51 protein-coding genes and 1 other annotated feature (1 of these 52 running past the window's edge) are annotated in these 57,671 nt (G+C 43.0%); of the genes, 29 read left to right on the forward strand and 22 right to left on the reverse strand.

All coding sequences use genetic code 11. The features are described from left to right. Nucleotides 1-292 (reverse strand): hypothetical protein (locus CTER_RS24835; RefSeq protein WP_004630565.1); only part of this gene is annotated, 292 nt, incomplete at its 3' end. Nucleotides 293-567: 275 nt separating this feature from the next. Between CTER_RS24835 and CTER_RS24840 the strand changes: the two genes are divergently transcribed. The 3 genes from CTER_RS24840 (at nt 568) to CTER_RS24850 (ending at nt 3,550) form a co-directional block, all read left to right on the forward strand. Continuing rightward, nucleotides 568-1,497 (forward strand): polysaccharide deacetylase family protein, encoded by a 930-nt coding sequence (locus tag CTER_RS24840; RefSeq protein ID WP_004630580.1) that lies wholly within the window; start codon nt 568-570, stop codon nt 1,495-1,497. A gap of 243 nt (nt 1,498-1,740) precedes the next feature. Then, nucleotides 1,741-2,493, forward strand: a complete 753-nt coding sequence (locus CTER_RS24845; protein ID WP_004630619.1) for a hypothetical protein — start codon at nt 1,741-1,743, stop codon at nt 2,491-2,493. Nucleotides 2,494-2,614: 121 nt separating this feature from the next. Then, a complete protein-coding gene (locus tag CTER_RS24850; RefSeq protein WP_004630618.1) occupies nt 2,615-3,550 on the forward strand; it encodes a hypothetical protein in 936 nt (311 codons plus the stop codon). Between the two features lie 763 nt (nt 3,551-4,313). Here CTER_RS24850 and CTER_RS24855 read toward each other — a convergent pair. Next, nucleotides 4,314-5,768, reverse strand: coding sequence for a dockerin type I repeat-containing protein (locus tag CTER_RS24855; protein ID WP_004630590.1), 1,455 nt, complete (start codon nt 5,766-5,768; stop codon nt 4,314-4,316). 628 nt (nt 5,769-6,396) lie between these two features. On the opposite strand from CTER_RS24855, the gene CTER_RS24860 reads away from it, so the two are divergent. Then, nucleotides 6,397-7,023 (forward strand): helix-turn-helix domain-containing protein, encoded by a 627-nt coding sequence (locus tag CTER_RS24860; RefSeq protein WP_004630570.1) that lies wholly within the window; start codon nt 6,397-6,399, stop codon nt 7,021-7,023. 533 nt (nt 7,024-7,556) lie between these two features. Here CTER_RS24860 and CTER_RS24865 read toward each other — a convergent pair. Further along, a complete protein-coding gene (locus tag CTER_RS24865; RefSeq protein WP_004630596.1) occupies nt 7,557-8,564 on the reverse strand; it encodes an Ig-like domain-containing protein in 1,008 nt (335 codons plus the stop codon). 254 nt (nt 8,565-8,818) lie between these two features. Beyond that, nucleotides 8,819-11,008, reverse strand: coding sequence for an alpha-galactosidase (locus tag CTER_RS24870; RefSeq protein WP_004630642.1), 2,190 nt, complete (start codon nt 11,006-11,008; stop codon nt 8,819-8,821). Between the two features lie 139 nt (nt 11,009-11,147). On the opposite strand from CTER_RS24870, the gene CTER_RS24875 reads away from it, so the two are divergent. Further along, a complete protein-coding gene (locus CTER_RS24875; RefSeq protein ID WP_004630669.1) occupies nt 11,148-11,978 on the forward strand; it encodes an AraC family transcriptional regulator in 831 nt (276 codons plus the stop codon). 28 nt (nt 11,979-12,006) lie between these two features. Further along, on the forward strand, nt 12,007-12,477 hold the full coding sequence (locus CTER_RS24880) for a hypothetical protein (RefSeq protein WP_004630553.1): 471 nt from the start codon (nt 12,007-12,009) through the stop codon (nt 12,475-12,477). A gap of 89 nt (nt 12,478-12,566) precedes the next feature. Here the strand turns inward: CTER_RS24880 and CTER_RS24885 are convergent, their stop codons facing one another. Next, nucleotides 12,567-13,154 (reverse strand): dipicolinate synthase subunit B, encoded by a 588-nt coding sequence (locus tag CTER_RS24885; protein ID WP_004630605.1) that lies wholly within the window; start codon nt 13,152-13,154, stop codon nt 12,567-12,569. A 204-nt stretch (nt 13,155-13,358) separates the two neighbouring features. Here CTER_RS24885 and CTER_RS24890 point away from each other — a divergent pair, with 204 nt between their 5' ends. Beyond that, nucleotides 13,359-15,044 (forward strand): MASE3 domain-containing protein, encoded by a 1,686-nt coding sequence (locus tag CTER_RS24890; protein ID WP_004630636.1) that lies wholly within the window; start codon nt 13,359-13,361, stop codon nt 15,042-15,044. Between the two features lie 3 nt (nt 15,045-15,047). On the opposite strand, the gene metF is transcribed toward CTER_RS24890, so the two are convergent. Further along, nucleotides 15,048-15,902, reverse strand: a complete 855-nt coding sequence (metF, locus tag CTER_RS24895; RefSeq protein WP_004630540.1) for a methylenetetrahydrofolate reductase [NAD(P)H] — start codon at nt 15,900-15,902, stop codon at nt 15,048-15,050. Between the two features lie 165 nt (nt 15,903-16,067). Between metF and CTER_RS24900 the strand changes: the two genes are divergently transcribed. Both CTER_RS24900 and CTER_RS24905 read left to right on the forward strand, forming a co-directional pair. Further along, nucleotides 16,068-17,234 (forward strand): serine hydrolase domain-containing protein, encoded by a 1,167-nt coding sequence (locus CTER_RS24900; RefSeq protein WP_004630563.1) that lies wholly within the window; start codon nt 16,068-16,070, stop codon nt 17,232-17,234. Between the two features lie 18 nt (nt 17,235-17,252). Continuing rightward, a complete protein-coding gene (locus tag CTER_RS24905) occupies nt 17,253-17,630 on the forward strand; it encodes a YbaN family protein (protein WP_004630591.1) in 378 nt (125 codons plus the stop codon). A gap of 394 nt (nt 17,631-18,024) precedes the next feature. Here the strand turns inward: CTER_RS24905 and CTER_RS24910 are convergent, their stop codons facing one another. From CTER_RS24910 to CTER_RS24925, 4 genes are all read right to left on the reverse strand, one after another. Next, nucleotides 18,025-18,990 (reverse strand): ABC transporter permease, encoded by a 966-nt coding sequence (locus CTER_RS24910; protein WP_004630583.1) that lies wholly within the window; start codon nt 18,988-18,990, stop codon nt 18,025-18,027. Between the two features lie 3 nt (nt 18,991-18,993). Further along, nucleotides 18,994-20,184 (reverse strand): ABC transporter permease, encoded by a 1,191-nt coding sequence (locus tag CTER_RS24915; RefSeq protein WP_004630566.1) that lies wholly within the window; start codon nt 20,182-20,184, stop codon nt 18,994-18,996. Next, nucleotides 20,177-21,721 carry an ABC transporter ATP-binding protein gene (locus CTER_RS24920; protein ID WP_004630558.1) on the reverse strand — a complete coding sequence of 515 codons (1,545 nt, stop codon included), beginning with the start codon at nt 21,719-21,721 and terminating at the stop codon, nt 20,177-20,179. Before CTER_RS24920 ends, CTER_RS24915 begins: the two co-directional genes overlap by 8 nt. Before the next feature lie 206 nt (nt 21,722-21,927). Then, nucleotides 21,928-23,088, reverse strand: a complete 1,161-nt coding sequence (locus CTER_RS24925) for a BMP family lipoprotein (RefSeq protein ID WP_004630560.1) — start codon at nt 23,086-23,088, stop codon at nt 21,928-21,930. Nucleotides 23,089-23,473: 385 nt separating this feature from the next. Between CTER_RS24925 and CTER_RS24930 the strand changes: the two genes are divergently transcribed. The 8 genes from CTER_RS24930 (at nt 23,474) to CTER_RS24965 (ending at nt 32,338) form a co-directional block, all read left to right on the forward strand. Then, the gene (locus tag CTER_RS24930) at nt 23,474-23,683 is read left to right on the forward strand and encodes a hypothetical protein (protein WP_040762104.1); all 210 of its coding nucleotides are present in this window, start codon (nt 23,474-23,476) and stop codon (nt 23,681-23,683) included. A gap of 24 nt (nt 23,684-23,707) precedes the next feature. Beyond that, nucleotides 23,708-24,205 (forward strand): hypothetical protein, encoded by a 498-nt coding sequence (locus CTER_RS24935; protein WP_004630548.1) that lies wholly within the window; start codon nt 23,708-23,710, stop codon nt 24,203-24,205. A gap of 645 nt (nt 24,206-24,850) precedes the next feature. Beyond that, entirely contained in the window at nt 24,851-26,488 is a 1,638-nt protein-coding gene (locus CTER_RS24940) for a class I adenylate-forming enzyme family protein (RefSeq protein ID WP_004630666.1), read from the forward strand. Nucleotides 26,489-26,549: 61 nt separating this feature from the next. Next, nucleotides 26,550-26,818, forward strand: a binding site (T-box leader). Nucleotides 26,819-26,894: 76 nt separating this feature from the next. After that, entirely contained in the window at nt 26,895-29,270 is a 2,376-nt protein-coding gene (locus CTER_RS24945; RefSeq protein ID WP_004630673.1) for a valine--tRNA ligase, read from the forward strand. Between the two features lie 307 nt (nt 29,271-29,577). Beyond that, a complete protein-coding gene (locus CTER_RS24950; protein WP_004630655.1) occupies nt 29,578-30,213 on the forward strand; it encodes a TetR/AcrR family transcriptional regulator in 636 nt (211 codons plus the stop codon). 5 nt (nt 30,214-30,218) lie between these two features. Further along, the gene (locus CTER_RS24955; protein WP_004630621.1) at nt 30,219-31,091 is read left to right on the forward strand and encodes an EFR1 family ferrodoxin; all 873 of its coding nucleotides are present in this window, start codon (nt 30,219-30,221) and stop codon (nt 31,089-31,091) included. A 28-nt stretch (nt 31,092-31,119) separates the two neighbouring features. Next, nucleotides 31,120-31,665 (forward strand): hypothetical protein, encoded by a 546-nt coding sequence (locus tag CTER_RS24960; RefSeq protein WP_004630652.1) that lies wholly within the window; start codon nt 31,120-31,122, stop codon nt 31,663-31,665. Between the two features lie 61 nt (nt 31,666-31,726). Then, the gene (locus tag CTER_RS24965) at nt 31,727-32,338 is read left to right on the forward strand and encodes a GNAT family N-acetyltransferase (RefSeq protein ID WP_004630631.1); all 612 of its coding nucleotides are present in this window, start codon (nt 31,727-31,729) and stop codon (nt 32,336-32,338) included. Nucleotides 32,339-32,396: 58 nt separating this feature from the next. Here CTER_RS24965 and CTER_RS24970 read toward each other — a convergent pair whose 3' ends face one another. Next, complete coding sequence (locus CTER_RS24970) at nt 32,397-34,085, reverse strand: DEAD/DEAH box helicase (protein ID WP_004630554.1); 1,689 nt, start codon at nt 34,083-34,085, stop codon at nt 32,397-32,399. A gap of 561 nt (nt 34,086-34,646) precedes the next feature. On the opposite strand from CTER_RS24970, the gene CTER_RS24975 reads away from it, so the two are divergent. The 9 genes from CTER_RS24975 to CTER_RS25015 all read left to right on the forward strand — a co-directional run bounded on the left by CTER_RS24975 (nt 34,647) and on the right by CTER_RS25015 (nt 46,274). Then, entirely contained in the window at nt 34,647-35,816 is a 1,170-nt protein-coding gene (locus CTER_RS24975; protein ID WP_004630647.1) for an MFS transporter, read from the forward strand. A gap of 104 nt (nt 35,817-35,920) precedes the next feature. Then, entirely contained in the window at nt 35,921-36,928 is a 1,008-nt protein-coding gene (locus CTER_RS24980) for a hypothetical protein (protein WP_004630639.1), read from the forward strand. A 251-nt stretch (nt 36,929-37,179) separates the two neighbouring features. Then, nucleotides 37,180-37,863 (forward strand): response regulator transcription factor, encoded by a 684-nt coding sequence (locus CTER_RS24985; RefSeq protein ID WP_004630593.1) that lies wholly within the window; start codon nt 37,180-37,182, stop codon nt 37,861-37,863. After that, nucleotides 37,860-39,758: a sensor histidine kinase gene (locus CTER_RS27245; RefSeq protein ID WP_004630547.1), complete on the forward strand. Its 1,899-nt coding sequence runs from the start codon at nt 37,860-37,862 to the stop codon at nt 39,756-39,758. The genes CTER_RS24985 and CTER_RS27245 overlap by 4 nt, the downstream gene beginning before the upstream one ends. A gap of 203 nt (nt 39,759-39,961) precedes the next feature. Beyond that, entirely contained in the window at nt 39,962-40,858 is an 897-nt protein-coding gene (locus CTER_RS24995; protein ID WP_004630587.1) for an efflux RND transporter periplasmic adaptor subunit, read from the forward strand. Continuing rightward, complete coding sequence (locus CTER_RS25000; RefSeq protein ID WP_004630577.1) at nt 40,851-41,540, forward strand: ABC transporter ATP-binding protein; 690 nt, start codon at nt 40,851-40,853, stop codon at nt 41,538-41,540. Before CTER_RS24995 ends, CTER_RS25000 begins: the two co-directional genes overlap by 8 nt. Before the next feature lie 173 nt (nt 41,541-41,713). Beyond that, nucleotides 41,714-42,886, forward strand: a complete 1,173-nt coding sequence (locus CTER_RS25005) for an ABC transporter permease (protein WP_004630575.1) — start codon at nt 41,714-41,716, stop codon at nt 42,884-42,886. Between the two features lie 102 nt (nt 42,887-42,988). Continuing rightward, nucleotides 42,989-43,672: a ribose-5-phosphate isomerase RpiA gene (gene rpiA / locus CTER_RS25010; RefSeq protein ID WP_004630650.1), complete on the forward strand. Its 684-nt coding sequence runs from the start codon at nt 42,989-42,991 to the stop codon at nt 43,670-43,672. A 52-nt stretch (nt 43,673-43,724) separates the two neighbouring features. Next, the gene (locus CTER_RS25015) at nt 43,725-46,274 is read left to right on the forward strand and encodes a PEP/pyruvate-binding domain-containing protein (protein ID WP_004630660.1); all 2,550 of its coding nucleotides are present in this window, start codon (nt 43,725-43,727) and stop codon (nt 46,272-46,274) included. A 254-nt stretch (nt 46,275-46,528) separates the two neighbouring features. Here CTER_RS25015 and CTER_RS25020 read toward each other — a convergent pair whose 3' ends face one another. The 11 genes from CTER_RS25020 to CTER_RS25070 form a co-directional block, all read right to left on the reverse strand. Next, a complete protein-coding gene (locus CTER_RS25020; RefSeq protein WP_004630586.1) occupies nt 46,529-46,735 on the reverse strand; it encodes a DUF1657 domain-containing protein in 207 nt (68 codons plus the stop codon). An 82-nt stretch (nt 46,736-46,817) separates the two neighbouring features. Then, entirely contained in the window at nt 46,818-47,171 is a 354-nt protein-coding gene (gene spoVAE / locus CTER_RS25025; protein WP_004630613.1) for a stage V sporulation protein AE, read from the reverse strand. Nucleotides 47,172-47,203: 32 nt separating this feature from the next. Next, nucleotides 47,204-48,208 carry a stage V sporulation protein AD gene (gene spoVAD / locus CTER_RS25030; RefSeq protein ID WP_004630537.1) on the reverse strand — a complete coding sequence of 335 codons (1,005 nt, stop codon included), beginning with the start codon at nt 48,206-48,208 and terminating at the stop codon, nt 47,204-47,206. Continuing rightward, the gene (gene spoVAC / locus CTER_RS25035; protein ID WP_004630568.1) at nt 48,209-48,688 is read right to left on the reverse strand and encodes a stage V sporulation protein AC; all 480 of its coding nucleotides are present in this window, start codon (nt 48,686-48,688) and stop codon (nt 48,209-48,211) included. A 105-nt stretch (nt 48,689-48,793) separates the two neighbouring features. Continuing rightward, nucleotides 48,794-49,654, reverse strand: coding sequence for a DUF421 domain-containing protein (locus CTER_RS25040; RefSeq protein WP_004630645.1), 861 nt, complete (start codon nt 49,652-49,654; stop codon nt 48,794-48,796). 33 nt (nt 49,655-49,687) lie between these two features. Further along, entirely contained in the window at nt 49,688-49,891 is a 204-nt protein-coding gene (locus CTER_RS25045; RefSeq protein ID WP_004630640.1) for a DUF1657 domain-containing protein, read from the reverse strand. Between the two features lie 247 nt (nt 49,892-50,138). Beyond that, nucleotides 50,139-51,017, reverse strand: coding sequence for a glycine betaine ABC transporter substrate-binding protein (locus CTER_RS25050; RefSeq protein WP_004630573.1), 879 nt, complete (start codon nt 51,015-51,017; stop codon nt 50,139-50,141). After that, complete coding sequence (locus tag CTER_RS25055; RefSeq protein WP_004630584.1) at nt 51,018-51,614, reverse strand: ABC transporter permease; 597 nt, start codon at nt 51,612-51,614, stop codon at nt 51,018-51,020. A gap of 2 nt (nt 51,615-51,616) precedes the next feature. Beyond that, complete coding sequence (locus CTER_RS25060; RefSeq protein WP_004630622.1) at nt 51,617-52,264, reverse strand: ABC transporter permease; 648 nt, start codon at nt 52,262-52,264, stop codon at nt 51,617-51,619. Next, nucleotides 52,261-53,382 carry an ABC transporter ATP-binding protein gene (locus CTER_RS25065; protein WP_004630656.1) on the reverse strand — a complete coding sequence of 374 codons (1,122 nt, stop codon included), beginning with the start codon at nt 53,380-53,382 and terminating at the stop codon, nt 52,261-52,263. Before CTER_RS25065 ends, CTER_RS25060 begins: the two co-directional genes overlap by 4 nt. A gap of 432 nt (nt 53,383-53,814) precedes the next feature. Beyond that, nucleotides 53,815-54,444 carry a GntR family transcriptional regulator gene (locus CTER_RS25070; RefSeq protein WP_004630658.1) on the reverse strand — a complete coding sequence of 210 codons (630 nt, stop codon included), beginning with the start codon at nt 54,442-54,444 and terminating at the stop codon, nt 53,815-53,817. Between the two features lie 225 nt (nt 54,445-54,669). Between CTER_RS25070 and CTER_RS25075 the strand changes: the two genes are divergently transcribed. From CTER_RS25075 to CTER_RS25085, 3 genes are all read left to right on the forward strand, one after another. After that, nucleotides 54,670-55,758, forward strand: coding sequence for a GIY-YIG nuclease family protein (locus CTER_RS25075; RefSeq protein ID WP_004630626.1), 1,089 nt, complete (start codon nt 54,670-54,672; stop codon nt 55,756-55,758). A 105-nt stretch (nt 55,759-55,863) separates the two neighbouring features. Next, nucleotides 55,864-57,342: an amino acid permease gene (locus CTER_RS25080; RefSeq protein WP_004630579.1), complete on the forward strand. Its 1,479-nt coding sequence runs from the start codon at nt 55,864-55,866 to the stop codon at nt 57,340-57,342. A gap of 136 nt (nt 57,343-57,478) precedes the next feature. Further along, a protein-coding gene (locus CTER_RS25085; RefSeq protein WP_004630629.1) for a hypothetical protein crosses the window boundary here: on the forward strand, nt 57,479-57,671 show its beginning. It continues 335 nt past the right edge of the window; the window shows 193 of its 528 coding nt (coding positions 1-193); its start codon is at nt 57,479-57,481; the stop codon falls past the right edge of the window.

Below are 57,671 nucleotides of genomic sequence, written 5' to 3' on the forward strand. Positions count from 1 at the left end.
CCTTGCTATTGTATCGGGTTGCCAGAAGTGTCTGGAGATTTTTGTCGTTAAAGATTTCATCTGAGATATTGTAAACGGAGGTTGTTACGTCAAACATAATGGATTTAATACGGGTGTTGTCTGCTTCAACCTGGTTCTGGTAATGATCCAGCAATAATCTTCTGGTATACAGTATTAAGAAAAAACCGATGATCAGGATGGGTATCAGGATGGCGCTGTAGTATATGAAATATAATTGTTTTTTAACCTTTGTCCTGCTGAATAACTTGCCAAAAACAGTCAATAAATTCACACGGTTATTCCACCTTTCCATAACAACTATAACAACTGTGTACTTACATATTATAGTAAAAAAAGGAATATACGTCAAACCTGGACTGCCGGTGAAGTTATTTATGCGGCACTGCAAATAAGAACCAATAAGAATAAAATTTACAATAATATGTTGAATTTACATATTATTACATGATAATATATTCATAAACCAACCTTTCCGGAATTACCAAATCAAATTTTCCGATGCGTATGCCATCAAAACTTATTTATAAATAAAAAGGAGGTATGATTATGTATAGTTTAAAGAATATTCTCGGGATATTCTTGGTTATCATGCTTGTTGTTGCCTGTACATTTGTGCAGACTCCCATGACCAACGCGGAAAGTAATGCGGCTGCTGCAATCCTGTACGGGGATGCCAACGGGGATGGTAATGTTGACTCTCTTGATCTTGCAGCGCTGAAGTCTTACCTTTTGGGCAGAGGTACCCTGGCAAGCATGGAAGCTGCCGACACCAACGTGGACGCAGCAGTTGATTCCATAGACCTGGCAAATTTAAAGAAGTTTTTATTGGGACAGATATCCCTTCCCGTGAGAACATATGATAAAATTGCCGCTCTGACATTCGACGATGGGCCTGATACCCAGCTTACCCCTTTGGTGCTGGACAAGCTGGATAAATATAAAGTTCCTGCAACCTTCATGATGATCGGGCAGAAAGTAAATGATTCCACAAAACCTGTAATAGACAGGATAATCAGATCAGGCTGTGAAATCGGAAATCACTCCTGGGGCTATTCAAGTATGACCGGCATGTCGGCCGCCGATATCAGAAAGTCGGTCAGTGACACAAATGCAGCAATTCAAAGGTATTCGGGAACTACACCTAAATTTTTCCGCGCACCCAATCTTGCAATAAACAACACAATGCTCAGTGCCATAGACTTGACCTTTGTAAACGGCGTTACCTGCAATGACTGGATTCAGTCAACCACCGCCCAGGAACGTGCAAACTTAATAATAAACGGGGCAAGGGACGGTGCCATCTTTTTGATGCACGATGTCCAGCCGCTGCCACATCCCACACCTGAGGCCCTGGATATAATAATTCCCACTCTTCAAAAGCAAGGTTATGAATTCGTAACCTTAAGCCAGCTGTTTGAGAGAAAAGGTGTCAAATTAAGTCCCACTGACGATAAGGCATATACTTATGTACCTTAAATGACCATGGCTCATTAAAGGCATGCGGGATCAGGGTGGTTATCACAATACCGGACAGGTAAATTGAATAGTTGCAATACTAAAAAGAGGTGTTAGGCTGTAAGGCTTATGCCTCTTTTTAGTATTGCTGCCGGAAATTAAGTTACGATATTGTAACTTATTAAGCTAAGGGGCTACTAGCAAATAGCAGTATTCTTGTTTAATATAGTAATATATGGGTTTACATGAATAAGGGTGATTTGAATGAAAAAATTCTTTTATATGATAATTCTTTATTTTTTAATATTTTTGATTCCTGGCTGTATGTTTAATAGCGAAAGCAAACAGGTGGCAGCTGCGCGAAGTTCGGAGACTGATCCACAAAATAATCAAATTCCGGTATTATACGAAGATTACAAGGAAGCAACGGCTGAACAGATTAAATTGATAGATAGGGAGCTAATAAGTAAAACGGTTACCGAAAAGGATGTAAATGATATAAATATATCTATTGTTGAAATGGCTGATGATAAGGAATACTATCATTCTGTGGCAGAAACGGATAATAAGATGTATGATCTTGGGCAGGTTTCTTTAAAGAATTTATCAGACTTAAATACAGATCTGGTCACTATAAATATTTCAAAATTCTGCAATTTGGAGCTGATTCGTATTGATGGTATTTTGGGAGCGGACTACCCCCAATCAAGTTACTATATGATAAGCAAAAATACTCCAGCTTTATTTCTAAAACTGGGAGGCCATATTGAGGAGACAGACATTGATGGAGACAATTCAAATGAAATCATAGTTTCAATCGGTACCCCTACTATTACACAGATATTAAAATGTGAAGGGGCCCAGATAAAAATCGCTGATGTTAACAATATTTTAAATAATGCTCTTTCAGTTATTTATGAAAAAAACTATTTTGTCGCATATTATAAGGATCAGCCTAATAAACCTCAATACTTTAAATACAATAAAAATGGTTTCAAACTGGAACTTGAAAAATAAGCAGCCAGCTGAAGATATAGCAGCACCAGTATGAATAATTAAAAAGCAACTGACCCATGTGGAAAATTAAAAATTACATTGCCAATAATTACTACGAGCAAGTATTAAAGGGGAGAAAAAAATGAAAATTGGGAAACCAGGAGTATTTATATTTTCAGCTGTAGCTGTAGCCGCTATAATTCTGGCAGGGGCTTTGTATACTTCAAATGGTGCAGCAGGGCCGGCTGACAATGAGGATAAGATAGCCATAAAAGCCCCTGCTGAAACATCAGAAGGCAAACTTCTGCAAAAATTAAGGTCCGAATTGCCGGCTGACAGTGTAATTACAGTTTCATATGCGGATGATTTCAATAAAGACAGCAAACCCGGGCTGTTTGCAATTGTCAACAAGGGGAAGGATAGTGGAGAGGATATCCTTGATGGCCAGGTGTGGTATGTAAGTGACACCGCCATTGAGAAAATGCTGGAGACCAGTATTTACCGGAATTCAACCGCTGTTTGGGATGTGGACAGCCAAAAATTGTTCCGACTGGAAGAGGGTTACGGGGGAAGCGGTTCCAATTCACATGTTTGGTCGGTGAGAGACGGCAAGCCGTATGAATTGAAATATGCCGGTGAAGCTCTGGAGTATGCGGGGAATAAGCAGTTTTATACCTATCCCGGCGCATTTGACATGCTGCGGGACGGCACAGGCGGTCACACCTGGAAGCCTTACTATCTCTACTTTGATGAAACAACCGGTATGTTCAGGGAATATGGCGGGATTTCAATAAGCAGAGAAGATTTATTAAAGTTGAAAAATGCATCCGGCATTCTGGATAAAATAACTGAAAAGGGTATGAAAATAACCGGAATTTTTTATCGCAGTAATGGAATTATCAATATAAACTATATGGATGAAATCTACAATTTGAACCTGACATTGACTGTAAAAGACGATACTGTGACTGTGGCCGATCCAAATTTTATAGATAATCCAAATCTTGACCAGGGCGGTATTTATAAAGCTGCAATCTTTGAGGAAATTGCAGCCTACCCTGACAAATTCATAAAATAAGGAAATATATGTACTGCTGCCGGCTGCGGATTATATAGTTATAAGCGCTGAATTTCCAAAGTGTTTGGACTTTAACACAAAAGAAAGATATAATATTATTGATTTAGCAGGAGAAAATATATGTAAATATTTATTAAGGCGGGCTGACATGTCATTTAAAAATCCGGATAGACTTAAGAAAGACAAGAATAAAGTAAAAAAAGTTACTTATGCGCCTAAGATTGGGAATAAAAACATAAAGACAAAAAAGCCAAAAGTATAAAAAAACCTGAAAAGTCCATATACTTTGCTTTATCTGTGTAAATTTTTTATATCAACTGGTACTTCCATACTAACTTCAAGCAATGATGGCACACAAAGCGCTTACTTGAAATAGTACGGTTCAAAACAGGTATTTTATTGCCGTCGCAGCAACTCGACCCATCCGGGTCTCGCATGCTGCTCAAAGTGACCTCCTGTCACTTCGCCGTCCAAAATACTTGTTTTTCACCTACAAATTTCAGCAAGCACTTTTAACCGTGCGCACCATTGCTTGAAGTTGTACTCGCGTACCAGTATAATCAGTGTAGCCTATTCAACTGCAAAACTGATATTAACTGGCACAACACGTTAAGTTGGTATAAAAGTAATATAAAGGCTTGAATACTAAATGAACGGCACCTCCCAATACAGTTTAAACAACATATGGGAGCCAATTCAAAAATATTCAAGCCTCATTCTCATTATTCAGACAACTTTAGTGTCTGCGTAATGTAAAGTATTATTAAAATGTCGGAACAGTCCAATCAACCCATTTTGCCTTATCGAAAGTATAGTTCCTGTCCGACCGGAAGACCTTGGTGTTGCTATTTTGTCCCAGCAGGAATTTCTGTATATAGGCTGTCAGTTCCGGCTGCTGTGATGCGGGGAACTGGCAATGGCCGTGGCCTCCCACAGAAGAATAGCCCATGTTGTCGGGTACGCCAAGACCTTCATATGCCATATGTGCGGCAGTTGAAGTATTAAAGCAGCTGAGGTTGCCCAACCATGTAAAATCAGGATTCTCTATTACAAGCAATCCACGGGGTGCACACAGAGCCATTAATTCATGGTGGTCATACGGCAGTTTGTTTGTCTGGCCGCTGAACTGGTTGAGAGATTTGGCGAACCAGCAATTTTCAGTAATTATCTGGGAAAGTGTCTGAACATCTTCGCCGGCCGCTTTCTGTGCATCGGCGGTTCTCCAGCCGGATGCTCCGCCGTTCCCGGATTCCTGAGGTACGGTAAGAGCAATTCTTTCGTCAAAGGCGCCAATGGCAAGTGCTCCCTTTCCATTGCGGGAACCGCCTGTCACACCCAGCTTCTTCGGGTCGATTCGCGCTGCCGGAGTCATTTCCAACGCGTCTATCAGACAGTCCACACCCCAGGCCCATGTGATCAATGCACCGGCGTCATAACTACTTCCGTACAGGTCAAAGAATTTACCCTGTCCCCTGGAACCGGCGTTATCTTCCTTTCCGATCTGGTCGGCAGGAAAAGTTATCAAGGCAACCCCCAATTTGAGTATTTCGGAGGTGTTAAGTGTGTTCATATTTACTCCTATCATAGCGGGATAAGGAGCTGTACCGGTAGTTGGATACTGGATTGCACAGCTAAAGGAAATTGATTTTCCGTTTTGGCTGCAGGTTACCGTTATTGAGTTGTTATTGAAGGAGCCTGTGACAGTCTGCGGCTTCGGCGGTTTTACACCAAATTCGAAGGCCTGGGCTAAGGCTGAAATTTCGGAACGGCGGGCTGTCCACTGGCTCTTGCTTGTAATACGAGTACCTTTCTTGCTGCCGGTCTTAAACATAAAGGGGTCGGGAAGTTTGGCATTTGGCTGCAATGAACCAAAGGATGGGATTTGTATAGGTTCCAGAGGTTCTCCTACAGGTAATCCGTCAATGGTTCCCAGCAGGAATTGTTTTAAATATGACATATCGATTGCATCTATGCTGCCGCTTAAATCTACATCAGCAGCTTCTTTCCCCTGTCCGCCCGGAAAAGTGCTGATCTTTCCGAGCAAGTATTCTTTCATCAATGAAAGGTCAATAGCATTAACTTCCCTATCGCCGTTCAGGTCTCCATAAACCAGGTCTGATGCCATACGGACATCAGGCATTGCCAATAGACATATCGAAAGTGATATACAAACTAAAAACGCTATGAACCTTTTGATATTTTTTAAATGCACGTACATAAATTTTACCTCCTGTATTTTTTAATGTCAATTTTCTAAATAAACCTGAACAGGTTGTACATTTTGCCGGTTTATCTTAATCATTGGTTTTTTATGTATCAGTAGAAAATGGAGGAATATACTACAAAAAAATTCATTACGTGAACAGCTTGTCCGGATTAATACAAATGATAATTCATTTCAGAATTTTCAAATCTCATTTATAAAGCTGAAGCAGTAAAAGATATACAGTAAAATAGATGTAAAAACACCTGCGCTGTCATTCTCCTTATTTTTTACCTTTACCTTTTAACACCGTATTTAGATTTCATACGTATTTAATAGAGTATGTACATTCAAGTCTTGTCCTGCATGTTAATCACCCCCTTTTCATGAACCACGGCAAAACGGCTGCATATGGCTGAGGATAGCCTTTTATGAAAATAACAGGATTTTACCGGGGCGTTTTACAGAATTTGGTAATAAGAGTATATCATATTAGATACGGCATGTAAATTAAAATATACCTGTAGTCCGGATTCCTTATGTGTGCGCATAAATGTATAATATTTTAAAAGGGCATTGGCAGTCAAGATAAAATACCGGTCTCATGTTATGCTTTATTTAAGCCAAATAAGGAGGTAATCTTATGCACGCATGGGAACAGATACAAAAAACCGTAGACTATATTGAGGAACACATTTCTGAAGAAATCAAAATTGAAACTTTAGCACAGCTTGCATCGCTGTCTCAGTTCTATTACCAGAGATTGTTCTGCAGACTGGTAAAGAAACCTGTAAATGAGTACATCAAGCTGAGAAGGCTGGCCAGAGCATCGGAAGCACTGTTTAACAGAGAAGGAAAGATTCTGGATATCGCGTTGGATTTTGGCTTTTCTTCACACGAAATATTTACCCGTAATTTTAAAAGCGCTTTCGGAATGACACCTGAAGAATTCCGGTCGAAGCCTGTGAGACTAAATAATTATGTAAAACCGCAATTACTTTTGAATTACACACTTGTTGATGAAAATGTACCACTCATTACCGATGGAATTATTCTTGAAATCACCCGAAAAAGGATAGCTGCTCCACAATACTTCGCGGGACTTACGGCAGAAGAGCCCATTGAACAGATGCCTGGCGGCGGTGGGACAGGAATAGATACATTGGGGGCACTATGGGACAGCTTTCATGCTGCAAAGGCCGGAATACCCGGAATACAACCTGATGGTGCCGAACTTGGTGTAACTTTTCCGGGAACCAGAGAAGGCTGATATTGCTACTTCGCTGGTGCTGAGGCCGTTCCCGGCAGTGATTCCGGAGATTTCACAGACTGGGTCCTGCGGGAGGGCGAATACATTGTATGTCACTTCGAAGCCGAAGATTTTGAGCATCTTGTTATGGATGCGGTGTATAAGGCTCACCGCTATCTTTTTGAGACCTGGCTGCCGAATCACAGTATGAATGTCAGTCCTTTTGCGGCAGAACGGTACCCAAGTCATAGCCCTGATACAACAAGCATGGAAATATGGGTTAAACCGGTATGAAATATCCGGCGGATTTAAAATGCAGGCAAAGAACGGAGATTATTGTATGGAATGGAGTAAAATATATGGTCCGGACAATCAGCCCGGATTAGATGACATAAGTAAATGATAAATGTTACGGATCATATGATTCTATATGATGTAACAAAACTGATAGGGATTAGGGCAGGGTCAAAGTAAATAAGAGAATAACAAGTTTGCTGCATTTATTCCTCACAGAAATTTTATTTTATGAAAATCAGTTAAGCCTCATGCAGAGTCTATTCGATCACATGAACTATACATCTGGCCTTTGTACCGTCTTCAGCGGCGTAAATATAGGCAGTGCCTTTCTTTACGGCTGTAATTTTACCTGAGCTGTCTACTGTGGCTACATTGGAGTTGCTTGAAGACCAGGTTGGCGGATTGCCTGAAGAAACCTGTGCTGAAATGGCCGAAGCCGTGCCTTTTTTGAGATTGATCTCTGCGGCACTTAAAGTGATGACAGGTTTTTCTACCGACACCCTACAGACCTTGGATACCCCGTCAACTGTCGCGGTGATGTCGGCAGTTCCATTTTTAACTGCGGTCACGTTACCGTACTCATCGACCACCGCAACACTCTTCTTGTTGGTTTTCCAGCTGGGCGAAATGCCTGAAGAAACCGTGGCCGACAGCTTAACTTTCTGACCCCGGTATAATTTGATATTTGTTTTGTTCAATTGAACAGTCGGAGCTTTCACCTTGAGTTTGCAGGTGGCAGTGCTGCCGTCGGCAGATGCGGTTATTGTTGTCTCACCGGGTTTCAAACCGGTAATATTTCCATTGTCATCAATTACAGCAATGCTTGATTTGCTGCTTTTCCAGGTGATTTCAGCCTTGTTGGAGGCTGCAGCGGAGAGTTTGAGCTTTTCGCCCCGTTCGATGGAAGCGCTTGATTTACTGATAGTGATATTCGTTTTATTTACTTTGACTTTACAGGAGGCTTCCGCATTTTTGATTTTGGCAGTCAGGGTAACGGAACCTGCCTTTTTTGCCGTAACTTTGCCATAGGTATTGACAGAAGCAATACTTGAGCTGCTGCTCTTCCAGGTTGGCTGTTTGCCGTTGGAAGTAATGGCTAAAATGTAAAATTCATTGCCGATATCAACAGAAGCATTGTATTTTGAGAGAAGAACAAATGAAACGGAATTTGAGGAGCTTGCATATGTGGTTTGAACCTGAAAAGAGAAAGTAATCAGAACAATACATAAAAAAACTGATAATAGGGATTTCCTTTTGTGAGACATAAATATCCTCCATTCATAGAATGTGAGGAATAAATGCCCGAAGGGAACAGCAAACTTTATATCAGTTTAACATATATGTAATAAAATGTAAACGGGTATATGTGAAATATTGGCTATAGCTGAACCGGTCTTAATAAATGGAATTGCCCACAAAGTAAGTGCATGAAATTTGTGAGCAATCCATTTATTGCAATAACACTTTGAGGTGCCACTTTTGAACTGATATACAGTTCTCAAACAGTACCGTTTTTAACCTATATAGCTTTCAATCTAAGGGAAAAGCTTGCGTAATCCCCCTGGAGTTCGGGAACATTCAGGCCGAAATTCATAAGAATATCCCCGCTCATTACCAGATCTGTTCCCTCAAGCTTGTAATTTCTGGCCTCATCCAGGCCTTCCAGACGTATTCTGGACAGAGGTGCATGGGGCTGGGCCAGAACTCTGAAGAAGGTTAAAAAGGCTTCCGACTTATCTTCGGTTACAAATATCCATGCCGTCTCATTGCCCTCGAAAGGACTCAGAAGCCTGTACATATCGCCGAACTGTATTATATGCCTGATTTCCTTGTAGGTTCTGACCTGCTCCCTGACAGCTGATTTATCGGCTTTGCTGAGTTTGGTGAGATCCAGCTCATAGCCGAAATTGCCGCACATGGCTGCGTTGCCTCTGGTTTCAATAGGGGTGATCCTGCCGACCTGATGGTTTGGAACTGCTGAAACATGTGCCCCCATGGTGCCTGCCGGATACACGATACTTGTGCCGTGCTGTATCTTCAAGCGCTCAACAGCATCGGTATCGTCACTTGTCCAGGTTTGAGGCATATAATACAAAATTCCGGGATCAAAACGCCCGCCGCCTCCCGAACAGCTTTCAAACAGTATGTCGGGGAACCTGGAGGTTATCTCCTCCATTACGCGGTACAGCCCCAGAATATACCTGTGGGCAGTTTCACGCTGCCTGTCGGCAGGTAAAACCGCAGAGCCGATCTCAGTCATATTCCTGTTCATATCCCATTTAACGTAGGCTACAGGGGCTGTGGAAAGGATGTCGGAGACCATTTTAATAATGGCATCACAGACATCTTTTCTGGAGTAATCCAGCACAAGCTGATTTCTGGCCTCGGTGCGCTTGCGTCCGGGAACATGGAGGCACCAGTCGGGGTGGGCCCTGTACAGATCGCTGTCGGGCGATATCATTTCAGGCTCAAACCACAAGCCGAATTTCAATCCCAGCTGGTTTACCTTTGAAGCCAAATCCTTCAGGCCGTCAGGCAATTTCCTCTTATCTACAAACCAGTCGCCCAGTGAACAGTTATCGCTGTCTCTTTTACCGAACCAGCCATCATCCAGTACGAAAAGCTCCATTCCCAGATTGGCGCCTTCACGGGCAATATCCAGGATCTTCTCTGCGTTGAAGTCAAAATATGTCGCTTCCCAGTTATTGATCAATACCGGTCTTGAGCTGTCCCGATGCTTGCCGCGGCACAGCCGGGACCTGTAAAGTCTGTGGTATTCCCTGGACATATGGCCCAATCCCCTTTCGGAATAGACCATAACCGCTTCCGGTGTTTGAAAGCTGCTGCCGGGTTCCAGTTTCCAGGTGAAATCAAAGGGATTTATACCCATTGAAACTCTGGCGGTATCAAACTGGTCAACTTCTACCTGGGCTATAAAACTTCCGCTGTAAACAAGACTGAAGCCGTATACTTCCCCGTAATTTTCCCCCGCATTTTTTGAAAGCAGGGCCATGAACGGGTTAAGCTGGTGTCCGCTGGCACTCCGGCGGCTTTCTATGGATTGGTTCCCATGGGCTAAAGGACGGCGCTCCATATATCTTTCCCTGGCCCAGGCACCCTGCAGCTGCAGTAAATCATAATCACAGCGGGGAAGATCCACGCTCATACTCAAGGCTCTCAGTAATTTAAACTGCTGAGTACCCTCATTTGCGAGGCGGGCCGACCTTGCCACAACATTGCGGTTTTTAAAAACCGTATAGGACAGTATCACCCTGAGTGATATTAATGAGTCAAACAAGTCTATTTCGAGAGTTTCTGCTTCGTCCTCCTGTTCGGCATAGGTGGCGGGCAGTCCTTCGAGCTTGGGTTTACCGCTGTAAATACGATGGCTCTGGTATCTGAGATCGGTAATCGTGGAACCGTTCTCCAGCTGAAGCTGAAAGGCAGGAGTGCGGAAGTCTCCATTTCCGTATGCAGGGTATTCCTGGGGCAGTGTATCAAGTGACAGCGCTTTATCAGAGCCGGATACGTTTGGTGAGAAGGAGGCCCTTTCCTGCATTTTCAGTAAATTTTCAAAATTTGAATTCCTTATTCCCTTGCCCCAATACAGGTGTGCCAGGTGCCCGCTTTCCAGAACCCTGATTATATAACTTGCAGTATCTGTTTGTAAGTGAAAGATATTTTCCGGAGGGTTGTATAAAATAGCCATACTATCACATCCTTGATTATATTTTTGCCATGAATATATTTTACCTTGACGGTTTAAAATGTAAATGGAGGAATACTGCACTTATATGGTATAATGCTAGATATATGGCGGCGGTTATAATTTTGATCGGGAGAGTACTATGGCGGATTTTCAGTATGGCAGCAACAGGGAAAATTATGATCTGGGTTTATACCACTGCGGAATGGAAGTCTGCAGGCCCGGACATTACTACGGACCCGCAGTGAGGGATCATTACCTGATACACTACATCATGGATGGAAAAGGCATTTTTAAATATGGCGAAAAGATATACCGGCTGGAGAAGGGACAGGGATTTTTGATATGTCCCGGAAAGGTAACCTATTATCAGGCCGACACCACTGACCCATGGAGTTATTGCTGGGTGGGGTTTACCGGGTATAAGGCGCCATACTATCTGGAACAGGCCCGGCTCAATCAGGAGGAACCGGTTTTCGGCTATGACAGGGACAGTGCTCTGGCAGACTGCATACTACAAATGGTGGAGACCTATGAAACAAATATCTGGAATGAAACTAAAATATTGAGCCTGTTGTATCTGTTTCTCACTTATCTTATAGATGAAGCAGGCATACAGCCCATTAACAGGCAGATTGAAAACAGGCAGGAGTTCTATGTCAAAAAGGTAATCGAATATGTTGAAATGAATTACTCCAGGAAGATAAAAATTTCCGATATTGCAGCTTATATTGGTCTTGACAGGAGTTATCTCGGGTCGGTTTTCAGGGAATACACCCAAAAGTCCCTGCAGCAGTTTCTGCTTGAATACAGGATGAATAAGGCCTGTCTGCTGATGAGGGACAGAGAACTGGCCATCAGTGATATCTCAAGGTCTGTGGGTTATGATGATCCCCTGCTGTTTTCAAAGATGTTTAAAAGGGTAAAGGGTAAATCACCAAAACAATTCAGAGCTTACCAGCCACATACTTAAACATATAAAAATAAACGCCGAAAAACAGGTGTTTAAGAATATTGGTACAGGTACAGGGCGGATAATTGCTGAGATTCTCCGGATTGCTATAATAAAACGGTTAAAAGAAAAGGGGTATACTGACCCGGTAACTCTGGAGGATAGATTTCTTTATATAAAGGAATTTTTTGCAGAACAAATTGAGGAAGACAGAAGGAACCTTTTCGGGGTAAAGGAAAACGAAAGCTTGCTATATGCAGCGGTTGAGTTTGATGAAAATATATCCGAGTTTGATCTGCTGACCGCAGGTAGATTGGAAGGCGGAATAAATTATACCATGGCACCCATGATGTTGATTGAACAGCTGAAGGATGTACCGAGAGCCGGGTATAGAGGACTGAGGATACCTGTGGGGTATATATCACCCGGACAGGAGAAAATAGAACTTGTACTGTTTTCCATAGCAAAAAGGCAGGAAAACCAGGAGGATTTCCTGCTGTACGACAGGAATGTGACTTGATTCGTTGTGCCGGTTAATTTGACTTTCGGCATTGCAGATATATGGTTATGCTGACTATACCGGTCAATTAACCGGCACAACAGGTTAGTTCAATATTTTTCAAGCACCGGCTGTAACTGCTCATTTTTTAGAGCTTCAATCACAGTTGGAACTGTCAGCTCAAATTTGGATATGAGAGAAAAGGGCTTATCCTTTGGATTATCCTGCCCGAAAGGAATAAAGAAAACATTCTTTGTGCCCAGCAGTATTCCTATATTCCTTGCACTGATTCCAAGACCGTCATTTGTAGCTATCCCAAGGATAACGGGTTTGTTATTTCTGAACATCTCTTTAGCCATCATCAGGACAGGCGTGTCTGTGGCTCCGTCTGCAAGCTTTGACAGGCTGCAGCCGGTACAGGGCGATATGATGAATGCATCCAAAGGTATTTCCTGCTTGTTGTAAATTTCGGCGTCTGCCATTGTTTTAACAGCTTCTCTGCCGCAGATATTTTTCATTCTTTTCAAAAAGTCCGCCGCATTACCGTAGCGTGAGTCAGTGACGGCGACCTGATAGGATACCACCGGGATAACTTCGGCTCCTTCGTTGACCAGTGCCTCCAATTGAGGAAAAACTTCATGAAATACGCAATATGCTCCTGTAAATCCATAGCCTATCTTTAATCCTTTTAACAGCATAATAACCCTCCTTATTACTTGAGTATTATTATATTTATGGGCTTGATGCCGAATATATGATTAAAGCATGGAATAACCTTGAGCTTTGAGATAATACAATTTATAATAGTTATATATTTGATAGAAAAAGATATCAAATAGCCTGAAAGTGCAAGAACGATTTAGCTTTTTTGGTAATAACCAAATTTTGTGGGTGGTGTTGTCTTGCAGTTACATAATAAGCATAAAATTATATTTGAATATAAAAAACTTTATTGGCTGGGTATTTTTATTTTATTTTCAATCATACTTTTCAGATTTGTATATATTTTTGGACCGTTTTTTAACAGTGTCATGAGTCCTGCGGCGTATCTTTCCTGGCATACACTTTTCGAATTCATAAGTATATTGATATCCCTGTGCGTGTTTACTCTGCCCTATTATTCATACAAGCAAAATCACAGGCTGAGAGGATTGGTAACGGCTCATGTTTTCTTTATCATGGGCAGCATCGATATGTTTCATACTCTGAGTTATAAGGGCATGACGACTTTCCTGGTGGAAAACGGAACTGCAAACCGGGCAACAACCTTCTGGATAATTGCAAGGCTTGTCGGCGCCATAGGTATCACGGCAGTGAGCTTTATCAGGCTGAATAAAAGATGCCGGATTGACAGAAGGATACCCTTGGGTATATCCATCATATTTATAATTGCAGTATTGCTTATCGTTACATATTATCCCGGGATTTTTCCTGTAATGTATATTGAAGGCACTGGTGTGACCGCAGCCAAAAAAGGGCTCGAGTACATTGTAATTTTATTTTTTGCTTTTGCGGGCTTAAGGTTTTTAAAGCAGTACTTAAAATATAAAGACAATTCAAACCTTGTTTTTACAATAGCCATTACAGCCAGTATATTCAGCGAATTTTCATTTATCAAATACTTTTCGGTATATGACATCTACAACTATCTGGGCCATGTGTATAAGTTCCTATCATTTTATCTGGTTTTCAGAGTTGCTTTTGTCAACAACATTCAAAAGCCTTACATGGCGCTATATGAAGCTAAAAACAGGCTGAAGGCCAATGCCAGGAACCTGAACAGACTGGTTGCCGAACGGACTAAGGATCTGGCGTACAAAAATCAGAAGCTCCTTGAGGATCTGGAATATGCCAGGGATATTCAGAAGGCCATACTGCCCGTAAAATTACCCAACAGCGAGCAGGTAAGCTTTTTTGCACAATACTATCCAGCCGAAAGGGTAAGCGGGGATTTCTACAACATATTCAGGCTGGATGAAAAAAACATAGGAATGTATATAGGAGATGTGTCGGGACATGGGGTTCCGGCAGCCATGTTAACGGTATTTCTTAATCAAAGCATTAAAACAACAAAGGAACTGGAAGGGAACAGGTCTGAGATAATCAACCCGGCAAAAGTTCTGGAGAATCTTTACGAGCTGTACAACAAGGTTCATTTTAAGGATGATACATACATATTGGTCCTATATGCTATTTTTAATACTGAAACAAAAGAGCTGGTATATTCGTCGGCAGGGATGAATGCACAGCCTCTTATTGTAAAGAATAGAGAACAGGTGCTGGAATTGGATATCAGGGGACTGCCCATTTGTAACCTGGCAGAGATATGTCCGGCAGATTACATAGATAAAAAGATTCAGCTGGAAGATGGGGACAGGGTGTTTTTCTATACTGACGGCCTTGTGGAGCTAAATAGCAAACAGACCGGCAAAATCTTTGATACCGGGCATTTAAAACAGCTCTTGTTAAAGTATGGAGGCAGGGGCAACCTGGAGCTTTATGCCGAGATCGATAAAAATATAAAATATTTTTCAGACAACGGCGGATTGCGGGATGATGTAACTTTCTTCATGCTGCAGGTAAGCTGAATATCATAGATTTTTGAATATTTCAGTGCTGGTGTCGACTTTGTTGAGGGTATAGAGATGAATTCCCTGGACGCCATGATGCAATAACTCGTGAATCTGTTCTATGGCATATTCCAAACCTGCCTTCTTGAAATCCTCCGGATCATTCCGGTATTTTTCAAATAATTCTTTCAGCCTGGAAGGTATGTATGCACCGGATAAATCAACTATTGTTTTTATCTGGTTTATTGAGGTTATGGGCATAACGCCTGCTGAAACAGGAACAGATATTCCCGCATGTCTCAATTTTTCATAAAAACTGAAAAATTTTGAGTTGTCAAAAAATAGTTGTGTTAATAAAAAGTCAGTACCGGCTTCAATTTTTGCCTTCAAAAAATACAGATCCGATTCCTGATCACGGGATTCGGGATGAACTTCGGGGTAGCAGGCTCCGCCCACACAGAAACCGTAGTTCTGCCTGATTATCGATACCAGCTCCGAAGCGTATTTGTATGGACGGCTGTGAAAATCACCGTCGGTCATGTCCCTGGGACGGTCCCCTCTGAGCGCCAAAACATTTGTGATCTGATTGGCTTTCAATTCCTCCATGAATTTTCCCAGGAGAATTTCATCCAGGGAAACGCAGGTCAAATGTGCAAGAGCATTAATATGGCATTGCTTCTGAACGTAGGCTGCAATATCCATTGTTCTTTTGCTTGTACTGCCTCCCGCACCATAGGTGATACTTATAAAGTCGGGATTTAAGGCTTTTAGCCCGTCTAACGCACTATATACGGATAAAATATCAGTATCATTTTTTGGAGGGAATACCTCCAACGAAAATACGGTTCTTTTTTGAGTATAAATGTCCTTTATCAATTTTGATTCCCCTTTATATAGGTTTTGACCCGCCGGTTAAATAAATTATAGCATCAAAAAAGAAAAATACACAATATGATATTGAAACCATTTCCACTTTATTTTATAGTAGGAGTAGAGTCAGTGTACCAATGCCCATAAAACATTTATGAAGGAGGCGGTCAAATGTTTGGTAAAGCGGAAAAGGAACAATTGGAAAAAGTGTTGAGGGATGCAATCGGCAATAAGGAATGTGTCGGTGCAAATATGATGATTATAAAAAAGGGAAAGGAAATCTTCTATCACGAAGACGGCTGTGCAGACCTGGAAGAGGGACTGCCTGTAAAAAGGGATACAATTTTCAAAATGTATTCCATGACCAAGCCGGTTACGGCAGCAGCAGCCATGATTTTACTGGAACGCGGTGCGATAGATTTGTATGAGCCTGTGAGCAAATTCCTTCCGGGTTTCAAAAATCAGGCGGTGGCAGTGGGAGATCAGCTGTTTTCTGTGGAAAGGGAAGTAAATGTAAAAGATTTGCTTTCAATGACCTCGGGGCTTGTATATGGGGGCGATGACAAGGCTGGAAGGGAAACGGAGGCACTGTTTGAGGAGATTGACAGCAGGCTTTTGGGCGACAACCCTTTCAATACATATGAAGCCATGAACAGGCTGGGAAAATGTGCCTTGGCTTTTCAGCCCGGAAGTGCATGGCAGTACGGGGCCTCGGCCGATGTATTGGGAGCTGTCGTGGAAGTGGCCGGAGGTATGAGGTTTGGAGAATTTCTTGAAAAGGAGATATTTAAACCTTTAGGCATGAAGGACACTGCTTTCTGGGTGCCAGACGAAAAGCGAAGCCGCCTTGCTAAAACCTATGAATATGACAAAAATGGGGAGCTGATACCTTACCAAGGCAACCATCTGGGTATAATAAGCGGCATGGACAGGATTCCTGCCTTTGAATCCGGAGGTGCAGGCCTTGCATCTACAATTGATGATTATGCACGGTTTGCAGGTATGCTTATGAATGACGGAAGTTTGGACGGTGTTCGGATTTTAAAGCCCAAGACAGTTGAATATATGACGTCCTGCACTTTAAATCCCGAACATCAAAAGTATATTTGGCCCGCCCTTGGAGGATACAGCTATGGAAATCTCATGCGGGTGATGGCCGACTGCAGCAAGGCAGGCATACTGGCCAGCCCCGGAGAGTATGGTTGGGATGGCTGGCTGGGAGCATATTTTTGCAACTGCCCCAGGGAGAAGCTGACCTTCCTGGTTATGATGCAGAAGACCGACAGCGGGACAACAGCGCTCACCAGAAAGCTGAGAAATATTATACTTGGTGCATAAAGCAGGAGGCAAGCGTACATGTTTACAGATACCATAAAAAAATATATACTGGCCGGCTTGGGCTCCATATCTTTAGCTTTGGGCATTATAGGCATTTTCGTTCCCGTTCTGCCAACGACACCTTTTTTGCTGTTGGCGTCATTTTGCTATGTCCGGAGTTCAAAAAGACTTCATGGCTGGTTAATGAACCATAAAGTATTCGGCAGGTATTTGGAAAACTACATAAACCACAGAGCGGTGAAAAGAAGTGTAAAAATATATGCATTGGTTTGTTTGTGGATTTCCATGTCTGTTTCCATATTTATGGTAAAAAGTATTCATTTAACTGTACTTCTTTTGCTGATAGGTCTGGGTGTCAGCATTCACCTGCTTAAACTGAAGACAATAAAAGAGTAAACATAAAACCGGATTAATAAAGCCGCAGAAAACCATAAGATTATGAGGTTCTGCGGCTTTGCTTTACATATGTAATTTTTACATCAACTGGTAACTTCCGTACTAACTTCATAAAATAAGGACGCACCCAAAACAATTGAGGTAGATTGTATCGCCTCATTTAAAGCGGTTTTGCCGTCGCTCAAACTCGACATCCTGTCTCGATTTGAAGCTCAAAGCAGCGTCCTGCTGCTTTGCCGGCAAAACCGCTTTACCTTCGTCGACAATCTACCGCAATTGTTTTTAACTGTGCATCTTATTTTATGAAGTTGTACTCGTGTACCAGTTGATTTTGATTAAAATCTATCTGTAAAGCAATACAAAATTTCAAATAGCACAACAGGTTAACTTAACTTTACCTCTGGCTCTTATCGTAAGGTATACCCTCGGCTTTTGGCGCTCTTGACTTTTTGGATGTAAATGCCAGCACCACCATTGTGGCCAGATAAGGAAGCATTTTGTAGAAGGTCTGATTTATATCCAGAGCATCCAGGAAGGGGATAAGTGCAATGGAATAGGCCAGAGTACGCAGGAAGGCGAAAAAGAGGGCTGCGAACAAAATCTTTATGGGCTTCCACTGTCCGAAAATCATTACGGCAAGTGCAAGAAAACCGAAGCCTGCAACCCCCGTATGACCGTTGATATTTCCATCCATAACGCCTACTGCGTAGAAAAATCCGCCGATACCTCCCAGAATACCTGAAATACTCACACCTGCGTAACGCATAAAATAAACATTTATACCAACGGAATCGGCTGCATGGGGATGCTCACCGCAAGCCCTCAGGCGCAGACCGAATTTTGTCTTGTAAAAGATTACAGTAGCTATCAGCAGGAAAAACAGGCCTATATACACGGTGATATAAGTGTTCTGAAAAAACATTCTGCCCAGTATGGGGATATCTTTCAAACCAGGTATACCTTTAATGTAAAAGTCAACGTCGGTAGTTATTCCGTCGCTGTTGAAATACATTTTGGCAAAAAGCAGCATTGCAGCAGGAACCAGCATATTTAATGCCGTACCTGTAATTGTTTGATCGGCTTTCATGTTCACGGCTGCAAAGGACAGCAGCAGGGAATATATAAAGCCGGCTACTGCGGCCACTGCCATGCCCAGAAGCAGTATCAGCTGCGGGTCCATGGAATTGCCCTGAATCAGGTAAACAAACAGACAGCCGAACAGGGCACCGAACATCATGATACCTTCAAGCGCGATATTTACTACACCGCTGCGTTCGCTAAACATACCGCCCAGCGCTACCAGAAGCAGTGGAATGGCTACCGGAAGCGTATTTTGAATCAAATAATATATAGTGTCCATAATTTACGCCTCCCCCTTTTTATCAACTTGCTGCGATTTATTCAAGTCGGCCGCATTTTCAAAGGTTCCCGGGTCACCCTGACCTTTGTTGCTTCTGCGCCTTTTTAACATTTTTACAACCGTTGAATTCATTAACATTGCAAAGGCGGAGAAATAAATGATTACGGCTATTACCACATCAATGATTTCAGGCTTGAAGCCGTACAGGCTTGCAAGAGTTCCACCCCGCTGAATATGAGAAACAAAAATGGCCGAGAAAATAATACCCACGGGACTGTTGTTTCCCAATAGTGCTACCGCGATACCGTTAAAACCGTTTGCCGCTATAACATTTATAGGTTCATAGGTCATGCTGCTGCCGGCTATGGTGGATGGGGCCAATATTGCAAATGCTCCGCCAAGTCCCGCCATGGCTCCTGCAATAACCATTGTAAGTATTATATTCCGCTTGCCGTTCATGCCTGCATAGCTTGCAGCGTATTTATTGTAGCCGGTGGCTTTAAGTTCGTAACCAAAGGTAGTTTTATTTAATACAATGTATAAAATCAACGCTACGGCAACTCCGATTATAAAGGAAATGTTCAGGCTGGAATTCTTTATACCCAGTGAAGGCAGCTGTGCCGAAGCCGGCAGGTATGCCGTTCTGGTCTTGGAGGAAATATACATTGCCGCATTTCCCTGAATAAGCATGTCCACCAGATACATACCTATATAGTTGAACATAATGGAGGTTATAACCTCGTTTACATTGAGCAGAGCCTTGAATATACCGGGTATAAAGCCCCACAGCATTCCGCCGGCCATACCTGCCAGAACGCATACGAGCCAGTGGAGACCGGGGGGCAATTCCCACATAAAGCCCACATACAGAGCAAAGAACATGCCCATGGTATACTGGCCCGAGGCTCCGATATTGAACAGTCCCATTTTAAAGGCGAAGCCCACAGCCAGACCGGTCATCAATATGGGGGTGGCAAAGTAGAATACGTCGCCTAAACGTTTCAGGCCGCCCACCAGTACCATTTGAAAGCCTGCCGATGCATTAGCAGGGCTTGCAACAAGCATTACAATAAAGCCGAATATGAGGCCCAAAAATATTGCCAGCAGTGCAGCTGTAAAGGCCGAAAATCCCTTAAGGCCCGTCAGTCTTTTAAAATCAACTTTTCTGGATGAAGAAACTGTATTGTTACGCATTTTCGATCTCCTTTACAGTGTTACGTTTTGCACCTGACATGTAAAGTCCAAGTTCCTGAACTGTTGTTGTTTTTGGATCCAGCTCCCCGACTATTTCACCCTCATACATTACGAGAATGCGGTCACTTACATTCATGACCTCATCAAGCTCCAGGGATACCAGTAAAACAGCTTTTCCCGCATCACGGGTCGCAACCAGCTGTCTGTGAATGTACTCGATGGCTCCCACGTCAAGACCGCGGGTAGGTTGGACAGCCACAAGCAGCTGATGCTGCTTGTCGATTTCCCGTGCTACGATGGTCTTCTGCTGATTGCCGCCCGACATGCTCCGGACAACGGTTTCGGGGCCTTGTCCACTGCGCACGTCATATTGTTCAATAAGTTTCTCAGAATAGGAGCGCACAGCCGAGCTCTTTATAAAACCGGACTGCTGGAACTCAGGTTCCCAGTAACGCTGTAAAACCATATTCTCCTCAAGGGAATAATCCAGTACAAGACCGTGCTTGTGCCTGTCCTCGGGAATGTGGCTCATACCTGTTTTGGAACGGGTACGGATGGACGCTTTAGTTATATTTGTATCACAGAGTTTAATGCTTCCTTCACTTAACTTTTCCAGGCCGGTAAGTCCCGACACAAACTCCGTCTGGCCATTTCCGTCAATACCTGCCAGACAGACGATCTCACCCGCTCTGACATCAAAGGAAACATTTTTAACTGCATTGTTCTTATGGGTTTTGGAAGGGACGGTTACATTTTGAACTGAAAGAACAACCTTTCCCGGGTTGGCGTCTTTCTTGTCAACTTTAAAGGTAACATCTCTTCCAACCATCATTCTTGACAGCTCTTCCTTATTGGTATCCTTTATGGCAACGGTACCTTTGTATTTTCCCTTCCACAAAACGGTACAGCGGTCGGCCACTGCCATGATCTCGTTCAATTTGTGGGTTATAAACAATATTGATTTTCCCTCTCTGGCAAAACCCCGCATTATTTCCATAAGCTCGTCGATTTCCTGCGGAGTGAGAACTGCAGTGGGCTCGTCGAAAATTAAAATATCATTTTCACGGTATAGCATTTTTAGAATTTCCACACGCTGCTGCATGCCCACTGAAATTTTTTCAATCAGCGCATCGGGATTGACCTTTAAACCATACTTTTCGCTCAGCTGCAATACTTTTTCTCTTGCTTCCTTCCTCTGAATAAAGCCGGATTTGCTGGGCTCAACACCTAAAATAATATTCTCTAAAACTGTGAAGATTTCAACAAGCTTGAAATGCTGATGCACCATACCTATTCCAAGGACATTGGCATCGTTAGGGTTATTGATTTTGACAGGCTTTCCGTTCATTTTGATTTCGCCTTTTTCGGCCTGGTACAGACCAAAAAGAATACTCATAAGAGTTGATTTACCGGCACCGTTTTCTCCCAGCAGGGCATGAATTTCGCCCTTTTTTAACCGCAGGGTTATATTGTCGTTTGCTATAATTCCCGGAAACTCTTTTGTAATATTGAGCATTTCAATAATAAATTCTTCCATAAGATTAAGCTCCCCGTCTGCGTGCTCTGCACGTAGTAAAAAATTGTAGCGTATTGTGAGATGTTACATATTATATAATAAATTATTTTTAAATAAAAAGAAAGGTGGCAAAGCCACTTTGCATTTTTTTACATACAATTAAAGGGGAAGGTGTTTCCTTCCCCTTTAAGACACTTAATAATAATGCAGGCCAGTAATTATTTTTATTATCTTACTGTAACCTTAACCTTCTTGAGATTCAATTGTGAAGTGAGTTCATCTGCTGTGGCATATCCGGTTTTAGCAGCAACATTGATCGTATTGATAGGCTTTACCGAACCGTCTTTGAGTGTTGCCAGTACGGCTTCATAATCAGCCTTCTTGAAGGATTTGAATCTGTCAAAGGCATCTGCCTTTTCATCTCCGATTACTGTAGTCGGGAGTCCTATACCATCATTTTTGGAATCAAATATTGTAGTTTTACCTGCATAAGTATCCCATTTGTTATCCTTGTAAATGGATGCAAGTACATGGTAAACAGAACCGCCAAGTTCCTTCATTGCGGATGTTATAACCGTATCGCTGTCATATCTCTGGTCAATATCAACACCGATAACTTTTTTTCCTGCTTCTTTTGCAGCTGACATAACACTCTTACCTACTGAACCGCCGCAGGCAAATATAACTTCTGAACCTTCCTGGTACATAGTCTTGGCTGTAGCCTTGTTGGTATCTGTTTCAGCAAAATCACCTGTATAGTGGTAAATAACCGAAACCGAACCATCACCCAAACCTAATTTGGCAGCAGCAGCTTCGGCACCCTGAAGGAAACCGTAGCCGTAAGCCTGAACGGCAGGAACTGCCATACCGCCCATGAAACCAAGCTTTGTCATACCGTCGGTAATAGCTGCATAACCTGCCAGGTAACCTGGTTCCTGTTCAGCGTATTTAACACTGGCCACATTGGATTTTATATCTGGTGGGGCGCCATCCTCCGCTTTGTGAGGTACTCCGTCTAAAAGTATGAATTTTACATCCGGGTATTTGGTCTGAGCTTCGTATACAGGTACTTCAAACAAAAACCCTGGTGTTACGATAGTCTTTGCTCCGCCTGTTACAGCGAGGTCAATAGCTGCAAGATAACCTGCATCCGAGGCTTCTTCAGGCTTGTAATACTTGTGAGTAATTTTGTTTTCATCTGCAAACTTAACTACTCCTTCCCAGGATCCCTGGTTAAAATTTTTGTCGTCGATATTACCTTTGTCGGTGATCAGTGCAATCTCAAACTTACCGTTGTTGTCTGAGCCTGTGCCAGCATTAGCACCGCAGCCGGTGAACATTACAGCTGACATTACAAGAGCCATCCCTATTGCTAAAATCCTCTTCATTAAAACGTGCCTCCCTATTTTTTTGTTTTGTATTTCATTTATATTGTAGCATCCCTTGTTAATTTAATACAATATAATCCAACCTTAAATTTTGAAAATTATCCTAATTTAGCATGTATTTATTTCATAAATAATATGTAATGGCATAAAGGTTTTTTTCAATATTTCCCTGTTGCCGGGGATGGGCCATTTAATTTTACATAAAGTCAATTACGGTTGAAACCTCTATCTTTCAGGCGATAGTAATTGATTTTCAGATGGATTATAATGGGTGTAACATACTGTTGGGATGCAATTGGTGATAGCATGTGCTGATTTTGCATTGAACCGCTTGAGATTCTGAAGGTATGAATGGAGGTCCATATGAATGACAGAAAAATGACATGTGGAGCCCTTGCCCATTCCGCCGGTTATTGAAAATATGCAGCTGCCCGACTCATCCCTTCCTTTCCCGGGAAGTCTTTTGATCAACCGGCTGAATAGCAGCTGGAGAAAAAGCAGGAGCAGAAAGGTATTCACTGAGACAGATTATCTGAGAATGTTCCATAATTACTGGAACAATGAAGCTCCGGAATTGAGTAAATATCAGAGATAAGATGAGTAGTTCTCCGGGTGGGGAATGGGCAATTTTGCTTCCGGCATTTCGGTTGGATTTAAGTATAGAAAAGCCGTTGGTTTTTGGGAAAATGCCCATTCTCTTCATAAAAGGGTCAAAGCAGCAGTACAAAAAGACAGCAACAGTAATATTGCGTTAAAATTATATGCAAGTCTGGAGCCTGCACTTGAAGACTCGGTGTTTTACAGCCTATATGACAATTTTTCAAATAAAATATCAGCTTTCACTGCATATATTCTTAAGCTCAAGGGGAAAAAGAGAGGCCTTGGGATAACGAATCTGGGACGCATGGATATCCCGGTTGAATATGGTCTCTATAAACTGGAAACGGTTTTCTTCATACCTCCGTACTGGCCGAATAATGAAAAAGTGCTTGGCATTGTGACCTCCGGAGGCAGAATGAATGTAAGTATCCAGTATCAGCCCTCCGCCATTGAACCTTCAATAGTCAGTACGGTTTGGAGTGCCGCACGGAAGTGTCTCGAGGAGGCGGTAGGATAATTTAACTTGTTGTGCCAATTTTGTTTTGCTTTGCAGACAGATTTATCTTGAGTCAACTGGCACACGAGGACAACATAATTCAGCGGGAATAATGTGCGATCCATCGAGTTAAGTTAGCCTTTTGTGCAAATTACAATTTAGTTTTGCTTTACAGAGACATTTATCTTGAATCAACTGGTACGCGAGGACAACTTCATAAAATAAAATGCACGGTTAAAAAGAATTACGTTAAATTGTCGACGAAGGTAAAGAGGTTTTGCCGGCAAAGCAGCAGGACGCTGCTTTGAGCTTCAAATCGAGACAGGATGTCGAGTTTGAGCGACGGCAAAACCTCTTTAAATGAGGCGGTACAATTTTCGTAATTGTTTTGGGTGCATTTTATTTTATGAAGTTAGTACGGAAGTTACCAGTTGATATAAAACCAGATAGATAAAGCAAAATTAGCACAGCACGCTAATTTAAAGTACTGGCCTCAGGTAGTATTATTATGTTGATTAGCAGCTTATAAGTATTTATAATATTATATAGTGTTGTATTACTTAAAAGTAAATTGTGTATAATTGTGCCGAGTATTATCAAGTATTATGTAGTACGGTCGAATAAAAATATTTTTGTCTTTTATGGTAGAACGGGAGGAAAACAGAAATGCCTATTACTGAAATATTATCTAAAAATGCCGGATTATACGGATCAGAGACATGCCTTACCGAAATAAATCTTGATCTCCAGGACAGTCATAACATTATATGGAAGGAATATGAACTGATAGAGAACAATCCTGCCGGAGAATACCGGCGCGATATGTCCTGGCGCGTCTTTGACGAAAAAGCCAACAGGATGGCCAATCTGCTGCTGAAGAGGGGAATTCAAAAAGGTGACAAGGTTGCTATTCTCATGATGAACTGCCTTGAGTGGCTGCCAATATACTTTGGAATCCTCAAAGCCGGTGCCATCGCAGTACCCATGAACTTCCGGTACACTGCAGAAGAAATCAAATACTGCCTTGAGCTGTCGGAAACCACCTCGTTGGTTTTCGGACCTGAGTTCATAGGCAGGATTGAATCCATATATGATCAGATACCACAGGTAAAAACCCTGTTTTTTGCCGGAGAAAACCGTCCGACTTTTGCGGAAAATTATGACCGTCTTACCGCAAACTGTTCCTCCGAGGCTCCTGATATAAAGCTGACTGATGAGGACGATGCGGCTATATATTTTTCTTCGGGGACAACGGGTTTTCCAAAAGCAATTTTACATACACACAGGAGCCTGATGTCAGCCTGTTATACAGAATACCACCACCACGGACAGACGCGCGACGACAATTTTCTTTGCATTCCTCCGCTCTATCATACCGGAGCCAAGATGCACTGGTTCGGAAGCTTTCTGGCAGGCAGCAAAGCAGTGATTCTGCGCGGAATAAAGCCTGAATGGATTCTCAAAACGGTGTCGGAGGAGAGGATAACCATTGTCTGGTTGCTGGTGCCCTGGGCGCAGGATATTCTTGACGCTCTGGACAGGGGAGAGGTCAGACTGGAGGATTATGAGCTGTCGCAGTGGAGGCTGATGCACATAGGTGCCCAGCCCGTTCCGCCAAGCCTTATCCGCCGCTGGAAGCAATACTTCCCGCACCACCAGTACGATACCAACTATGGACTGAGCGAATCCATCGGCCCCGGCTGTGTGCATTTGGGAGTTAAAAATATACACAAGGTTGGTGCTATCGGTATTCCGGGACATGAATGGGAAGTCAGGATTACCGATGAAAATGGCATTTCGGTCTCACAGGGCCAAGTGGGTGAGCTGGCTGTAAAAGGACCCGGAGTTATGAAATGCTACTTTAACGATCCAGAAGCAACTGCTGCCGTCCTTAAGGAAGGGTGGCTGTTTACCGGAGATATGGCCAGAATGGATGAAGACGGCTTCATATATCTGGTTGACAGGAAGAAGGATGTCATCATAAGCGGGGGAGAGAACATATATCCGGTTCAGATAGAAGATTTCCTCAGGGCTCACAAGGCAATAAAGGATGTGGCGGTTATTGGCCTGCCCGACAAGCGGCAGGGAGAAATCGCGGCAGCCATTATTGAGCTCAAGTCCGACTGTGCCTGTACGACAGAGGAAATCGAAGCCTTCTGTGCTCCGATGCCCCGTTACAAACGCCCTAAAAAGGTTATATTTGATACAGTACCCCGCAACCCAACCGGAAAGATAGAAAAGCCCAGGCTGAGGGAGAAATTCGGAGCATCCAGCCTGGTAGCGGCTCAAAATGAAATAAAGTAATAAATATTTATTGACATTTTGCATATTATAAATTAATATTACTAAAAAACGGACACATGACAAAATAGCGTTGACAAGGAGGAGTACATACTCACCGGAAGCAAAGAGAGAAGATGGTTGGTGGAAATCTTCGTGAAGGAGGTATGGAAGTAGCCTTTGAGCTGTGAACCGAAAGGAGCGATCCCAGTAGGCTTCAACGGAGATTTCCACCGTTACAGGGAAAGCGATATCGGATAAGTTAACAGGTTTGAGATTATCCCGTATTGACAGAGTGCAGATAGTTTATCTGAATTTAGGTGGTACCGCGGACGCATGTAATCCGCCCTAAGCTTTAAGCAATTAAAGCCCAGGGCGGATTTTTTGTTGTGTTTCGTGAAAAAATCTGAAGCGATGGAGGAGGACTGTTATGCAAAAAAATTATGATTTCATACAGACTGAAGGTGAAATGCAGAAATTCTGGAAGGAGAACAATATTTATGCTTTTGACAGGGAAAGCCGGAGGGAGGTTTATTCTATCGACACACCACCGCCTACTGTCAGCGGAAATCTGCACATAGGGCACATTTTTTCCTATGCGCAGGCCGAAATGATTGCAAGATTCAAAAGAATGCAGGGATATAACGTATATTATCCTTTTGGCTTTGACGACAACGGATTGCCCACTGAACGGCTTGTAGAAAGGGAGGAAGGCATTATGGCCCGGGACCTTCCGGAAGGTGAATTTATAAAGAAATGTGCAGCCACTGCCGGAAAATATGAAAAAGAATTCAGGGATCTGTGGGAAGGCCTGGGTTTCTCGGTAGACTGGTCTCTCCAGTATGAAACCATTAATCCAATGGTGCGGAGAATATCCCAGAAATCCTTTATCAGATTGTTTAAGGAAGGAAAGGCATATATGAAGGAAGCTCCCGTTCTGTGGTGTGCCGGATGCCGGACCTCAATAGCCCAGGCAGAACTGGATACCCTTGAGAAGGATACCGCCTTCAATTTTATACTGTTTACGGTAGGAGAAGAAAGGCTGACTGTGGCCACAACCAGACCTGAATTGCTTTATGGCTGTGTTTGTCTTTTTGTAAATCCCCGGGACGAAAGATATAAGAAATACCTCGGAAAAAATGCACAGGTTCCATTATATGGTCATTCCATTCCCGTACTGGCAGATGAAAAGGTCGATCAGGATAAAGGCACAGGTGTGGTTATGTGTGCTACTTTTGGTGACAGTACTGATGTTGAGTGGTATGAGAAGCACAAGCTGCCTTTCAGAAGGGTTATAGAGCCCGAGGGCACTATAAGCGAAACTGTTCCCGTTATCGGAGGATTGCAGATAATGGAGGCCAGAAAATTGATTATCCGGCAGCTTGCCGACCGGAGTCTTTTAACCGGGTCACAGAATATATCCCATACTGTTGCGGTTCACGAGCGGTGCGGCAGGGAAATTGAGATCATACCTTCGAGACAGTGGTATATAGATATTCTTTCAAACAGGGATGAGCTTCTAAAAGCAGCTGACAGAATCAACTGGTACCCCGCCCATATGAAGAACAGGTATATTCTGTGGGTTGAAAATTTAAAATGGGACTGGTGTATTTCCCGGCAGCGCTATTTCGGGGTTCCAATACCGGTATGGTATTGTAAAAACTGCGGTGAGCCTGTAACTGCAGGTGAAGAACAGCTGCCGGTGAATCCTGCCGAAACAGCCCCTGAAAGGGCCTGCTCCTGCGGATGTAAGGATTTTATTACCGAGAGCTCGGTATTTGATACCTGGGCCACCTCGTCATTGTCCCCGCAGATCAATGCAAAATGGGGTGAGAAGGATGACATGTCCGGCAGGCTTTTGCCAATGAGTATGAGGACACAGGCTCATGAGATAATCCGTACCTGGGCATTCTACACAATTGTTAAAAGCCTGTACCATACAGGGGAAATACCCTGGAAGGATATTATGATCTGCGGTTATGTGCTTGCAAAGAAGGGAGAAAAAATCAGCAAATCCAAAAATAACTCCGGGCTTTCTCCGGCTCAGCTGATTGAAACCCATTCTGCTGATGTCATAAGATATTGGGCTGCAAACGCCAGATTGGGTACTGATACCTTCTTTGCAAGCGATGAATTGGCTATTGCTAAAAGGTTTATTACAAAACTCTGGAATGCAACAAAATTTGCAGCCTCACATCTGCAGGATTTTGAACCCGGTACTGAAATCACACTGCTGCCTGTGGACAGATGGATAATTGAAAGCTGCAGGCAAATGGTTTCAGAGGCGGTAAAGCAGCTTGACCGCTATGAGATAGGTCTGGCCAGGCATGAAATTGATGAATTCTTCTGGAAGGACTTTTGCGATTACTATCTGGAAATTGTCAAGGAGCGTTTGTATCAGCCTGACAAGCACGGGTATCAGGAGAGACGTTCGGCACAGACCGCACTTTATTTCAGCATGTTGAATATCCTGAAATCGTATGCATTATATGTTCCGCATATTACCGAATATCTCTATCAGGAGTTTTTCAGACAAAGAGAGGGCTGTATATCCGTTCACAGGCTGTGCTGGGAAAAGGTGGGATCTATTGATAAAGAGACCATAGGTTTTGGAGAAAAATTAAAGGCCATAATATCCGACACCAGAAGGTATAAATCGGAAAACTCATTGTCCATGAAGGCCGGAATGGAAAAGGTCGTTATTGAATGTGACGGGTTTTACAAAGCTATGTTCGAAAAAACCACCGAAGACATAAAAGCCTGCTGTAATGCAAGAGAGGTTCAGGTTTTAAACCGGTACACCTGATGAGGGTGCAATATACGGCAAAGAAATAATCTCCAGGCGATGGATTATATATCATACTGCCCGGAGATTATTTTTTTGCATATTTATATTGGCTGTATTGACATGTAAGTATACCGTTAGTATACTATATATTGTAGCGCACTATACTAACGGTATACTTTGTATACTATGAGTAAACCATATGTACGTGCGTATATACTGCATAAAGTTTGGTACGACAGATAAGCAAACGTAAATATGTAATTGGTGTTACTTTAACAAAAGTACATTTATTATTCGAATAAAAATCTCATGGAGGGGATTACCAATGGAGAATATGACCAGGAGAGATAGAGAGAAATTGTTAAGAGAAGAAGAGATAGTATCGGCAGCCGAAAAGGTGTTTCTGGAAAAGGGCTTTGAGGCTGCTTCTATGGATGAAATAGCCAGGGCTGCCCAGTTTACAAAAAGAACCTTGTATCAGTATTTTGAAAACAAAGAGGATTTATACTTTGCAGTTGTACTTAAAGGCTTTAAAAAACTATTTGCATATCTGGCTGAAGCCGTTGACGACAAACAATGCGGGTTTACACGGATAGAGCAGACCTGCAGGGGTTACTACCGGTTTTTTAAGGAAAATCCCGATACCTTCCGTACCTTCAGCTATTGGGGCCATGTTAAAAAGAAAGCTGATGCCGGAAGCAAGAAGAAATATGAGCTTGCTGAGTTTAACAACTTAATGTTTAAGTCTGTAGCCGGAGTAATTGATGAAGGCAAGGCTGACGGAAGTATCAAACCCGGATTGGACTCTGACAAAGCCGCCTTCAGCCTGGTTTTTATGCTGACAGGCTTTATGAATCAACTGTCTGCAACCGGTGAGAACTTTACAAAACATTTTTCACTGGATATCGAGGATTTCAGTGCCTATTCAATTGATTTGATGCTGGAAACGCTAAAGAGGTGATAATTATGAAGCCAGTCGGGATATTTTATTTTTCAGGTACCGGGAATACAAAGCTTGTTGCCGAAATGATACGGGAGGAATTCATAAAAAACGGTTATGAGGTTGATTTGATAAGAATTGAAGATGTATTGAAAGGCAGCTGTAAGTTTGATCCCGGCAGATACGGCCTTATCGGGATCGGTTGTCAGGTAATAGGTTACAGTGTTCCGAATATCATGTATAAGTTTTTACGCAAAGTCCCTGAAGCTGAGAATTCCAGAGTGTTTATTTTCCGTACTGCAGGTGGAGTGGGGCCGGTTAATTACAATGCGTCAAATCCTGTTAGAAGAAAGCTGACCCGTAAAGGCTATGAGGTTTTTCATGAAAGAATGTTTTCCATAGGCAGCAACTGGATTAATAAATTTGACACTTCAGTTGTGAGGCAGCTTTACCTGGCAACACAAAAAAAGGTTGCTGCAATGTGCGGAGAGGTAATAAACGGACAGAAGAGAGTTCTTAAAACCGGACTCGGACTTAAACTTGGTATAGGACTTGCCGCACCTGTATTCTCAGTGCTTTTCAGATTTATGGGAAAGGATTTGAAAGTAAGTGAAGCATGCACACATTGCGGGTTGTGTGTAGATAACTGTCCAGCCGGCAATATATATGAAAAAAACCATGATATCAGATTCAAGCTGTCCTGTAATTGTTGCCTGAGATGTGTATATTCATGTCCTCAGAAGGCGCTGAGTTTTAAAAGGCTGACTTTTATCCCTGTAACAGGAGGATACGATATCAATAAAATCCTCAATCAAGCTTGTGAAGAAATCTCCGGCGAATCAGCTACAAACAGGGTTCCGCTATTTTTTAACGAATATGTCAGCAACGGGAAAATGTAAGGCAATGGTTAGATGATGGGGTATTTATATGAATTTTAAAAATAAAAAATTATTAATATATAGGATCGCTGTATTTACCGTTTGTGTATTTACACTGTTTGGTATGGATTTTTTTAATATAGGTGAAGCTGGTTTCAAAACGTACAGCGGGGGAGCTGGATTGCCGGAAATGCAGTTCGGCTGTGATCCTGACAGGCTTTATTATATCATTGGACGGCTGGGCAATGAAGGGAGATTATTTTATCTCAGATCCTTATTGTATGACTTTATTTTCATTGCCGGTTTTGCACTGACTCAGGCTGAGCTTATGAAAATATTCATAGGCAAGGGGTTAAACGGTAAATGGCGATATACGGTAAGCCTGTCCTATTTGCGAGGATTTTTTGATATAATGGAGAATATACTAATAATTACCATATTGACCCATTACCCAACGAGGTTATACCTGCTTGCGGAGCTCGCATGCCTGTCAACAACCCTTAAATTCATTACACTGGCGTTGTGGGTAATGGCGGCATTGATTGCAGTTGTAATGAATATGCTTATGAAAAAAGATAAAGACAGTATTTATTGACATTACAAATCCCTGTCAACCTTGACATATTTGAAAAATAGAGCTTTAATATTGAGATAACATGAAATTGGAAGAAGAGGTAATTGTAAAAATGGAAGCTGCTATCAGAAACATGCATTTGACAGAGCTAAAAAGCTTTTATAAACGTATGACGCTGGATTTTGCCGAGGGGGAATACCCGCCTTATGATAAGCTGTATGTGCAGCTGGAAAATAATATTCAGAAGGGCCTGGTCTTTGTCAAAGACGGCAGGGATTGTGCCTATGCCATATGTGCCGGGGGAACTGAAAATAACTTTGTGCTTATCAGCTTCTTCGCAGTGTATGAGGAATTCAGGGGAACCGGAATCGGTACGGCTTTCCTTGAAAAGATAAAGGAGCTCTATTCAAATGCCGACGGTATTATAGTGGAGGTTGAAACAGTAGAAGAGGCTCTCAATGAGAAGGATATATCCGTGCGTGAAAAGAGGATGAAATTTTATAGAAGAGCGGGTTTCAACATGGTTCCGGACATAAAATATTCTATTTGGAACGTTCCCATGCATTTGATGGTGCTTCCCTGCAAGCTTCCCCAAAAGTTTATTAACGAAAATATCGGTACTATTATATACGATATATATTTCGCACTTCTGGGAAAGGAAAATATTCATAAAATGGAGTTTGAAAAATTATAGGCAAGCGGGAAAAAATTAAACGCCCTGTACCGTTTTATCACGGAACAAGGGCGTTTGTTTACTTTCCGAGTATGCTTGCAAGTAAACGTTTGAGAAGAGGTTTCTTTTTGACTGCAGTTACTGCCGCTGCATTTTTGCCGGCAGCTTGTCCGCTTTCGGTACCTGCACTCCGGACGTAATCCCTGCGGTCAAAACGGTCTCTTCCGGTATTTGGCTTCCGTTCGACACCGGATTTCTGATTTGCCGGTTTAGCTTTCACCTCTCCCAAACCTTCTTTGCCGGTTTCCTTTTTAACGGTGCGGGCATCAGGAACGGTGCGCACCTTCTGCCTGTTGGGAGCAGCAGCTGATGCAGGACTGTTATGTCTGACCGGTGACTTTTCTTCTCCGCTATCTTTGGATTTGGTGCGGGAGATGTTATTTTCACGCACTTTTTGGTTGTTGCGGGGTTTACCTTCAGCCGGATTCTTCTGCCTTTCACCTGCTTTTGGGGACCTGCTCTGGCCTGAGCTCCTAAGGGAACCCTTATCTGCTGTTCCGGCAGACAAACGGGGCGTTTTAGCCGGCTTTTCCTTTAGAGCATTGGCCGCCAGCCAGTCTGCCGCCTCGGCTTTACGCCGGTTGAGCAGCTCCTCTGAAGGCAGGTCGGTTTCAGGTATCATGGCGCCGATATGTTCTTCTATTTCATAAAGTGTCATTATATCGTCACTCGTGACCATTGAAACAGCTTTTCCACCGTTGCCGGCTCTCCCTGTACGGCCGATCCTGTGTACATAGCTGTCTTTTTCAACAGGAACATCATAATTGATTACCAGTGAAAGATTGTCAATATGGATACCTCTTGCAGCAACATCAGTTGCAACCAGTATGTGAAATTCACCTTGCTTGAACTGCTGGATGGTTTTTGTTCTTTTTCCCTGGGGAATATCTCCGTGCAGTGCTTCCGAAGCATAGCCCTGCTTTGTTAAAAAGCCTTGGACATGGTCGACAGCTATTCTTGTATTACAAAAAATCATACAGCTTTCAGGCTGTTCAACCAAAAGCAGTCTGTTGAGCTGCGTACGTTTTTCATTTGGCAGTACCCTGTAATATTCCTGCTGGATTGAATCCACGGTTTTGGTCTGAGATTCAATCTCTATGGTGACGGGATTCTTCATATATTCGCTGCAAATCCTGTGTATTTCGGGAGGCATTGTAGCTGAAAACAGGAGGGTTACCCTATCCTTCGGGAGGGATCTTATTATTCTTTTTACCTGGTCAAGAAATCCCATATCCAGCATTCTGTCGGCTTCATCCAGTACGAGGAAACGGATGTTCTTTGTAATCAGGTTTCCCTGCTGAATGTGGTCGAAAACTCTGCCCGGTGTTCCTGTCACTATTGTAACGCCTTTTTTCAGAGCCTGCACTTCGGTGGTCATATTATGCTGGCCGTATACCGCAGTAGTTTTATGAGAAAGATGCTTTGCCATCTTTTTTATATCGCTGTCCACCTGGACAGCAAGCTCGCGTACCGGTGCGAGAATTAAGCCTTGCGGCGCCGCCACCGCCGGATCGGTCAGCTGAAGCATTGAAACACCGAATACAGCTGTCTTTCCGCTGCCGGTCTTTGACATCACTATGAGGTCTTCTTTGTTTAAAATATGGGGTATGCCCCTGCTCTGCACCTCGGTAGGTGTTTGAAAGCCCATTTCGTCCAGAGCCTTTAATATTGGTGGTATAATTCCTAAATTATTAAAACTGTTTTCCATGATATCTTCTTTCGTTATATAGAATGTTTAAATTATATCATTAAATTGTTATTTTTTCTAGGTAAAGTGAGAGAGGGGCATTTTGCTCCAATTTACCTAGTCAGGTACTTCAGTAATTATTGGAGAGTGGATGTGTTGCCATTAAAAGTGTTATTATATTAAAAGCGTTAGTAAATTGACTTGTTGTGCTGATTGAAATTTTTTATTTTGATTTATCGATAATTATATCCTAATCAACTGGTATGCGAGGACAACTTCATGAAATAAGATGCACGGTTAAAAACAATTACAATAAATTGTCGACGAGGGCAAAGTGGTTTTGCCGTCAAAGCAGCAGGACGCTGCTTTGAGCTTCAAATCGAGACAGGATGCCGAGTTTGAGCGACGGCAAAACCGCTTTAAATGAGTCGGGACAATGTTTGTAATTGTTTTGGGGGCGTCCTTATTTTATGAAGTTAGTGCCAAGCACCAGTTGGTATAAAGCATTATACAGGTAAAGCAAAATTTAAATTAATCAGCACAACAGATTAAATTAAATGATTTTAATCGGATGGAGTTTATATGATCACATTGCTGCTTTTAATAATTTATCTGTCATTTATCAGTCTGGGACTGCCCGACTCGCTGCTGGGTTCGGCGTGGCCTGCGATGAGGGCCGATATGGCTCTGCCTGTGTCCTATGCTGGCATACTTTCATTTATCATAACCGCCGGAACAATTGTCTCAAGCTTATTAAGTGAAAAGGTCATAAAGAGATTCGGGACCGGTGCTGTGACAGTGGTCAGTGTTACAATGACTGCAGTTGCCCTACTTGGTTTCTCATTGTCACCAGGCTTTGTATGGCTGTGCTTTTTAGCAGTGCCTCTGGGCCTGGGGGCTGGCTCTGTGGATGCCGCACTCAATAATTTCGTGGCATTGCATTACAAGGCCAGTCACATGAGCTGGCTTCACTGCTTCTGGGGAGTGGGAGCTACGGCCGGTCCGGTTATAATGTCTTTTTTCCTCACCGGGGCGGGGGGCTGGAAAATGGGTTACAGGACAATTGGCGTAATACAGGCCTGTTTGGTTATAATACTTTTTATTTCACTGCCCTTGTGGAAAAAAGTCGGCAGTGAGATAAAAAGCGATGGGACGGCCGGGGAATCACGAAGGTTTGGGGATATGCTGCGGATCCCGGGAGCAAAGCCCGCCTTCATTACATTTTTTAGCTACTGCGCATTGGAGGCTGCTGCGGGACTTTGGGGGAGCAGCTACCTGGTGGGCAATAGGGGAATATCACCCGATACCGCAGCAAAGCTCATTTCACTGTACTATTTTGGAATAACTGTCGGAAGGTTTTTATCTGGTTTTGTAACAATGAAACTGAGTAATAAAACTTTAATCAGATTAGGAGAGGGTATTATCGTTGCCGGACTGGCATGCACACTGCTTCCATGGGGGAATACACTGCTGATCGCTGGCTTCCTTCTTATTGGAGTGGGCTGTGCTCCTATTTTTCCCTGTATGCTGCACGAAACTCCCAACCGCTTTGGAAAAGAATTGTCACAGGCCTTTATGGGAATGCAGATGGCCTTTGCCTATATAGGTTCTACTTTAATGCCGCCCTTGTTCGGATTACTGGCACAGGGTTTTTCCTTTGCGCTGTACCCGTTTTATCTTATGGCTCTCCTGGCAATAATGGTTTTAGCCAGTGAAAAGACCAACCTTTCAGTTTTAAAGGCCGGCAATTAAAAGATTGTTCACTTAATGTTTATTTTGAGTACACACCGAGTACACATCATACCAATATAATCTGCCTATAAACTTAAATTTAATTTTTACGGAGGTAGTAAGGTATGAAAAAAACAATAGTTTTATCACTTGTGGCTGCATTGTCATTAACATCTTCAACAGCCATAGCACAGGCAATGCCTGCAGACCGGGAAATTACGGCCGGAGATACTGGAGTTCAGGCGTTTAAAGCCGTGACCGCATCCGGACCGGAGGAGTTTGCACCGGTTGAAATTTCAGGGGTGGTTGAGGAAATTACCCAGACTGATATGAAGGTAAAGGTTCAGGACGGAGAAACTTATATGGTACCGCTGGGACTTTTGTCGAAACAGGAGGGCTTTGATGCTCTCGGCCTTGCAAAGGGTGTGGAGGTTTCTCTGAAAAGTATGCAGGCGGGACTGGGCAAAACAATTATGCTTACCGCAGCTGCAGGGCCGGCCTTAACCATAAAGGGAGACAAGGCGGATGAAAATGCTGAGGTGAAGGATAAAGACGGCAATGCTGTCAAGACTTTGCCGTCCCTGGCAGTAAGTCAGGAGCTTGAGGCAGGAAATGTAATTGTTTTCTCTGAGGGCAGTGTCGAAGGTTCTCAAGCGGAAATAAAGAAATTAGAACCTGTGGACGGTGTAAAAGTATTTATGCCGTCGGAGGTATCCGCCAACGGAAAGACAGTAAAGCTGGATATAAAAACTGCCGCAGCTGCTTATAGCATAATAAGCATTATGCCTGCGGAAATCTCAGGTACTGTGGAAAGTATAAATGAATCCGAAATGTCTGTTAAAACAGGGGACGGAAAAGTTTACACTGTTCCGCTGGCGGCATTCGGCAGCATGGATGAGTTCAAAGGGCTTGAAATTGAGAACGGAACAGAGGTATCGGTAAAAAGGCAGCCAGTTGAAAAAACTGCAAATATTACAGGAAGTGCTTCAATAGCAGCTGTTAAGATAATTAATTCCGAAACAGATTTGAAAGCGGGTACAAAAGCGGAACTGGGTGAGCTTAAGGAGGCAAAGCTTGTTTTCATAGCCCATGAGATCACCGCAAACGGAAAGACTGTTAAATTAGCCGAATAAAGTGCGCTTTTAAACTGGCACCACGTGTTAATTTAGTACTCCAATAAGAACTTCAACAAATGGAGCTTGACATTTGTTGAGGTTTTTATCCGTGCATCCGGAATCAATGTTAGAAGCAATGTGAATTCATATATTGCATTTGTCTGTTTGGGCAGCCGCCGGCATTGTCCCTTGGCTTCATTGTCTATTGATGAACAGTCAAAAGCATTAGCAGAGATAAGTATTAAAGTAAGATGTGAGGAATTTTTTATATGGACAAAAAAATACTCCTGGTCGAAGACGACGAAAGAATAAGAGAAATCGTTGCCGATTATTTTATAAAGGAAGGCTTCACCCTGCTTCAGACCGAGGATGGAAAAAAGGCTCTGGAAGTTTATGAAGTAAATAAGATCGACCTGATAATTCTGGATATCATGATACCTGAAATAGACGGGTGGTCGGTATGCAAAAGACTTAGAAAAGTGTCGGATGTGCCTATTATCATGCTCACTGCCCGGGCTGATGAAGAAGATAAACTGATGGGTTATGAACTGGGTGCGGATGATTATGTAACTAAGCCCTTCAGTCCCAGGGTGCTTGTTGCAAAATCAAAAACACTGCTGAAAAGAGCCGAGGGAACGCTGGGAAAAGATGACGGAGTATTATGCCTGAACGGTATAGAGGTAAATAAATTATCCCGTACTGTCAGAATCGACGATGAAGTGATAGAGCTTACATACAAGGAATATGAGCTTTTGCTGTGCTTTATGGAAAACAGAGATATTGTACTCAGCCGGGAGGTAATACTTTCAAGGGTGTGGGGTTTTGACTACTTTGGAGATCTGCGGACTGTCGACACACATGTCAAAAAATTAAGAAGCAAGCTGACTCATAAGGCTTGCTGTATTTCAACGGTTATTGGTATGGGCTACAAATTTGAGGTGAACAGACTATGAAAAGAAGCATCGTGTTAAAACTATTTCTTATTACAGTACTTTTTATGACAGTTTGCTTTGGAGTATTTATAGCCGGGCAGTCGTTATTTTTTGGGAAAATTTATTTGCATATGAAGAGTTCAAGTCTGGAAAAAGCTCTGGACAGCTTTGGCAATACATATGTGAATGAAAATTGGGACAGTAAGGCAATAACTCAGAAAATCAATGAATTCACCGGAAGAAATAATGCCCGGCTGGCCATTCTGGACAAGGACGGAAGGGCAAAGTATATGCCGTCCTTTTCTATTTCACTGGAGACTTCCGATAACAAAAATTTGAGCATTCCCCTGGATAACATCGCATTTCTGGAGGATTTTCAGAAACTGGAGCTGTCTGTTGGCTCGGAGATAGAGGTGGACGGGTATTTTAACAACAATAGGTTATTGTCGGTTTCAGGCATCAAAAAGGATGGCAAATCCTGGGAAAACTCCAATATCAGGCTTGTAGCGGCCAGTGCGGTGACCCTGAGCAGTGATTCCATAGCTGTGGAGAATAGAGTACTAAGGACTGAAAAATTTACTGAAGCAGGTACTTTGACAACACCGGCCGAAGCATCGGCAGGTGTTGCAGTTGCCGTTAAAAACATAGAGGTGGAGGCAATCAGCCCTGACAAAGTCAAGGGGAAAATCACCGCATTGAATCTGCCGGATCAAATCCAGCAAATGGCCAGTTACAACAATGGACTGCTATGGTCCTCAATAGACTATTGGAACCAATTGCTGATGGTTAAGAAAATCAGTATGGAACCGGGTAAAACAACCAATTTTCATTACACTGACACCAATAACGGCATGGATAATATTGCATATGTAAAACCCGTCATAAAAAATAATCAGGTTTTGGAATATGTGTTTGCCATTTCCTCATTGCAGCCTGTGGATGAAGCGGTCGAAGCCATGAAGTCCTATTACGGATATGTATTTGCAGTAATTATATTACTTATGCTGGTTATGGCCTTTGTTTTTTCACGGAGCATTTCAAAGCCGCTGCTTAAAATGAATACTGTTGCAAGCAAGATGGCAGATCTGGATTTTTCGGAGGAATGCCGTGTGAAGTCAAAGGATGAACTTGGGAATCTGGCCTTGAGTCTGAACCGGCTTTCGAGAAATCTCAGCCTGAGTCTGGAAGATTTAAAATCTGCCAATGAGCAGCTTAAGCTTGATATTGAAAAAGAGAGAAGCCTGGAAAACATGAGAAAGGAGTTTGTTTCAAGTGTTTCACACGAATTCAAAACTCCGCTGGGCATTATAAAAGGTTTCGCAGAGGGCTTCAAGGATAATATTGCGGAAGAGAAAAAGGAGCATTATATAGATGTAATACTGGATGAAGTCGAAAAAATGGATGAACTGGTCATGGATCTGTTGGACCTTGCAAGGCTTGAATCCAAAGCCTATGATCTGAATATTGAGAATTTTGTCATGGACGAACTTATTGATGAGATTGGGAGCAGGCTGGATAAAAATATGGCAGAAAAGAATATATCCTTGATTTTCCGGCATGAAGACAGGGACAGCCGGGTCCAGGCAGACAGAAGAAGGATGGAACAGGTTGTAACAAATATCTTGAGCAATGCTGTCAGACACACCGGAACCAATGGGAAAATAAGAGTTTTAACTGAAAAAGGAGTTGACAGGCTCCGGGTAATTATTGAAAACAGCGGAGAACAAATAGCAGAAGAGGATATTCAAAAAATCTGGGAAAGGTTTTACAAAGCTGAGAAATCCCGGGGAAGAAGAGCAGGAGGAACCGGTCTGGGGCTGTCCATTGTCAAAAATATTCTTGAGCTGCACGGAAGCGATTATGGAGTGGAAAACATACTTGGCGGGGTCAGATTTTATTTTACTGTGAATTGCTGATTGAGCAGCAGTAAGTGCATAAAACATAAAAATCTTTTATACAACTCTTGTATATTTTATCGGTATTTTAGAAATTATAAATAACTAAGAGCATCTTACCACAATGGTTGCTGATGCTCTTTATTATTTGTAAAAATGCTGAATACCAATGCAGATAATTGGTTTTCAGATGAAATAAATTGTTTACAGGAGGAACCCTTGCAATGCTGCCCAAAAAGAAGTCCAGGCCCGGAAAATGGATTGCCCTTATTATTATTGTTCTTTTGATGGCAGGTGCCGTAACCTTTTTCTTATTAAAAAGGGATTCAGAGGTATATGAGAGAGTAAAGGCGGAATTAAGTGATATAACAACCTACCACTCATTTACAGGCAATATTGAGGTCAGGCACCGGCAGACCATTATAGCCGACATGGTTATGCAGATCACCGATTTACGTGTTAAAGAAGGTGATAAGGTGAAAAAAGGTGATATTCTGGCCGAAACTTCCATAGGCAGCAAGCTCACGGCTGATATTGACGGCGAAGTTTCCGGCATAGGTGTTGAGGAGAATGCAATGGTTATGGCCGGTGCCAGGCTGATGGAAGTGGTAGACTACAGGGATCTGAAAATAAGTGTTAAGGTTGACGAATATGATATAGGGTCTCTTAAGGAGGGCAAGGAAGCCACAGTAAAAATAGGTGCCTTGAATAAAGAGATCAAAGGCAAAATCGGAGGAATATCAAGAGAGGGTACTGTAGCAAACGGGGTGACCTATTTTACCGCTGTCATAGATCTGGGCGCGGATACGGCGTTGAAGGCAGGCATGTCCGCCGAGGTCAGACTTGTGGACAATACTGCCAAGGGAGTGGTGACAATTCCCATGTCGGTTGTCCGGTTTGATGACAGCAATACTCCTTATGTGTTGAAGGAGGACCCGGACGGAAGGCCGGTAAGAACCGATATAGAGACAGGAATTAATAATGGAACCATAGTTGAAGTCAAAAAAGGAATTGCCAATGGAGAGACAGTTCTTTATACCAATCCGGATAAAACCCAGGGTATGAGGCTGGGAGGCCAAAGAACAAACGGCACGGCCGGCGGAGGCTCCGATAATGGCTGAAATACTCAGTATGAAAAATATTTGTAAAAGTTACATTATGGGAGCAGAGGAGCTTGAAGTACTCCATAACGTAAGTTTATCGGTGGAGCCGGGAGAATTCCTGTCCATACTGGGACCCTCAGGCTCGGGAAAATCCACCATGATGAATATTATAGGGTGTTTGGATGTGCCTACCTCAGGAACCTACCATCTCTCGGGAAACGACATAAATCAGCTGAATGAAATTGAACTGGCAAAGGTCAGAAACAAGGAGATCGGTTTTGTATTTCAAAGCTTTCACCTGCTGCCCAGAATGACTGCACTTCAAAACGTTGAGCTGCCGCTGATTTATTCCGGACTGCCCCACTCACGGAGGCAAAAGCTGTCAGAAGACATACTTGTCCGGGTGGGTCTGGGTGATAAAATGGGAAATCTGCCAAACCAGCTTTCGGGGGGACAGCAGCAGCGTGTTGCCATTGCCAGGGCTCTTGTTACCGAACCCACCATACTTCTGGCCGATGAGCCCACCGGGGCTCTTGATCAAAAAACCGGTGCCCAGGTTATGGAGTTGTTTGAAGAAATAAACAGGGACGGTAAGACAATAATAATGATCACTCACGATACCGGCATAGCACAGCGTGCCAGAAGAGTCGTCAATATTCTGGACGGGTATCTTACCGAGGCAGACAGCAGCAACTGGTGAGCAGGGAATACAAATTTCATAACTGTTTTATGGCCGTGCGAAATATTCAAAGTATTTACCAATACTTTGAAAGCGCACATGGCCAATTAACCTCCTTTATTCGCTACATTGCGATAAAGGATAATTACTTGCATAACATTTTGTGGCCACGAATGTGGCTCATGGAGGTTAATATGCTCTGGGAAAGTATTAGAATGTCCTGGGAAAATATAATTAAAAACAAACTCAGATCAATGCTGACAATGCTTGGTATTGTTATCGGCGTGGCATCCATTATTGCACTTATTACAATTGTGCAGGGGGCAACCGCAAGTATCAGCAGTGAGGTGAATTCGCTGGGAGTAAATAAAATAATGGTCAACATAACCGGGACTCCCCTGAAGTCAGGCCTCACCGGTGACGATATGGAAACAATTTCAGGACTGGGCAATATCAGCGGTGTATCTCCCACAATAGCTCTAAGAACCTCAATAGTATATAATGGAGACATAAAAGAAAAAGTTGCCGTCCAGGGAAAGAATGAGGTGTTTTTTAAAACCGATGCAAGCTTGTTAAAGTCAGGAAGAGCCATCAATCCCCTGGATATTGGAAATGAAAACCAGGTGGCCGTGGTAGGAAGTGATATAGTCAGGGATTTATTCTACGGAGTGAATCCCCTTGGAAAAGAGCTGATTATTAACGGTACGGCTTATAAGGTCATAGGAACTCTCGCTTCCTCAAGCGGCTTCAGTATGAATTCTAATAATGAGACTGTTATTATCCCGTATACTACTGCTCTGAGAAGCCTGGGAATAAAAAGCATATCCAGTCTGGATGTTTATCTGAAGGATACAAATATGGCCGATAAGACGGTAATAGACATAAAAGGAGTACTGAGCCAGGCTTTCAATTACAGGGAGGATGCCTACACAGTATTTAACATGGGAGATATGATAGAATCCTTTCAGGAGATGATGTCCATCATGTCCATGCTGCTGGCGGGGATTGCAGCCATATCCCTTGTTGTGGGAGGTATTGGAATCATGAACATGATGCTGGTATCCATAACGGAAAGAACCACCGAAATAGGTCTCAGGAAAGCCCTGGGGGCAACACCCAACAGGATTCAGCTGCAATTTTTAATTGAATCCATTTTTCTTTCGCTTATGGGGGGCCTGATCGGTTTGATAGCAGGTGGTTTACTGGCTTACATCACAGCTGTGGTCATAGGAATAATATTTTCAGTATCGGCATATACCGTACTGCTTGCAGTTGGCTTCTCAGGTGCGGTAGGTATAGTTTTCGGATATATGCCGGCCAGAAAGGCAAGCAGGCTCAATCCCATAGATGCATTAAGAAGTTTGTAGCATACAGCCATTCTCAAGCATTGATACCCTCTCAAAAACGTATCGTACATTGTCAATAGAGGGTATATATTTGAAGTGATTTCTGTGTTGGGAGGTTTTTTCATGACAGAAAAGAAAAACGCGGCAATCAAGGCTGCCGATTACATTGAAGACAATATGACAGTCGGCCTGGGCACTGGTTCAACGGCATACTATGTAATTGAAAGAGTGGGGGAACTTGTCAAGCATGGATTGAATATTAAAGCTGTTGCTACCTCACTAAGCACATCCAATATTGCTTCCGGATTTAATATTCCCCTGGTGTCTATTGATGAAGTTGAAAGAATAGATTTCGCTATTGATGGAGTCGATGAAATAGATGGCGGATTTAATGCGATAAAAGGCGGAGGAGGGGCTTTATTCAGAGAAAAAATGGTCGCAACTCTTGCAGACAGGGTTATTTGGATTATGGACTCAAGTAAAGTAGTTGATGCTATAGGAACATTTCCGCTGCCTGTAGAGATACTTACATACGGTTATAATCATATTTTAAGAAAACTGGAGTTACTTTCATTAAGTCCTGTTCTCAGGTTAAAATCAGATGGTCCTTTCCTGACTGATAACCATAATTATATTGTGGATTTGCACATTGGAAAGGGCTTTGATATTAAATATGTTTCGGAGCAATTAAAAGCCATACCGGGTGTACTGGAAACAGGCTTGTTTTTAAATATGTGCGACAGAATTATTGTTGGGATTAAGGATGAAGTAAAAGTAATTGAAAATCCGGGCAAGTTAAGACAGTAACACGGCTCAAAGCTATAACATGTCAAAGCCATAAATGGCTTAGGAGGTTAATATGGGTATTAATGACAGGGTGGGTACGGGACTGAAAGGATTCGACCAGATAATTGACCATCTTAGATTGGGTGATAATGTGGTCTGGCAGGTAGATTCGGTATCAGACTATAAAAAACTTGCTGATCCGTTTGCTGGGCAAGCCCGGTCAGATAACAGAAGGCTGGTTTACATCCGTTTCGGCACCCATGAACAATTGTTTGAGGAGAGTTCAGGGGTAAAGATTTATTATATTGACTCAAGCAAAGGCTTTGAAAGTTTTGCGACTGAAGTACATAACCTCATCAGGAACGAGGGGAAAAAGGTATTTTATGTTTTTGACTGCCTTACCGACCTTTTAAAACACTGGTATTCGGATTTGATGATAGGCAATTTTTTCAAGGTGACCTGCCCTTATTTATATGAACTGGATACTGTGGCCTATTTCGCAATTATGCGAAATTACCATACCTACAGTACTATTGCCGGTATCCGGGAAACAACCCAGCTCCTGCTGGATTTATATCAGGTAAACAATAAATTCTATATCCACCCGCTGAAGGTGTGGCAGCGCTACTCTCCAACCATGTTTTTCCCTCACCTGATAGCAGGTCAGGAAGCTGTGAGCATCACCGCCAGCACTGAAGCTGCCGAACTGTTTTCGAGCATCAACCGTGGAGAGGACAGACCGGATCATTGGAATATCATTTTCAACAGGGCGAAGGATGTGCTTAAACAGCCGCACCAGGAGCAGGAGGAGGCTAAAAAGCTCCTTATGTTTATGCTTATCGGCAATCAATCAAGAATGTTCGATTTGTGCAACAGATATTTTACTTTGCAGGATATACTTTTAATTGCCTCCAGAGAAGTAGGCACGGGCTTTATAGGCGGAAAAAGTGTGGGTATGCTTTTAGCGAGAAAGATTCTCGAAAAGGAAGGAAGCGGCAGGTTTACTGCCTATGTGGAACCTCACGATTCCTATTATATAGGCTCGGATGTATTTTACACCTATATTGTGCAAAATGGCTGGTGGAGACTGCGAACAAAACAAAAAGCCGGAGAAGGCTATTACAAGTACGCCCCTGAACTGAAAGACAAGCTGCTCCGCGGGAAATTCCCTAAAAACATTCAGGAGCAGTTTATTCAAATGCTGGAGTACTTTGGACAATCACCAATTATAGTACGTTCCAGTTCGCTGCTGGAGGATAATTTCGGAAATGCCTTTGCGGGTAAATATGAAAGTGTATTCTGTGTAAATCAGGGTACTCCGGAGGAGCGTTACGAAGCCTTTGAAGAGGCTATCCGCACAGTTTATGCCAGTACAATGAATGAGGATGCGCTTGCCTATAGAATGAACAGGGGACTGTCCGAACGTGATGAACAGATGGCCATACTGGTTCAGCGCGTTTCGGGTGACCAATACGGTGAGGACTTCTTTCCGCATGTTGCCGGAGTCGGGAACTCTTCGAACCTGTATGTATGGGATCAAAATATAGATATGGATGCCGGCATGCTGCGGCTGGTATTCGGTCTCGGGACCAGGGCGGTGGACAGGACCGAAGGGGATTATCCCAGAATTGTGTGTCTTGACAACCCGCAGCGCCTTCCTCCCATGAATATTGAAGATCAAAAAAAATTCTCACAGCACAGCGTTGACGTTCTGTCACTTAAGGAAAATATGCTTGTTGTAAAAACGCTGGAGGATATACTGTCCGGAAATATAAAGGTGGACAGGGAGCTTTTTGCAAGTCCTGACTATCAAAATGCCGCACGTCTTCGGGAATTGGGATACACCCATACAAAATTACAGTATGTTTTAGACTACAAAAAATTATTTGCCCGGTCAGAATTCCATTCCGTAATGAAGGATATGCTGGCTTTGCTGTCCAAGGTCTACGATTATCCGGTAGACATTGAATATACTGCAAATTTTACAAAGGATAACCGGTTCAAGATAAATCTTCTGCAGTGCCGTCCGCTGCAGACCAGAGGCCTGGGAAAATCAGTTGACATACCGGAACTGGAGGATGAGAGGGCTTGCCTGTTTTACAGCAGGGGAAATTTTATGGGCGGTAATGTAAGGCTGCCCATCGATTACGTTGTTTTTATCAAAGCCCGGGAATATCTTGAATTAAATGAGCAGGACAAATATTCCATTGCCAGGCAGGTAGGGCAGCTGAACAGGGAACTTGCAGGCAAAAATGTGATGCTGATGGGCCCTGGAAGATGGGGAAGCACAACACCTTCTCTCGGAGTACCCGTGCATTTTACAGAGCTGTGCAATATGTCGGTCATATGTGAAGTGGCTGCCAAACAGGCAGGACTGATGCCAGAACTGTCATATGGAAGTCACTTTTTCCAGGACCTTGTGGAAGCGGGCATTTTTTATGTGGCTTTATTTGACGGAAATAAGGATGTTATTTTTAACCCTGAAAAAATACTTGGCAGGGAAAACCTGATGGTAGAGCTTTTACCTCAAAGCGGGCAGTTTTCCGGGGTGATTCATGTTGCAGAAACAAAGGGAATGGAAATATTCTCAGACATCGTATCGCAGACACTTTTGTGCATATGAAAAGGGTCTATTGCCAAACATATACAAAACAATTATTTAATATTTTATATTGTACTTCCGTACAAACTTACATAAATGGCAGCCACAAGATATTTGTTGAAACTATTTTACCAACAAATTCGAACAAATATCTTTAACCAGCCGCCATTTATGCATGTTGTACCTGTGTGCTATCAGGACGGAATATATTGGATCAGCCATGTTTGTACAACAGCCCTTTCAGGGTCTTTACAGGTGCAGTGCAGACTCTGATCTTACTGCTGTTTGTACTGGGGTTCCTGCTGTTGGATATATTCCTCTCTTCCCTTCAGGGTTTGAAGTGCGTCGTCAAAAGTGCAGGCAAGCTGCTGAAAAGTTTTCTTGGCTTGCTCGTCCTCGGTTTCCAGTGCAAAACTTTTCATTGTTGCAGATGCACTTTCTACCGTAGCTATTGCTTTTAACATTTGAGTTCCTACAGTCATACGGATCACCTCCCTTCAACAGACTGACATAAATTCACAGGTTAGTTTGGAAAACAAACGGCCATCAGCGAAGTTGTTCAAGCTAACCTTTAGGTCTGAATATTAATGCTGCCAGAAATCCGAATATGATAGCAGCGGATATACCCGCACTGGTTACTTCGAAAATTCCTGTCAGTACCCCGATAATTCCTGTAGTCTCGGCTTCCTGCAGTGCGCCTTTTACAAGCTGGTTGCCGAAACTGCATATGGGAACCGTCGCTCCTGCACCGGCAAATTTGACAAGCGGATCATACCAGCCAAGTCCGCCCAATATGGCTCCTGATACAACAAGGGTACACATTGTATGTGCCGGGGTTAGTTTAAACCCGTCCATCAGGATTTGTCCTATTACGCATATCAATCCTCCGATAATAAATGACCAGATAAATTTTTCCAAGCTCATCAATCTCCTTATAGTTGGCTGTATAACTAGTGCATCTCAATGGCTACTCCGTGGGCAATACAGGGTATTGTTTCCTTCTGTTGGTAGGACATGGGGGAGAGCAGAGCCCCGGTGGCAACAACCAGTATTTTTTTCAGTTCGCCCCTTTTCATCCGGCTCATAAAGTGTCCGTAAGTGGTGGTGGCGGCACAGGCACAGCCGCTGCCGCCTGAAAAAACCGGCTGGTCCTCCCTGTATATGAGGATACCGCAGTCTGTGAACTTCTTCTCCGGAATGGGGATTCCGTGTTTTTTCAGAAGGTCGGCCGCTATTTCATGGCCAACCCTGCCCAGATCACCTGTGGCAATCAAATCATAATGTGAGGCATCAATGTCCAGATCCCTGAAATGTGCCTCAATGGTATCCACTGCTGCCGGTGCCATTGCTACTCCCATATTGAAGGGGTCGGAGAGGCCCATATCAACCACCCGGCCTATAGTAGCAGCTTTTACATGGGGTCCTTTGCCTTTTTGTGAGACAACTGCCGCACCTGCTCCTGTAACAGTCCATTGTGCATATGGAGGTTTTTGGGCACCGTATTCGGTAGGGTATCTGTATTGCTTTTCAGAGGCTGCATTGTGACTGGAGGTTGCTGCCAGGGCATTCAGTGCAAACTTGCTGTCCACCATCATTGAAGCCAGGGCAAGGCCCTCCATGGAACTGGAGCATGCACCGTAAAGGCCCAGAAAAGGAATTCCCAGCGTGCGTGCCGTAAAACTGCTGGATATTATTTGATTTATCAAATCACCGCCCATAAAAAACTGGACATCCTCTTTCTTTAATCCTGCTTTCTTTATGGCTGTTTCACAAGCCTGCTCCATGAGCTTTTTTTCTGCTTTTTCAAAGCTCTCCTGACCAAGCCACAGGTCGTCGTGAAGTATATCAAAGTCTTTTGCCAGGGCCCCCTGGGCTTCAAAGGGACCTCCTACGGCAGCTGATGCCAATATGACCGGATTTGATTCAAAAACCCAGGTTTGATGTCCTTTAAGCATTTACATTCCACCTAACCATTTAATAATTACGTTTACTATAGCTACCACAAAGGCTGAAAATACTCCGTATACTATTACAGGTCCTGCAATTTTAAACATATTTCCGCCAACGCCCAGTACAAAGCCTTCGCTTTTATGTTCTATGGCAGCCGAAGCAATGGTATTGGCAAAGCCTGTAACCGGAACGGCGGTTCCTGCACCGGCCCACTGGGAGATGTGGTCATAAACTCCCAGACCTGTAAGTAAAATCGATATAAAAATCAAAACTGCTACTGTCGGATTGCCTGCAGTCTTTTCATTGAAATTAAAGAAGGTCACGAAGAACCAGTTCAGGCACTGTCCTATGGTACAGATAATCCCACCTACCAGGAACGCCTTCAGGCAGTTTTTGTATATAGGTATTTTGGGTTCTCTTGCTTTTGCGAAATCCTGATATTGCTGTTGTACGGGACTTAAGTTCTTCCTCTTTTTGTTTGACATATTAACCTCCATGAGCCGCAATAGCGGCCACAAAACTGTAATGAAATCTCTTCACTCCCTCATCCTCTATAAGGCGAATAAAGGAGGTTAATTGGCCGTATCTGTTTAGCGCAACAGGTACGGTTCCAATTTTTCCAGCAGCTGGCGCAGTTTTTTCGCATTTCGTATATACATGGATTTGGCGTCCTTGTTTTTTGTTTCCAAGGCAAAAGTCATAAGGCTTGCATGGCATTTTTCAATATTTGCGTAGATCATTTCCCGCACCCTGGGCTGGGGAAGCACTATTGAGTCGTCAAACAAATCCAGGTACAGATCGCCGAAGGAATCCACCTGGCCGATGAAAACATTGTCAAGAGATACTCCCGTATTTTCAAGCTGCAATCTGAGCCATTCCCTGTTTAAGCCAAGGGACGCCAAAGGTTCGTTTAAAATATTTCCGTCGAGAATAACAGTTTGAGGTTCGGCCAGCGGGGAGACCTTCCTGTCAAGGTCATGGGCGGTTACAGGCTTTTTGTCGGACTTGGGAAAGACATTTATTTCACCGGTTGTTTCCATAACTGCAAATTCCACATCGGAAAAACTGAAGACATCCTTATGCCGCAGTTCCCTCAGCAGTTCCTCACCGGTGAGCTTCAGCTGATGAAGGTTGTCTTCCATGATCTTGCCGTGTTTTATAAGTACTGTTTCCCTGCCTGAAATTAAATCATGCAGCCATTTGCTCTTTAAAGACAACAGGTCAAGTACAACCGGCACCAGAGCCCAAACTGCCAGTGAAATGACACCAAAAGCAATATTGGTGATTACATTCACAGAGATTAAGGCGGCTATTATTGCGATTACTACATAGCTTATCAGATTGAACGGTGTCATACGGGAGATGTTCCGTTTTCCCATCAATCTTACCAATACAAGTGTCAGGATAAACATAGATATTGTTCGCAATAATATTTCAAGCCACATCTGCATATTAACCTCCATGAGCCGTAAATTCAAAATCTGTTATTTCTTATATTGGGGTTCTTCAAACTCAAGTTCACGGATTCTGTCCTCCAAATCAATTATTACCTCCTTGGTGACCGTGAGAGCCTCGTTAAAGGCTTTCCTGGATTCTTCGTCCCGGGTTTGGGCCGAATAAACCCTCAGTGTGCCCTGAACTCCTTTCATTCCTGCCAGGGTTTGCTTTACCTGTGATGCCACTGTCATATATTCCTCCGACAAACTGCAGAATTTTTTATTTCCTCAACACCTTTATTATTCTGTAAAAAGTCTTAAAAATTCAAAAAAAGGTAAATGTAATATTTGGATTTAGGTGATTATTGAATTTATTGAAAAGAAAAACCGCTTACCACATTAAGCGGTGAGCGGCTTTCCCAATTTTAGGATTTTAGGTTGTATGTCATTTGATTCCACTATCATAAAGTCAATTGCGGTTGAAACTTTCGCTTTCAGCCTATTGTAATTGACTTAGAAAGTCTTTGGCAACTTTTTCAATGGACTGTTTTTCATTGTCCACTTTATAATTCAGACTTTGCATTGTATCATCATCAATTCTGCCGGCAAGTTTGTTTAAAACTTCCTCCAGTTGGGGATAACTTTCAAGAATGTCTTCTCTGACTATGGGTGCTGCATAGTACGGAGGGAAAAAGTTTTTATCGTCCTTCAGAACCTTTAAATTCAAGGCTTTTAGCTGACCGTCGGTGGTGAAGGCATCTGTCACGTCCATTTTTCCCTGGCCGACAGCCTGGTATTTCAGAGAAACATCCATTTTTGCCGTACTCTTAAAAGTCAGGTCATAGATTTTAACAAGTCCGTCAAAGCCGTCTTCGCGGTTAAAGAATTCATGTTCGGCACCAAAAACCAAATCCCCGGAGATATTCTTAAGATCACTGATGGATTCAATTTGATTTTTCTCGGCCAGCTCCTGGGGGACGGCTAATGCGTAAGTATTGTTGAAACCCACGGGTTTGAGCCATTTTATATGAAACTGCTTTGAAAATTCAGTGCTTACAGTGTCATAAACCTTATCGGAATCCGTTTCCACAGGAAGCTTAAGCTGAGCTGTCAGCCCCGTACCCGTATATTCGGGATAAATATCTATCTGACCTTTTTTCATGGCCTCGAAGCAAACAAAGGTACCTCCCATATTGATCTTTCTTTCCACCTTGATATCGGTATTGCTCTCAATAAGCTGGGCCATTATTTCAGCGAGAATCTTATTTTCGGTAAAGTCCTTTGAGCCTATGACCACCTTTTTACCCGAGCCGCAGCCCGTAAATACGGCTGCTGCCAGGACTATGGCAGTTGCAAGTGCTATTAACCTCTTATACATTTAGTTACCTCCTTTTTTTACCCTTTGAAATTTATTAAATAAAAATTGCGCAAGCAGCGATAATAGAACTACGGGTATTGTGCCCTTGATTATCATGCTCCAGTCCTGAGACTGGATTCCGCTGTATATAATGTATCCCAGCCCTCCAGAACCGATCAGCACTCCTATGACGGCTGTACCCAGTGCAGTTACAAAAGCTATCCGGATACCTGAGAGAATCATTGGTATGGCCAGCGGAATTTCAACCATTACCAGGGACTGAAGCTGGGACATGCCCATGCCTCTGGAAGCTTCTCTTATTGAGGGCGAGATGCCGGTAATGCCTGTAAATGTATTTCTTATAACAGGTAAAAGGGAATACAGGCATAGTCCTATGATCACCGTTGTATTTCCCAATCCGAAAATAACCATCAGCAGTGCAAGCAGGGCAAGTGTCGGTATGGTCTGAATGATATCGGCCACAGTTAAAACCAGGTTTGCTATTCCGGTTTTTTTGGAAATGAATATGCCAATAAGCAGTCCGGCTGCTGTGGCCAGTGCAACTCCTGCCGCTGTGATAAACAAGTGTTCAAGTATGGCAGTAAATAAATCCGACATAACTAAGCATCCCCCTTTATTCTCATAGGCTTTGGAGTTACCGCCCTGTGGATCAGATCTATGACAAGGCCTGCTATGATTGATAAAATTGATGCCGGGATTGCTCCTGCAAGTATCATATTTGTGTCATAACTGGACAGACCGGTCCAGATGAGATCTCCAAGACCTCCTGCACCGATAAGTGCGGCCAGTGTGGCCCAACTGATGATATATACAACCGAAAGCCGGATTCCGGCTACTATGGCAGGCAGGCCCAGAGGTATCTCGACCTTGAAAAGGATCTGGCTTTGTGACATGCCTATGCCCCGTGCCGCTTCTATATACAGAATGTCGATCTCCTTGATTCCGGTATAAGTATTCTGAATAATAGGGAGTATGGCATAGGCCACCAGAACAATGACCGCCGGCTTGCTCCCCAGCCCGAATAACATGAGTCCCATACCCAGCATTACAAGGCCCGGAATGGTCTGAATGATGCCGGCGACTGCGAGTACTGCCTTTGCTGCTCTGTCATGCCTTGTGAGAATAATACCTGTTGGTATTGCAATTAAAACAGCTATAAGGATGGACAGAGAGGACAGTTGTACGTGTATTTTCAGTGCCTCCAATACATCACTGCCATTCTGCCTGAGGTATTCTGCAAAACTCATCTGCCATCGCCTCCCCATAAAGCCCGGGCCATGGATTTTATCATTCCGGAACGTGTGACAATGCCTATTACTTTGTTGGAATTATCAACTACAACAAGATAACCCGATTTGGTGCCCAGAAGTGTATCAAAGGCGTCTTTGGCACTGTCGGAATATAAAACCGTACCGACACCGGCATCTACCAGTCTTTCCACCGTGTCTCCAGCTTTTCCGCACTTGACGATGGCTTCTGCTGTCAGAACACCTTCGTAAATCCCGTTTTGGTCGGTTACAATCAGACTGTCGATACCCTTGCTGTTCATCAGGGAGACACATTCCAGGGTGCGCTTGTTTTTAGTGACAGTGACAGGATTGGTTTTCATGATTTCCATTACTGTCATTTCACTGTTTTCCGGTACATTGTGCATTCCGATAAAGCTCCTGACAAAGTCGTTTGCGGGATTTTTCAGAATCTCTTCGGGGGGAGCCACCTGAACGATATTCCCCTTGTCCATAAAGACTATCACATCAGCCATTTTTACCGCTTCCGACATATCATGGGTTACAAAAACAAAAGTTTTATTAAGGGTTTTATGAAGCTTTTTTACTTCATCCTGCAAGCTGTCCCTTGTGATGGGGTCAAGTGCGCCAAATGGCTCATCCATTAAAATCAGGGAGGGTTCGGCAGCAAGTGCCCGGAGTACACCGATCCTTTGCTGCTGCCCGCCCGACAGCTGGGAGGGGTATTTGCCGGCATAAATTTCGGGCTTGAGATCGACCATCTCCATTAATTCAAGTGCCCGCTTGCGGCTTTTTTCCTTCGGCCACTTAAGCAGTTTGGGTACGACTTCCACATTATCAAGGATGGTCATATTGGGAAACAGGCCGATTTGTTGAATTACATAACCTATATTCCTTCTTAGCTCCACCGGATTCATTTCTTCTATGTTGCTGCCGTTTACAAATATCTGACCCGATGTGGGTTCTATAAGCCTGTTGATCATTTTTAAGGTAGTGGTTTTACCGCACCCCGATGTGCCGATGAGAACGACAAATTGCCCATCCTGTATTTCAAGGTTTATGGAATTTACTACTGTATTATTGCTGTATTTTTTTAATATATTTATTAAATTAACCATAAAGGTCCTCCTTTTGACAAAGTTATAAACATTATTACTATACATAATATACAAACAATATACCCGACAATTCAAATGAAAGTTGGAGGTTGTTGCTTTGATCATAAAACCTGTTCCAATTTAAGTTTTCCGGTTTAAATCTTGCGGGTTAAATCATTAAGTAAAAAGTGAATATTAAATTAGTTTTTATCCGCGTTATTTTAAGTGATGATACCTTATAAAGAATATTTGATTGTAAATTTGTTACAGACAACTTATCAATATAATTAAGTTGTCACTCGCTATTTTATTCTAATGCAGGCCATCTGTCAAGTTTTATAAAAAGGTAAAATAAAAAAGACAACGCCGGAAGCCGTTGGAGCGCCTGCATTGCCTGTAAAAAGCAGCCCGGAAATAATGGGATGTTTTAACTGTTTGATTATTTAAATCTTCTCAGTTGATCCCATTTATAAAGGCATTAAATCGTTCTATTACATTTTCATCGCCAACTATCAGAATCTTATCGCTTTGAACAAATTCATAATAGGGACCGGGTGATATGATAATGCTTTTTTCCTGGATAACGCCTATTATGGTCGCTCCGGTATTATGCCAGACTTCCAGTGCACCGATACTTTTGCCGATAACGGGAGAGCTGCTTGGAAGCGGGATTTCTACAGGGGTTATCAAATCTGACCGCTTGTATTTGTACAGGTCTATGATTTGTTTTGTAAGGGAGGAGATTTCCTCATCCATGGACCTGCGCCTGTCAAGCATCTGAGACAATTTCATTCTCAGTTCCGCAACACTTTCATCATCCTTGAAATTTTTCAGGAATTGTATGGCATTTTCTTTGGAGGACACCACTATACCGCTGCCTAGAGCTATTTCAACAACTTTTTTGTCGGACAGTATGGACATGGCTCTTCTTATGGTTTCAGGCGACACATTGTATTCGGTCGATAAAACAGACCTGCCTTTCAGCTTCTCTCCCTGCTGTATATCACCTGACGCTATGCGGGCCGAAATATCGACCGCTATTTTTAAATACCGGGGAATGGTAAATTGTTCTGTGCCTATCATATTAAGCTCCTTAAGCTCAAAGTATACTTTTTAAAAATTGTTTTTTCCTGAAGTCAATTACTGTCGGCTGAAAGCTTAATTCGCCTGGAAGGCGAAGACTTTAAACCGTAATTGACTTTGGTAAATTGATTATAGCATGTTTGATTAACAGTATCAAATACAGTTATTCAGTATGATATAATAAAGCTGTTAAGGTTCAAAATCTGATTTTTACAAGGAAAAATTATGGAGCTGAAAGAAGCTGTAAAAACACTTCCGAAACAACCGGGTATCTACCTGCTGAAAAATTCACAGGGCATGGTAATTTACGTGGGCAAGGCAAAGAATCTTAAAGCCAGGGTTTCTCAATATTTTCAGAACAGTAAAAGCCATTCACAGAGAATAGCAGAGATGATCCAGCAGATAGATAATTTTGAGTACATTACCGTTGACACCGAGCTTGAGGCCTTTCTTCTGGAGTGCAAAACCATCAAGGAGCTGAGGCCTCCCTATAACAAACTGTTAAAGAACTATCTGAATTATAAATACATAAAGCTTGACATAAGCAAAGCATATCCCATTCCCGAAATCGTGACCGGGAAGAAAGGGGACGGAGCATTGTATTTTGGACCCTTTACCAGTCAGAGCTCAGTTGAAAATGCAGTGCTTTTTTTAAAGGACCACTTCGGAATACGGAAATGCAACGGCAGGTCGGTCAGAAACACTCCGTCAGGCTGCCTTAACCTGCAGCTTGGAACCTGCTCCGGCCCCTGTACCGGAAAGGATGTACAGGAACAGTACGCCCAACAGATCGGGAAAATTGTCAGCCTGCTTCAGGGAAAGGACCAGGAGCCGGTAAGACTCTTGAAATCAAAAATGCTGACTGCTGCAGAAAGGCTTGAGTTTGAAAAAGCCGCAGCCTGCAGAGAGCAGTTGAAAGGCATCAGACACGTATTGTACAAACAAAAGATAATAAAGATCTCGGCATATGGGAGAAACATTATCGCTGCCGAGAAATATGGGGATAATGCTGTTAAACTGTTTTTCATCAAAGGAAACCGGCTGCTGCAGAAAGAGGTAATCCTCCTGGCGGATTGCAGTACTGCGGTACTGGAGGAAAAACTGCAAAAACTCTCGGCAGCTTGCTTTAGGAATCACAGGGGGCTTGAGAGCACCTTGAGCCAGGAAGAAATCGATGAAGCCCATATAATTTATACATATCTGAAGAAAAACAGCAACGGTATCATCAGAGCCAACATTCCGGCATCCAGGATTGAGACTCTCAATTATGGAAGGATTTCAGGAATGATAATGGAACATCACAACAGCCGGTGACGTTTTAGATGCTGCAGACCACTAGAATCTTTTTCATGATTTTAGGAATAATATTTTTATACTATTATTTCAATACCGCCTTTGCGGTGAAAACGGAGAAAAATTATGGAAAAGACGAAAAAAGGGCTGTCACCCCTGCATCTCACTATGATGGCGCTGGGAACGGTTATAGGAGGTTCTTTTTTTCTTGGTTCATCTGTGGCAATTGAAGCCGCAGGGCCGTCTATTATCATATCTTATATTTTGGGCGGGGCTTTGGTCTATATCATATTGTTTGCTTTTTCCGAGCTGACTGTGGCCAACCCTGATTCAGGTTCCTTCAGGACCTTTGCTGCCCAGGCTTTCGGCCCGGCCGCCGGCTTTACGGTGGGATGGGTGTATTGGACGGGGATGGTGCTTGCCATGTCCAGCGAGGCCACAGCAGTATCAATTCTCATTCGCGAATGGGTGCCAAATGTATCTATTTCAATTCTTGGCAGCAGCATAATAATTGGGGTCACACTGCTTAATCTGCTGGGAGCCGATAAGCTCAGCAAATTGGAAAGCGGACTTGCAGCCGTAAAAATTTTTGCAATAGCGGCATTTATACTCCTTGCAGTATTATTGATTGCAGGCCTGATTCCCGGGACAACCTCCATCGGAGCGGGAGAAATAACCAGGGAGCCGTTGATGCCGGGCGGAATACGGGGAATAGCCGGAAGCATGCTGATAGTGATATTTTCGTATGCAGGCTTTGAAATCATCGGTCTGGCCGCCTCTGAGGCCGACAATCCAAGAAAAACAGTTCCAAAAGCAATCAGCTATACAGTAATAAGTCTGGTTGTATTTTATATTGTTTCAGTTGCAGTGCTGCTCCCTCTTGTACCCACGGCAGCACTGAATGAGAATGTCAGCCCCATGGTGGCGGCGCTGAACAGGTGGGGGATGGGCTGGGCCGGAACCGCCATCAATTTTGTTTTGATAACGGCAATACTCTCTACAATGCTGGCTGCAATGTTCGGCCTGGGGCGGATGATGCGTTCCCTGGCAAAGGAGGGGCATGCGCCCGGCTGGCTTAAGGATGGAAGAGAAGTCCCCTACCGCGGAATCCTGTTTTCAGGCTTTGCCATGCTTGCCGGGCTGGGGATAGGTATGCTGCTTCCCAGAGTGTATTTGTTTCTTGTGAGTTCGGGCGGTTTTGCTCTTCTGTTTACCTATGCAGTTATCATGGCAACGCATATAAGGCTGCGGAAAAGGCAGGGCTGCCCGCCGGACGGCAAGTGTCAGATGCCGGGATATCCTGCGACTTCGTGGATCGCACTCATAAGTCTCATAGTCATTATTTTCAGTATGCCGTTAATCCCGGGGCAGGCCTCCGGACTGATAGCAGGCATTATAATGATTGTATCCTATGTTCTGATATATATATCTGTAAAAATAGTTTTTGTCCGGCGCCGAAACGGGCTGTTTATTGAAGCCCATGAAGGGGAAAAGCTCAAAACACGCCTATCTGCCGAATTTTCCAAGGAATTGACCGAAGATATAAAAAGGAAGAAGCAAAATGAGCATGACGGGGAGGATGAGAATAAAGGTGACAGGGAATAAGTTTCTGGAAAAAGTTTCTGCACAAAAGATTACTATACTGTAACGAATTATTCCCTGGTACATTGTAAAATAAATTAACCAGCACAACGCATTAAGCTTTAGCTGATGAATTATGAAGGGTTGAAGAGGTGTAACTATGAAAAAGCTTGCCGATCTCATGATATTAACGGTTCTGATTTTGTTTGCTTTTACGGGCTGCGCAAATAATGCGGTTATGTCCCCTGATGCAGATGTAATGCAGAATAGTGCCAATAGTACCGAAAAAAATATAGTTTATGAAAATAAAGATTATGGGTTTAAATTTACTTTGCCGGCCAGCTGGGAGAACT

Source organism: Ruminiclostridium cellobioparum subsp. termitidis CT1112, assembly GCF_000350485.1.
Taxonomy (GTDB): Bacteria; Bacillota; Clostridia; order Acetivibrionales; family DSM-1351; genus Ruminiclostridium; species Ruminiclostridium termitidis.

Bases quoted from the DNA above. Each gene is read 5' to 3' on its own strand.
- CTER_RS24840 (WP_004630580.1), top strand. From the start codon at position 568: ATGTATAGTTTAAAGAATATTCTCGGGATATTCTTGGTTATCATGCTT.
- CTER_RS24845 (WP_004630619.1), top strand. From the start codon at position 1,741: ATGAAAAAATTCTTTTATATGATAATTCTTTATTTTTTAATATTTTTG.
- CTER_RS24850 (WP_004630618.1), top strand. From the start codon at position 2,615: ATGAAAATTGGGAAACCAGGAGTATTTATATTTTCAGCTGTAGCTGTA.
- CTER_RS24855 (WP_004630590.1), bottom strand. From the start codon at position 5,768: ATGTACGTGCATTTAAAAAATATCAAAAGGTTCATAGCGTTTTTAGTT.
- CTER_RS24860 (WP_004630570.1), top strand. From the start codon at position 6,397: ATGCACGCATGGGAACAGATACAAAAAACCGTAGACTATATTGAGGAA.
- CTER_RS24865 (WP_004630596.1), bottom strand. From the start codon at position 8,564: ATGTCTCACAAAAGGAAATCCCTATTATCAGTTTTTTTATGTATTGTT.
- CTER_RS24870 (WP_004630642.1), bottom strand. From the start codon at position 11,008: ATGGCTATTTTATACAACCCTCCGGAAAATATCTTTCACTTACAAACA.
- CTER_RS24875 (WP_004630669.1), top strand. From the start codon at position 11,148: ATGGCGGATTTTCAGTATGGCAGCAACAGGGAAAATTATGATCTGGGT.
- CTER_RS24885 (WP_004630605.1), bottom strand. From the start codon at position 13,154: ATGCTGTTAAAAGGATTAAAGATAGGCTATGGATTTACAGGAGCATAT.
- CTER_RS24900 (WP_004630563.1), top strand. From the start codon at position 16,068: ATGTTTGGTAAAGCGGAAAAGGAACAATTGGAAAAAGTGTTGAGGGAT.
- CTER_RS24905 (WP_004630591.1), top strand. From the start codon at position 17,253: ATGTTTACAGATACCATAAAAAAATATATACTGGCCGGCTTGGGCTCC.
- CTER_RS24910 (WP_004630583.1), bottom strand. From the start codon at position 18,990: ATGGACACTATATATTATTTGATTCAAAATACGCTTCCGGTAGCCATT.
- CTER_RS24915 (WP_004630566.1), bottom strand. From the start codon at position 20,184: ATGCGTAACAATACAGTTTCTTCATCCAGAAAAGTTGATTTTAAAAGA.
- CTER_RS24920 (WP_004630558.1), bottom strand. From the start codon at position 21,721: ATGGAAGAATTTATTATTGAAATGCTCAATATTACAAAAGAGTTTCCG.
- CTER_RS24925 (WP_004630560.1), bottom strand. From the start codon at position 23,088: ATGAAGAGGATTTTAGCAATAGGGATGGCTCTTGTAATGTCAGCTGTA.
- CTER_RS24935 (WP_004630548.1), top strand. From the start codon at position 23,708: ATGGGCAATTTTGCTTCCGGCATTTCGGTTGGATTTAAGTATAGAAAA.
- CTER_RS24940 (WP_004630666.1), top strand. From the start codon at position 24,851: ATGCCTATTACTGAAATATTATCTAAAAATGCCGGATTATACGGATCA.
- CTER_RS24945 (WP_004630673.1), top strand. From the start codon at position 26,895: ATGCAAAAAAATTATGATTTCATACAGACTGAAGGTGAAATGCAGAAA.
- CTER_RS24950 (WP_004630655.1), top strand. From the start codon at position 29,578: ATGGAGAATATGACCAGGAGAGATAGAGAGAAATTGTTAAGAGAAGAA.
- CTER_RS24955 (WP_004630621.1), top strand. From the start codon at position 30,219: ATGAAGCCAGTCGGGATATTTTATTTTTCAGGTACCGGGAATACAAAG.
- CTER_RS24960 (WP_004630652.1), top strand. From the start codon at position 31,120: ATGAATTTTAAAAATAAAAAATTATTAATATATAGGATCGCTGTATTT.
- CTER_RS24965 (WP_004630631.1), top strand. From the start codon at position 31,727: ATGAAATTGGAAGAAGAGGTAATTGTAAAAATGGAAGCTGCTATCAGA.
- CTER_RS24970 (WP_004630554.1), bottom strand. From the start codon at position 34,085: ATGGAAAACAGTTTTAATAATTTAGGAATTATACCACCAATATTAAAG.
- CTER_RS24975 (WP_004630647.1), top strand. From the start codon at position 34,647: ATGATCACATTGCTGCTTTTAATAATTTATCTGTCATTTATCAGTCTG.
- CTER_RS24980 (WP_004630639.1), top strand. From the start codon at position 35,921: ATGAAAAAAACAATAGTTTTATCACTTGTGGCTGCATTGTCATTAACA.
- CTER_RS24985 (WP_004630593.1), top strand. From the start codon at position 37,180: ATGGACAAAAAAATACTCCTGGTCGAAGACGACGAAAGAATAAGAGAA.
- CTER_RS27245 (WP_004630547.1), top strand. From the start codon at position 37,860: ATGAAAAGAAGCATCGTGTTAAAACTATTTCTTATTACAGTACTTTTT.
- CTER_RS24995 (WP_004630587.1), top strand. From the start codon at position 39,962: ATGCTGCCCAAAAAGAAGTCCAGGCCCGGAAAATGGATTGCCCTTATT.
- CTER_RS25000 (WP_004630577.1), top strand. From the start codon at position 40,851: ATGGCTGAAATACTCAGTATGAAAAATATTTGTAAAAGTTACATTATG.
- CTER_RS25005 (WP_004630575.1), top strand. From the start codon at position 41,714: ATGCTCTGGGAAAGTATTAGAATGTCCTGGGAAAATATAATTAAAAAC.
- rpiA (WP_004630650.1), top strand. From the start codon at position 42,989: ATGACAGAAAAGAAAAACGCGGCAATCAAGGCTGCCGATTACATTGAA.
- CTER_RS25015 (WP_004630660.1), top strand. From the start codon at position 43,725: ATGGGTATTAATGACAGGGTGGGTACGGGACTGAAAGGATTCGACCAG.
- CTER_RS25020 (WP_004630586.1), bottom strand. From the start codon at position 46,735: ATGACTGTAGGAACTCAAATGTTAAAAGCAATAGCTACGGTAGAAAGT.
- spoVAD (WP_004630537.1), bottom strand. From the start codon at position 48,208: ATGCTTAAAGGACATCAAACCTGGGTTTTTGAATCAAATCCGGTCATA.
- spoVAC (WP_004630568.1), bottom strand. From the start codon at position 48,688: ATGTCAAACAAAAAGAGGAAGAACTTAAGTCCCGTACAACAGCAATAT.
- CTER_RS25040 (WP_004630645.1), bottom strand. From the start codon at position 49,654: ATGCAGATGTGGCTTGAAATATTATTGCGAACAATATCTATGTTTATC.
- CTER_RS25045 (WP_004630640.1), bottom strand. From the start codon at position 49,891: ATGACAGTGGCATCACAGGTAAAGCAAACCCTGGCAGGAATGAAAGGA.
- CTER_RS25050 (WP_004630573.1), bottom strand. From the start codon at position 51,017: ATGTATAAGAGGTTAATAGCACTTGCAACTGCCATAGTCCTGGCAGCA.
- CTER_RS25055 (WP_004630584.1), bottom strand. From the start codon at position 51,614: ATGTCGGATTTATTTACTGCCATACTTGAACACTTGTTTATCACAGCG.
- CTER_RS25060 (WP_004630622.1), bottom strand. From the start codon at position 52,264: ATGAGTTTTGCAGAATACCTCAGGCAGAATGGCAGTGATGTATTGGAG.
- CTER_RS25065 (WP_004630656.1), bottom strand. From the start codon at position 53,382: ATGGTTAATTTAATAAATATATTAAAAAAATACAGCAATAATACAGTA.
- CTER_RS25070 (WP_004630658.1), bottom strand. From the start codon at position 54,444: ATGATAGGCACAGAACAATTTACCATTCCCCGGTATTTAAAAATAGCG.
- CTER_RS25075 (WP_004630626.1), top strand. From the start codon at position 54,670: ATGGAGCTGAAAGAAGCTGTAAAAACACTTCCGAAACAACCGGGTATC.
- CTER_RS25080 (WP_004630579.1), top strand. From the start codon at position 55,864: ATGGAAAAGACGAAAAAAGGGCTGTCACCCCTGCATCTCACTATGATG.